Origin of the sequence: Flavobacterium sp. (assembly GCF_017744675.1) — a bacterium.
Lineage (GTDB): Bacteria > Bacteroidota > Bacteroidia > Flavobacteriales > Flavobacteriaceae > Flavobacterium.
The window spans coordinates 1,381,419-1,439,089 of record NZ_JAGIAV010000004.1 but is presented as its reverse complement, the minus strand read 5'-3'; the positions used below and the strand labels follow the sequence as shown (position 1 = coordinate 1,439,089).

Sequence of the window (57,671 nt, the reverse complement as noted above, 5' to 3'; positions counted from 1 at the left end):
GAGAATTAAACGAAAGCATGCTTCAGTTTATTGGAGGACTTCGTGCAGGTATGGGATACTGTGGTTCAAAAGATATTCCTACTTTGCAAGAAACAGGACGTTTTGTTAGAATCACTTCTAGCGGAATCACTGAAAGTCACCCACATAACGTAACAATCACAAAAGAAGCTCCAAATTATTCTAGATAATTTATGAATCTCCAATTCAAGCTGAAAGATGTTCTTGAGGTTGATTTATATTATGGATTTTACGATATTTTTGTTCTAGGCGGTTTTGATATTCAGGTAAACGATGATTTTTTTGTTGAAATACTTGATTTAAAGACGAATGAGTCAATATTGTTGAGGGAAAAAGATCTTAAAACCAGAGATTGTAAAAATGGACAAAGAGCGGTGAAATTTTTTAGTTTTCAGGTTACTGAAAAGTCGAAATATAGAATTTCAGTTCATAATTATGAAGATATGACTATGTTTTATTCGATGTTAGGAAGTAATCCTTTGAGTATTTTAAATCTCTTAAAAAAACTTTACGGAATAAAACGAAAACAAATTCAATTGGATGAAATTGAAATCTTGATTGCATAAGAATTAAAAAGGCGTAAGATTTTTTCTTACGCCTTTTTTTAATTTTTAAAAACGACTATTCAAAATATCTTCTGCAACAATATCTGAATGCAGCAAATCTTCCATTTTTTTAGTCATTCGTTGTGCTTCTAAAGCGTAACCAAACATTTTTTGTTCGTAATCTTTTATGGCTTCGTCAATAGTTTCAAATTTTCCGTTGGTTAAATTTTCGGTTAAATGAAAAGCATCAAACAATCCCATATTTACGCCTTCGCCTGCAAATGGAGGCATTAAATGTGCTGCATCGCCAACAAGAGTAATATTGGAATGTTCTTTCCAAGGTTCTTCTAGAGAAAATAAACGCAATGGCAATCCAGAAAATTCAGTTGATGCTGCGAAGAATTTTTTGTAATCATCATTCCAATTTTTAAACGTTTCATTCAAAAAAGCAATAACAGCTTGATTGTCCTCAAAATTGATTCCGTGATTAGAAATCCAATCTTCATCAGCTTTAAAAGAAACTCCGAAATGCACAGAGCCATCGCGCATGGTATGCGTGTAAAACATTTTGTGTTCTCCCATTGCCATCACATTTCCGTTTCCATATTTCGGTTTAAATTCAGGATAATCTAGGTCTGGATTTGTGATTTCGCCTTGAATGATATAAGTTCCAGAAAGTTGAGGTTCTTGATCGCTCACAAATTTTCGTGCATTCGATCTTCCTCCGTTAGCTACAATTACAAAATCGGCAGTTGCTTTTGTACCATTTTTGAATTCTAAATGATATTGGTTTTCAATTTTTTCAATATTAATTAATTGACTGTCCCAAACAACTGTTTTTTCTTCTAGATTGTCTAACATGATTTTTCTCAAATCATTACGATCAATTTCTGGACGTGAAAAAGCGTTGGTTTCATTTGGCATTTCGTCAGAAGTAATATTGCCGTCCATATCGGCCATTTTTTCGCCTGTGGGTCTTGCGTATTTGTAGAATTCTTCCATTAAACCCGCTTTCTGAATCGCATATTGGCCAGAATCGGAATGGATGTCTAAAGTTCCGCCAGATGTTCGCGCCTGTGCGTTGATGTCTCTTTCGTAAACCTTTACATCGGCTCCATTAATTTGTAAAATTCGTGCAGTGGTCAATCCAACAGGACCACCGCCAATAATGGCAATTTTTTTATTTTCTATAATTGAAGTTTTCATTTTATTGAAATTATATTTATTTAAAATTGATTTTTGACATTGAAATTGACATTGATTTTTGATATTGTTATTGAAATTTCTAATCAGGGAGTAAGCGCTTTTAGAACCAGATTGAAAGCTTCGTTTTTAAGGTTTTCATTAAGAACAAAAGGTTTTCCAGACATCGATTTTCCATCTCGATGAAATTCTAGTAAAGAATAAAGCGGACCATAAGAAATACTCCAAAACACTTCGTAAGGAATAGAAATAAGTTCTTTTCTATCAATGGCAGCAAGCATAAAATCGGTCATCATTTGTTTGTAATTCCCCGTTACTTCTCCTATAATAGCGTCGCCATAAGTAGAATGTTTTAAAAGCTCAAAACAAGTGGCTTGAAGCGTAAAATTTAAATTGAAATAAATACGATTTTCCCACTGATTTCGCAAACCATCTTTAAAAGACATATCGGGAGAGAATCCGTCGAACATCTTTTCGAAGAAGTTTTTGCCAATTTCAATTCCGATTTTTTTAATCAAATCTTCTTTGTCCGAGTAATAAATGTAAAGCGTAGCGACAGAAATGCCACATTCTTTAGCCAAACGATTCATTCCAAAACCCTCTATGCCTTGCGTAACAATCATTTCAATGGCTTTTTGTTTTACAATTTCTTCTTTATTGATGTCTCGTGTTCTCATATTTTCTAACTAATTATGGTACAAAGATATAAATAATAAATGAATGATCGCTTATTTATGATTTTTTTAAGATGCTAAGATGCTAAGGTTCTGAGATGCTAAGTTTTTTTTAGTAACAAAGTGACAAAGTTGCAAAGATTCAAGGTTTTGAAAATGAATTGCCTCCAGCTAAAGCTGGAGGTTAGGGAAAGTTCTATGGAAAGGCTTTAGCCGGATGAGCTATTCTTTATGCAAAAAAAAATCAGCTGAAACAATTAAATATTATTTCAGCTGATTCTATATTACTAATATATTTTACAAAGTTTTTGTGGGTTCGGCTTCTCTTAGGTTCTGGTTTTCTAAGATTTCTTTTAGAAATGGTTTTACTTGTGTTTCAATTTCTGATACCGGAATATTTAATGCTTCTGGATCTGAAGCTAATTTTAACCATGGTTTTGGTCCGTCAAAATCATAGCTTCCAAAAACAATAACTGGAGTTCCTTTTACTTTTACATTTTCTCGATCTTTCAAAATCCATTCGTCTGCGAATTTATAAAGGTATTTGGCATCTTTTTCTAATAATCTCAAACAGGAATGAGAGGCTGGATATCCAGGCAAATCATATTCGTGAAAACCAACGCCTAGTTTGTTTTCGATGTTAAAGTTCCATTTTAAGTCCCATTCGTCATTAAAGGTGCTCGTTGTTTTTTCTGCTTTCCAATTCGTAAAAAACAATCCTGTTGGTGTAGGATCTTTTTTTCTTCCCATGTTTGTTGGGCCTGTTCTTACTAATTCGCCGTTTTCATAAGCGGCAAAAGTCTGTGTTGGATATGAAAAAAGAATAATTTTTGAAACTTCTTCTAAAGCCGAAACATGAAGTGGAAACGGAAGATAATAAACCAAATCTCCGCTAAAATCTGCAGGAATTACCACAGAATCTAATTTTTTGAAGTTAGCTTTATCTGTTCGATTTAAAGCATAAACAATATCCATTTTCGAGCTGTCAGCTTCATTAAGCTTAAGCCATTCTTTGGTTTTTTCTATTTGGTAAGAAACTGTTTTGGGTTTCTTGTATTCGATGACTTCTTTTTTCTCTTTTTTATTTTCTGTTAGCGTTATAGTATCGCTCTTTTTACAAGAACCTAATAAAACCAACATTAAGATCAGTAGGGCGTTTGCTGTGTAATATAACTTTTTCATAGGTTGAATTTTTATGAATATAAAGTTATAAATCTGATAGCTGAAAAGGGTTACATAATTTTTTGAATTGGTTTCGGGATTTTCATTTTGCAAATTTTAATTGTTTTGAGATAACAAAACTCAATAGAATTCTGTTATCTCAAAATAGCTTTTATTTTCTCCAGTAATTATTGGCAGCAGCGATAGTTGCAAACTCTGTAGCTACAGTCTGTCCTACTGCAATAAGCATTGCTGGATCTTCAGCATAAATTGGTCGGAGTTTTTCTCTAATTGCAGCATCAGGTTGGGTGATTTTAATTATTAATCGTGCCATTTTTACGGCTAGCTGACGACCTTCTTCTGGAGTATTGGTAATCAATGAATCATTCGGAATTAATTGTACTTGATCAGACATAATTATTTGTTTTTGGTTATTATTATATCTGTAAAGTTAATTAAAATTTTGCTTGTTTTTTTGAGTTAAATGTTCTGGTAGTCAATGTGTTGAGTTGGTAAAATAGTGGCAAAAGGAAAATCAATACTATTTTAGATTTGAGCATTTTAGATTGTTTTTATGAATCTAAAATACTCAAAAAACTTCTAAATCAATCCTTTTATTTTTGCATGCTGTAATAGCATAATTGTTTTAGCGTCTGTTATCTCTCGAGATTCGATCATGGCATATGCTTCGTCGAAAGTAAATTCTAAAACCTCAATATTTTCTTGTTCAGCGTCCAATCCGCCGCCTTCGCTTACTTTCATGTTTTCGTCATATTCACCCACAAAAAGATATAGAATTTCTGTTACAGAACCTGGAGACATATACGTTTCAAAAACTTTCTGAACTTTACTCAAACGATAGCCGGTTTCTTCTTCTGTTTCACGAATTATGGCTTGCTCTGCATTTTCTTTATCCAAAAGTCCAGCGCAAACTTCGATCATCATTCCGGTTTTATTTCCGTTTAGATAAGTCGGCAAACGAAATTGTCTGGTTAGGATTACTGTCTTTTTTATGCTGTTATACAACAATATGCCTGCACCATTTCCTCGATCGTAAACTTCGCGAATGTGTGATTCAACAGGTTGATTTTCTTTTTTATAGTTAAAAGTAACTTTGTTTAACAGGTACCAGTTATCAGATAACAATTTGGTTTCTGTGATCTCAATTTCAGGATTTTTTCTCATGTCAGTAATAGTCAAAAAAAACGCTCTGATAATCAGAGCGTTTAAAATGTATTATTTTGTTATTGTTTGTTTTCTATCTGGTCCAACTGATACAATTTTGATTGGAACTTCGATTTCTTTCTCAATAAATTCAATATATTCTTTTAGCTCAATTGGCAATTGATCGTAAGTTGTCAATCCAGTTAAATCTTGTTTCCATCCTTTGAACTCTTTGTAAACAGGAGTAACATTTTCTGGTTCAATGTTGTATGGGAAGTGAGAGATGTTTTGACCTTTGTAGTTATACTCTGTACAAACTTTCAAAGTTTCAAAACCAGAAAGTACGTCTCCTTTCATCATCATTAACTGCGTAACACCATTTACTTGAACAGCATATTTTAAAGCTACTAAATCTAACCATCCGCAACGTCTTTGTCTTCCAGTTACAGAACCAAATTCGTTACCCACTTTTGCCATCGTAGCACCAACTTCGTCAAAAAGTTCAGTTGGGAAAGGTCCGCTACCTACACGTGTAACATACGCTTTGAAAATTCCGTAAACTTCTTTGATTTTGTTAGGAGCAATTCCTAAACCTGTACAAGCTCCAGCGGCAGTTGTGTTAGATGAGGTTACGAAAGGATAAGTTCCGAAATCAACATCTAATAAAGATCCTTGAGCTCCTTCGCAAAGAATAGATTTACCCGCTTTTTGAGCTTGGTGCATGTATTCTTCACTGTCAATGAAATCTAATTTTTTCAATTCTTCGATAGCTTCAAAGAATTCTTTTTCTAGTTCAGCTAGATTGTATTGAATGTTTACATCATAAAAAGCAATCATAGCTTCGTGCTTGTCAGCTAAAGCTCTGTAACGATCTTTAAAGTCTTCTAGTTCAATATCTCCAACTCTTAAACCATTTCTACCCGTTTTGTCCATATAAGTTGGTCCAATTCCTTTAAGAGTAGAACCAATTTTTGCTTTTCCTTTAGAAGCTTCAGAAGCTGCGTCAAGCAAACGGTGAGTTGGTAAAATTAAGTGTGCTTTTCTAGAAATGATCAATTTGCTTTTGATGTCAAGGTTGAATTTCTCTAAACCTTCAATCTCTTTTTGGAAAACTACAGGATCAATTACAACTCCATTTCCGATGATGTTTACTGAGTTTTTGTGAAAAATTCCAGAAGGAATCGTTCTTAGTACGTGTTTAATTCCGTCAAATTCTAGTGTATGTCCTGCATTTGGTCCTCCTTGAAAACGTGCAATAATATCATAATTTGAGGTAAGTACGTCAACAATTTTTCCTTTACCTTCATCTCCCCATTGTAATCCTAGTAATAAATCTACGGTCATTCTGTTTTAATTTGCGTTGAGGCAATCTAAGTTGCCCTACTGATTATGTAGTTAATTTTCTTTTTTTTAATTTTTTTGAAATGTCTAATTTTAAAAGACTATGAATTTGAGCTTTGCTTTTTGTTTCCGTAGAAATAAAGCGAGTGATTTGTAATTTCGATATCAAAAATTTCTTCGATAGTCTTTTTGATGGTCTGAATTCTTGGATCACAAAATTCGATTACCTCACCAGAATCTGTCATAATGATATGATCGTGCTGTTTATCAAAATATGATTTTTCGTAGTAAGCCTGATTTTGTCCAAATTGATGTTTTCTAACCAAAGCGCAGTCCAACAATAACTCGATCGTGTTGTATAAAGTAGCTCTACTCACACGATAGTTTTTGTTTTTCATTTTGATATAAAGATTTTCTATATCAAAATGCTCCTCGCTATCGTAAATTTCCTGAAGTATAGCATAACGCTCAGGAGTTTTGCGATGCCCTTTTTGTTCAAGATATAGTGTAAAAACATTTTTTACAATTTCTTGATTCTTAGTGTTGTCAGTTGAAATAAGTGTCATATCTGGCAAAGATAATTTTTTATTTTTAATGAATAAAAGTTTCGGGTTTAAAGTTTAACGTTTAAACTTGATTTTGATTGGTTATAAGGCACTAAACACAGGCTTTTACGTCAAAAATATTTTGAAAGCTTAATTTAGCTTAATTAACATAATTATTTTAATTTATGATAAAACTAACAAAGGTCAGTTTGATTTCGACATGTACATGTACCAGTTCCATTCCCAATTTTTTCCTTTATCATCAGACATTGCCTGACTCCAGATCGGATTATTTTCGTCTCGGGCGTCCCATCTAAAAACTTGAATTGCAGATCTGCCTTCAAAAACATCATTAGAGAAAAAATGCCCCACTTTATTTTCAAAAGAGCCCACTACAGGTTTGTCTAATGTTCCTGTATTAGAATCTGCCCAATAAATACTCCACAATTTGGTTGTCGGATTAAACAATCTTACTGTCATGCCTTCAAAAGGTTCGCCGTCAAAAGAGGCAAGAAAATTATCGATATTGCCAATTCCGTTTAAAATCTTGTACATTTCCTGTGTGGATGGAAATTCGATCCATTCGGTACAATTCGCAAATCTTTTTTTCAGCTTTTTATTTCGAATGATTGATTTTCCCTAAAAAAAAATCAAAATCATCTTTAGAAGAAGATTGCGATGCTGTAATAATTAGCTCTCCATTTTCATCAAATTGCAATTTGGGAATTTCTAAAGATTGACTTTCCATGATTAATAGTAATTTGTTTAAGTTCTATACTCTCTCGTAACTTTGTCAACACCGTCAATTTTCTTGATGGCACTAATCATTTTTTTCAAAATTGTATTATTTTTTACAATAACAGCAATCTGACCGTGAAAAATTCCAGCATCTGTACTCAACGAAATGCTTTGGATATTTACGCTCATATTATTTGAAATTACTTTCGTTAATTGATTGGTAAGACCTAAAACGTCCATTCCGGTAATATTGATAATGGCTTTAAACTCCTCTTGAGAAGAATCAATCCATTTGGCGCTCATGATTCTGTACGCATAATTAGATTGCATTCCAATTGCGTTCGGACAATCTTTTTTATGCACTTTTATCCCTTCATTTATCGTTACAAAACCAAAAACGTCATCACCCGGAATTGGGTTACAGCATTGCGAAAGCTTGTAATCCAGCTTGTCGTGTTCGGTTCCGAAAACCAGCATATCGTAATTGCTGCTAATGACTGGTTTGTGAATATCTTCGTCTGCGGTGTCTTTGCTTCGTTTAATTTTATTTTTAAAGAAATTGATAAACGAATTGCTTTTCTGCGCCGCATAATCTTTTAACTGCTGATTTTCGATCGCGCCAATTCCAACTCTGTAAAATAGATCTAAACTTGTTTTTAGTTTAAAGAAGTTAACTAGCTCGTTTGTAACTTGCTCGTTGAATGTAACTTTCAGATGTTTTAATTTTCTAACAAGTAATTCTTTTCCTTCTTCTGCAATTTTTTTGGTGTTCTCGTTTAGAACATTTTTGATTTTATTTTTGGCTCTTGCAGTCGTTACATATTCTAGCCAGTTTACAGTTGGTTTCTGATTTGGAGAAGTAATTACTTCTACCTGATCGCCACTTTTTAATTCGTAGTTTAACGGAACTAAACGCCCATTTACACGAGTTCCGCGAGTTTTAATTCCGATTTCAGAGTGAATGCTGAAAGCAAAATCTAGAGAAGTAGCGCCTTTTGGCAACGATTTGATTTCTCCTTTTGGCGTAAAGACGAAGATTTCTTTTGAATATAAATTCATTTTAAAATCTTCTACAAAATCAACCGCATTGGTTTCTGGATTCTCCAAAGCTTCACGAAGAAGATTCAGCCAAGTATCTAAACCGCTTTCTTCTGTTCCTCCGTTTTTGTATTTGTAATGCGCTGCATATCCTTTTTCAGCGATTTCGTCCATACGTTCGCTTCGAACTTGAACTTCAACCCATCGGCCTTTTGGTCCCATTACGGTAATGTGAAGCGCTTCATAACCTGTTGATTTTGGCGATGAAATCCAATCACGCAAACGGCTCGGGCTTGGGCGGTAATGATCGGTTACGATAGAATATATTTTCCAGGCTATGAATTTTTCTTCATGCGGATCGGCTTTGTACACAATTCTAAGGGCGAATTTATCGTAAACTTCGTCAAAAGTTACGTTTTGCGCTCGCATTTTTCGACGAATCGAATAAATCGATTTTGGTCGGCCTTTGATGATGTAATCTATGCCTTCATTGTCTAAAGATTTTTTCAAAACATCTGAAATATCCTTGATATAAGCGTCTTGTTCTTCTTTAGTTTCGCGAATTTTGCTTACGATGTCATCGTAAACTGCAGGTTCGGTATATTTTAATCCTAAATCCTCAAGTTTGGTTTTTATGTTGTAAAGTCCCAAACGATGGGCTAGGGGTGCGTAAATGTATAAAGTTTCAGATGCGATTTTGGTTTGTTTGTATTCCGCCATCGAATCCATGGTTTGCATGTTGTGCAGACGGTCGGCCAGTTTAATCAAAATTACACGAACATCATCATTCAGAGTCAGAATCATTTTTCTGAAATTCTCTGCCTGCATGGAAGCATTTAAATCTTTTTGAACTAACGAAATCTTGGTAAGGCCTTCAACTAACTGTGCCACTTTGGGGTTAAACAAGCGTTCGATGTCTTCAACCGTAATTGGAGTATCTTCAACAACATCGTGCAATAAGGCCGCGGCGATAGAGGTCGCTCCCAGACCAATTTCTGAGGCAACAATTTTTGCAACTGCAATAGGATGAAAGATATACGCTTCACCCGATTTACGTCTCTGCTCTTTGTGAGCATCAACAGCAACATCAAAAGCTTTTCGAATTAATTTTTTGTCTGCTGGGGTTAAAGTTTGGTAACTTATTCGTAGTAATTCCTTGTATTCCTGCGCAATAGCTTTGTTTTCTTTTTCAATATCTATTTCTGTCATAACGGCATAGTTCAAGTACTAAAAATAAGAATTAGTTTGAACATACGCAAGGCTTTACAATTGTTGATTTTAGATTTTAGATTTTAGATTTTTGCAGGAATAAATTCCAATTTTTTTAATCCCAAATTCCAAAAAGAGCGAAGCGATTTTTAAAATCTAAAATCTAAAATCAGAATCCACGTTGACGTTTCGCTTCAAAAATCAAAATTGCCGCAGCTACAGAAACGTTCATACTGTCGATTTCGCCCTGCATTGGAATAATGATATTTTGAGTAGCTTCATCGCGCCATTCTTGCGTTAAACCTGTTGCTTCTGTACCTACAACTAAAGCGGTTGGAGTAGTAAAATTTTGGGTATGATAGGAAGTTGAATTTTGTAAAGTAGCGCTGTAGAAATTGATCTTTTTTTCTTTTAAAAACGAAATAATCTCTGAAGTGGTTCCGGTTGCAATTTGATTGGTAAACAAACAGCCCACACTAGAACGCACAATGTTCGGATTGTACAAATCACTTTTCGGATTGGCAATTAAAACAGCATCCAATTTCGCAGCGTCTGCTGTACGCAAAACAGCGCCAATATTTCCCGGTTTTTCTAGAGATTCAACAACCAAAATAAGCGGATTGTCAGATAATTTTAAATCAGATAATTTTAAGGATTTGCTTTTGGCAACGGCTAAAATTCCTTCTGTAGTATCGCGATACGCTAGTTTTTGGTAAACTTCTTTATTGATTTCGATGATTTGAAATGGGTTTCGAATCAGTTTATTGATTTCGGATTCAGAAACTAATTCAGGTAAAAACAAAACAGTTTCGATTTCGTAACCGCCTTTTATGGCTAATGAAATTTCTCTTAAACCTTCAATCAAAAATGTTCCAGTTTGTTTTCTTGCTTTGGATTTTTCTTGAAGTAAAACCAAAGATTTGATAAACGGATTTTGAATTGAAGTGATTTGTTTCATTTTTTTGAGATGCTAAGTTTCTAAGGCGCTAAGGTACTGAGATTTTTTTTAAAGATGCAAAGTGACAAAGTGACAAAGGTTTTTTCTGCCACGAATTTCGCGAATTGGCACAAATTGTAATTGCGTAAAGTCAAAAAAGAAATTAGTGTCAATTCGCGAAATTCGTGGCAGAAAGTTTTATTATTTCTCGAAAACCTCTTTTATCTCTTCATCAACAGGATGATCTGTTTTGAAAGTGTAGCCTAGAAATTTTGCTATGGTTTGTGCAAATTGCTTTTGGTAGAATTGCGAATCGGTTTTGATTTCGCCTTTTGGGGCAATTTCTGGACCCATTGTGGCAAACCAAATTTGAGAAGCGCCCGGAACATCAGAACCGTGATCTGTCCATTGCGATTTTACTTTGTCGCCGCGGCCGTGATCCACGGTTATAAACAAGGTTGTTTTGTTTTTATATTGCGGATCATTTTGAACAAAATTCCAGATTTCCTGAATCCATTTGTCTACTTGATTTGCGGCATCCAAATATGATCTGTAATCTCCGTGATGCGCCCATTCGTCAGTTTCGCCATACGCGATATAAAGAACTTTTGGCTTTTTCGTTTTTAATTCGCCTAATGCCTGATAGTGGGTAAAAACGTCTAAACATTCATCTTCATGAAAAGGTTTAAACGAATTGTCACGCATTTCGTTCAGCAATTTTTGTGATGCTGTTGGTTTGTTTCCGCCCACTTTATCAAAGGCTGAAATTACAGGAAATCCGCTTCTTTCTTCGTTTAAGATTCTGTCGAAAGCATCCCAAGCTCCGAATGCAGCAACTTTTCCCTTTAGTTTAGCCTGCTGATTTAGAAACTCCAAAACATTGACATTCGGATTGGCTTTGTAACCGTTTGAATTGACCTTCAAATCTACATTTCCAGTCATGATTTCGCTATATCCAGGATAGCTAAACCAATACGGATTGGCAACATCGACTTTGTTTCCTAAATCTCGATTTCCGTAAATCTGACCTTTCGAAGCGATTTCAGACCAGAAAAAAGGCATTAGTTTTTTACGAGATTCTGCAATATCTGGGTTCCCGTATTTTTTATAAATGTAAGCGCTATCCCCCTGATTGAATTTTTTATCATTAGCAATTGCGGCATCAACTCCTTTAAAAACTTCCTGCCATCTAAAGCCATCCGTAGTAATAATGATGATGTTTTCTGTTTTTTGTGCTTGAGCGTGAATGCTTAGTAAAACGAACAGAAGTAGAATTGCTTTTTTCATTTTTATCTGTTTTTAAGGTGTTACAATCGGATTGTTATTTTCTTTCAAAACTAATTTAATAATAGCAATAACAGTAAAGTCAATCTATAAAATAACCATAAGTTAACAGATTGAAAGTTGCTACAAAATCCCTCTAGACTTGATCTCTAAATATTTATTAATGGCGTCAAGCGTAAGATTTTCGGGTTGTGTAAGAACCGAATGTATTCCGTATTTCTTCAATTCGTTTACAATTAATCGTTTTTCGAACATGAATTTTTCGGCAATCACTTTGTCGTAGACTTCTTGAATTGTAGTGGTTTTTTTATTGATAATGCTGTTTAATTCTGTGTTGCTAAAGAAAACAACAACCAATAAATGGCTTTTGGCAATTCCTTTTAAATAAGGTAATTGACGATTTAAACCATCCATAGTTTCAAAATTGGTGTACAGAATAATTAGGCTTCTCTGGTTGATGTTTTTCTTAATATCGACATACAATCTGCTGTAATCACTTTCGAAAAAATCTGTTTTTACGTTGTACAAAGCTTCTAGGATTTTTTGCATTTGCGAACCTCTTCTTTCGGCGAACACGCGATTTTCTACTTTTTTAGAAAAAGAAAAAAGACCAGCTTTGTCTTGTTTTTTCAAAATGACATTAGACAAAACCAAAGCCGAATTAATGGCATAATCCAATAAGCTTAATCCGTCAAAAGGCATTTGCATGACACGTCCTTTGTCGATTGCCATATAAACCGATTGTGATTTTTCGTCCTGAAATTGATTCACCATCAAAGAGTTTCTTTTGGCGGTCGCTTTCCAGTTTAGTGTTCGCAAATCGTCGCCTTGCACATACTCTTTAATCTGTTCGAACTCCATGGTGTGGCCAATTCGGCGTATTTTTTTGATTCCGTATTGAAATAAATTATTCGAAAAAGCGATTAAATCGTATTTTCTTAATTGAATATAAGACGGATAGGTTGGGACCATTTGATTTTTATCGAAGGAAAATCTTCTCGAAATCAATCTTAAAGGCGAAGAAACATAAACATTTAAAGAACCGAAATGATATTCCCCACGCTCAGTCGGACGAAGGTCGTAACCAATTTCTTTTTGCGAAGTCGCTTTTATCGTTTTTACAATTTTGAAATCGCGAACCTGAAATTGAAACGGAATTTCGTCAATAATCCTAACCAAAATCGGAAAAGTATAATGGTTTTTTAGACTAATTGTAATTGGATTTAAATCTCCATTTGACAACTTTTCTGGTGTAATTCTTTCTGCTTCAAGACCTGTTCTTGCCAAATATAAAAGCAAAATGTCAAGACCTAAAAATGTCACTAAACCTAAAACCAGCAACCAAACTGCATTGTACATATTTGGAAAAATAAAGGCACAGACAAATAATCCTATAATGCCAATGAGCACATAGAAAAAGAAGTTGTTGAGATATAGACTTTTTATGAATTTCAAGTTTTCTTAGTTTTATATTTTCTACTAAATTTTAGTGAAGTCATTAAAATCAAAGCCTTCAAGAGTTGCTATTTTCCAAACCCCGTTTTCTTTAACCGTTTTCACTTTATATTTAAAATCGCCTTTCCATGACCAAGTCCAATCAAAAGAGGCTGAATTGTTTTCAACTTTCAAATGGTTTATTGCCATTGTTTTCCAATAGTTTTCTGGATTGTCCTGACAATTGCACCAAGGATTGGAATCGTTTCCAAAAGGAGGCAATTCTCCTTCAAACCATTCTATTTTTTTAGTTTTAAGATTGGAGTCTATTTTTAAAGCAATTTTATTGTAATTGTCTAAAAATTGCTGCGAAAAGAAATTAGTTTTTTTCAGTTCTTCTAGTCTTTTTTTATGTGCATTTAGATCCAGTCCAATGTATTTGTCTCCCTTTTTGTTTGCAAGCGGATTGAAATCGTTGTTGCTGTTTTTAGTTTCAACCCACTCGTATAATTTCTTCACTAAAATTTCAATCTCTTGTTTATCGCTTTTGAAATAAAAAGCATCTTTTTTGTTTTCTAAAACAACAGCATTTGCAGATTGAAAAACAATCAGAAGAAGGAGAGAGAATGAGATGAGAAATTTAGACGTTTTCAATGTTTTTTGTGTTTTATTGTTTTTTAATTGTTTCAAGTTTCAGGTTTCAGGTTTCAAGTTTTGTCCCTCTTTGTCAGGCTGAGCGGAGTCGAAGCCCTTTGCGCCCTTCGGCTTCGCTCAGGGTGACAAGTGGTTTTGCAAAGTTTGAAGTTTGCCAATCATTAACAATTAACAATTCATCATTAATAATTACCTCGGTATTTCTACCGTTTCAATAATCTGTTTAATAATTTCAGAACTTGTAATTCCTTCCATTTCACGTTCTGGCGCAACAATTACGCGGTGCTGTAAAACTGGAATTGCAGCTTCTTTTATATCTTCTGGCGTAACAAAATCGCGTCCGCGGATGGCAGCAAAGCCTTTCGAAGCATTCAAAATGGCGATTGAGGCGCGAGGAGAAGCTCCTAAATATAAAAAGGCATTTTCGCGTGTGTTTACGACGATTCGGGCAATATATTCTAATAAGTTCTGTTCCACTCTAATTTGTTTTACCAAACCTTGATATTCTTTAATTTCATCAGCAGAAAGAAGCGTTTTGATGGCATCTAATTTTCCCTGATCTTGTAAAGAATGTTCTCTTTGAATGATTAAAATTTCTTCATTCAATTTCGGATAATCAATCGTGATTTTGAACAGAAAACGATCCAATTGCGCTTCTGGCAAACGATAGGTTCCTTCTTGCTCAATAGGATTTTGAGTTGCAATTACCAAAAACGGAGTTTCTAACTGATAACCAGAACCGTCAATTGTAATTTGGCGTTCTTCCATAACCTCAAAAAGTGCGGCTTGAGTTTTTGCAGGAGCACGGTTTATTTCATCAATTAAAATTAAATTGGAGAAAATAGGTCCTTTTTTGAACTCAAATTCTGAGTTTTTCAGATTAAAAATAGAAGTTCCTAAAATATCAGAAGGCATTAAATCTGGCGTAAACTGAATTCTGCTAAAGCCAATATTCAAAGTTTTAGCCAACAATTTAGCAGTGATTGTTTTGGCAACTCCTGGAACACCTTCCAAAAGAACGTGGCCGTTTGATAAAATAGCAACCAAAAGCTGGTCTACCATTTTATGCTGACCCACAATAACCGTTTCGATCTCTTTTTTAATCGTGTTTACATGATCTAAAAGCGGTCCTAGATTAATTCTCGTTTCAAAATTCACATTTTCGTTTGTGATTTCATTTGATGTTGTATTGATATCGTCCATAATTTGGTCTATTTTTTATTTTTTTAGCCACTGATTTTTAAGGATTAAAAAGAATTTTTTTAGTTAATCTGTGTTAATCTTAATTGGTGGCAAATATTTTAGTTAATGTAAAATCTTTTCTATTGCTGTGTTTATTTTAAGGAGATCTTCTTCGAGACTTCCGTGGTAACTGTTACGGTGGTCATTAATTAATTGAACCAAGTCGCGAATATCTTTTTCGTCTTTTCCTGTTTTATAATGCAATTTGGTTATAATATCGTCATCTAATTTAGTCGTATCAATCAAATAATCGGTTCTTATTTTTTCTAAAAAGTAAATAATCTTTTTATCGATAATATTGGTATGATCTCCTTCTTGATAATAGAGATTTCCGACTGTTTTAGTAAATTCGACTGTTGAATTCTGCAAAGGCTTTATAATTGGCACTATGCGCTGTTTTCGCTTTGCATTGAATATCATAAAAATCAAAATTCCCAGTAAGCCTAAATACCAAGCGGATTTTAAAGCAGGCTGACTCCAGATATATCGCATCGGAGAATTTGAAATGCGTTTGTCGTTAAAAGTTTTATTGTACCAAAAAATGTTTCCTTTCGGAATATAAGAAACTAAGTTTTCAGCATACTGATAATGATCTTTTTTCAGCAAATTGTAATTGGTAAAAGCCACTGGCTGCGTGTGCAGATAGAGATGGCCGTTTTTATATGGAACTTCAATAAAATTGATTTGTCTTTTATTTTTGCGACTGGTCTGATATCCTAGAACTTTTGTATTTAAAGTGTCTATTTTTGAAAAATAATCGCTTAATCCAGTACTTACAGTATATTTTTTTGAGTCTACTTTTTTATTTGCCATCCAGGCTGTAATGCTGTCGTTTGGCATAAAATCGGTGTCCAGTTCAATTTTTAAAGAATCCAATAATACTTTCGGAAATACTTTCATGCTTAAGAAAGCATTATTTCCATGAGAAACAAAATATAAAATTTCTTTCATCGATTGATCATCAATATTATTTACCTCAGAAATATTGATGAAAGTACCTTTAATTCTATAAGTTTCTACATTCTCTCTTGCATCATATTGAGAATCCAGATATTCGTAAGGAGTTTGCGTTGAAATTCGTTCTACTTTCTCTTTAAAAAGTCCATCTGCTTCATGGTCAAAAACGTATAATCCGAATGGGATTTTATCCTCAACAGAGTACGTAGGAGTCCAGTCAATAGGTTTAGGCTGTCCCTTGTCTACCAATACTGTTATTCCGAAAATTAAAACCAGAATAGCAATGTATATTTTAACTTTATTATCCATTGCCAAAGGTTTTTAATGCTTTTTTAAATCTGTTTTCAGTCTTTCTAAATGTGGTTTCGTCAATTTCAAATTCGCCATACCAGATATAGTTGTACAGGTAAGAAAGATAGGTAAACTCTTCTTTATGAGCAGGATTATGCAGTTCGTACAAGTAATCAGAATTGGTTTTTTCGATATCCCATTCAATATAATGATGCTGCGCCATTACTTTCAAAAGCCACAAATAATAATAGCGTATTGCAATTCTTCTTTCTCCAGTTTCGACGCTTTCTTTAATGAGTTTTTCAAAATCTAAAAGGTGAATGTTTTTCTCGGCGTCAGAATAAAACAACGTTCTCTTATTGGCATTTTTTCCAAAAATCCATGATCCTTCGCGTTTAATCAAAGCTTTTGCAATAAAATAAACCAAAATAACAACGACCAGAATCGCAATTATTCTAAATAAAATAGAAATAAAATTGAAAGAGGTTTTTACACTGCTGAAATTAAATAAATTAAAAATTTGTCTTGCCAGCCAATGCTTAAAGTTATCCCACCAATTTTTTTCGGGAGCTTTATATTCGTAGAGAAACTCTTTATCGGTATATTTTTTTTTGAAATTCTTTTCAAAATGTTTGGCTAGGACAGTTCCAGAATCTACTTGAATATCTTTTTCGGTATATTTAATTGCAGTAATTTTTGGAGGATCTACGGTTATAGGAATAGAATCCTGAGCCTGAGAAATACCGCAGCACAAAAGAAAAGATAAAATAAATAATAATCTTGTCATTACTTGGTCTTAAAGTTTTTCGGCGGTTAAGGAATGCATTTTTTTGTGTACAATAAAAGGGTATATCAAATAATAAAATGAAATTATGGCAAGCGTAAACAAGATGATAAAACTACTGAGCCAATTCGGCATATCGATAGAATATCTGGTAATAAAGCCTTCTAAAAATCCCGCACTTATAGTGAAAGGAAAAGTGCTTAAGAATATTTTGAAACTGTTTTTGAAACCAATTTTAAAAGAATTTAATCTTGAAAAAGTTTTAGGAAATAGAATAGAAGCTCCAAGAATAAATCCGGCAGTTGTTTCGATTACAATGGCAAAAATTTCCATCGAACCATGAATCCAGATTCCGCGGACGCTTTTCCAGAAAACGCCTTGTTCGTAGAAAAAATACTGAAAAGAACCCAGCATAATACAGTTTTGAAGAAAAACATTGAAAGTCCCAATTCCTGCAAAAATGCCGTAGAAATAACATTTGGCACCAACAAAAAGATTGTTTACCGTAATGCCAATAAAACTTCCCCAGTTGCTGCCCGAACCATAAACGGCCATGGGGTTGCCTTTTTTGATGTTTTCTAAAGTCATGTTGACATATTCGTCGCCTAAAATCAGACGTACAAAATCACGATCATAACGAGCAGAAAGCACTCCGATAGAAACGGTAACAAAAAACAAAACAAAAGCATAGGCCAGATACCTTCTGTATACGTAAACCAACAAAGGCACTTCGATTTTAAAGAACGCTACAAATTGATTCTGGTCGGTGCGTTTGGTTTTGTAAATTTTTTGATAAATCTGAGAAGCGAGATGATTAAGGTATACAACCGTTTTACTTTTAGGATAATACGTTTGAGCATACGACAAATCATTCATCATTTGAATGTACAAATTAGCTAATTCATCAGGATTTTTTTTAGCTTTACCAAAAATTGCCAGCTCAAACTCGAGCCATTTTTCTCTGTTTTGTTTTATAAAGGCGATTTCTCTCATTGTAGGCTAAAATATGAAATATGTCAGAATTATCTATTAATACGACACAAAATGTCAAAATAAATTTTATTGCTGCTTCTGTAGGCGAAAGGTTAGGTGCTTTTTTTATTGATTTGTTTATTATAATCTGTTATATAACAGCACTTTCTATAGTGCTTTTTGATTGGCTACAGCTGGATCGATTGATGGTTAATTTGGATGGCTGGTCACGAGGCGCAATTTTCTTGATGCTCTATTCGCCAGTAATAGTTTACTCGCTGGTTCTAGAAAGTTTTTTTGAAGGACAGTCACTGGGCAAAAAAATACTAAAAATTAAAGTTGTAAAAATCGACGGCTACCAGGCAGGTTTTGGCGACTACTTAATTCGCTGGTTTTTTAGAGTAATTGACTTTTTTACTTTTTTTGGACTTCCTGGGCTTATTGCGGTTATAACAAGTCAAAAATCTCAGCGTTTGGGCGACATGGCAGCAGGAACAGCGGTAATTACATTAAAGAATAAAATTAATATTAGCCATACCATTTTAGAAGAAATCGGCGAAGCTTATGTGCCTACTTATCCTTTAGTTATCAAACTTTCAGATAATGATATGCGTATTATTAAAGAAACGTATCAAAAAGCGGCTGCTAAAAACGATTATGAAGTTATTTACAAACTAGTGGCCAAAATTGAAAGTGTAACAGGCATTAAAAACCAATCGGGAAACAATAGCGATTTTATACGTGTGATTTTAAAAGATTATAACTTCTACACACAAAACATGTGATTTTTTCTTTAAGGATTTGAAAATGCTTTTCAGATTTTGCGGATAATTTTTTATATTTAACTGATTATTAGTTGGTAAAAGTTGAATTTAAAAAATGAAACATGAATAATTCGAAGCCTTTCCTTATTGTATTTTTCTTGCTTACTGCTTTTTTTGGTTTCGCTCAAAGCGAAAAAAAATTAGATAAAATTATAAAAAGAGATTATCAGATTATTGAATGCACCATTTTAAAAATGTCTGATAAAACCGTAGAATATTCGCTTCCTGGCGAAACCATTCAGATTTCATTAGACGTTTCGCAGATTGCCAAAATCGATTTTGCAAGCGGAAGATCCCAAACTTTTGATGTTTCTCCAAACACAAGCACTCCTCAAAATACCACACAAAGTGTAGCAAGTGCAGATATACAGCATAACACAATTGCGGTGTTGCCAGTTCCGTATGTAAATGCAGATAATCAGCAAGGTTCTGAGGATATGGCAAAATTTGCTCAAAACGATTTGTACAATAAATTGTTAGATAAATCGTCAAATATTTTTCCGTTAACGGTTCAAGATTTAAGAACAACAAATAGTTTACTGCACAAAGCAGGAATTGACCACAACAACATTGACGAAACGCCTATAGAAGATCTTGAAAAAATATTAGGTGTTGATAATATTGTGGCCGCAAAAGTTTCCTATACAATTGGTACTGGTACTACCGCGACTACTTATAACAGCGGAAATGCCAAAGTAAGCAATAACGATAAAAAAGTAACAACAAACGATATCTCTACCACAACCGCAAACAATCAAACGTATTATTACTATACCGTCTATTTTGACATGTATAAAAATACAGATAAAATTTACTCGCAAACCCGTAAACCTTTGCTGGCAGTAAAAGACGGTTGGATGGATTCTATTTCATATTTATTAAAAAGAAGTCCGATTTACGTAAAAAAATAATACCTATCTCATGAGTCAGATTTGCTAAGATTATTCCTTGCAACTTTGTAACTTTGACCCTTTGCATCTTTGTAACTCAGAAAAAAATGTTTCACCTACTTGATATTATCGGGACAATGGCATTTGCCATGTCTGGCGCTTTAACTGCAATGCACAAAAAACTAGATCCGTTTGGGGTTTTTATCATTGCATTTGTAACTGCAGTTGGAGGCGGAACGCTTCGTGATGTCTTAATTGGAAGAACTCCAGTGGGTTGGATGCGTGACATGCAATACGTATATGTGATCATTTTAGGGTTTTTTCTGGCGATTCTCTTTAGGAAAAGCTTTGATAAACTTCGAACTTCATTGTTTCTTTTTGATACTATTGGACTTGGAGTTTTTACTTTAATTGGACTTGAAAGAGGACTTATAACGGGACTTCACCCTGCAATTTGTATTGCGCTAGGAACCATGACAGCTTGTTTTGGAGGAGTAATTCGCGATATTTTATGTAACGAAATTCCAAACGTTTTTAGAGAAGAAATCTATGCAACAATCTGTATTTTTGGCGGAATGGTATTTTTCGGATTGCGAAAATTAAATTTAAACGATGATATTTTGTACTTGGTTACTTCTCTTGTGATAATTGTTATTCGATTAATGGCAGTAAAATACAAATGGCATCTGAAAGCATTTGATCACAAATAGCATGAGATATACCATTAAAAAATACGCCCAAGAAGATTATGGAGTCTGGAACGATTTTGTGGCTCAGTCCCAAAATGCTACTTTTTTATTTCATCGCGATTTTATGGAATACCACAAAGACCGCTTTGAAGATTTTTCGCTTTTAGTTTTTGAAGAAGACAAACTGAGAGCCATTCTTCCTGCCAATAAAAAAGGAAATTCACTGTATTCCCATCAAGGTTTAACCTATGGCGGATTGGTGTTTTTATCGAAATTGAAAGCAGAAAAAGTAGAGTCGATTTTGGATGAAATTTTATATTTTTTGAAAGAAAATCAATTCGAAACTTTTTATTATAAGCCAATTCCAGATTTTTATTTTTCGGAAGGAAACAAGGCAATGGACTTTTTTTTAATGAAAAGAGGAGCAGTTTTAGAAAGGAAGGAAATGAATCTGGCAGTAAATCTAACTACTCCGTTGAAGATTTCGAAAAGCAAAATGAAGCACTTCAGGCGAATTGAAAATCTTGATTTGGATATTTTTGAAGAAGAAAATTTCGATCCGTTTTGGGAGAAAATATTAGAACCGCGATTGTTAGAAAAGTTCAATGTAAAACCCGTTCATTCCAAAGAAGAAATAGTATTTTTAAAATCTAAATTCCCTCAAAATATCAGACAATATTCTGCTTACAGAAATGACGAAATTATAGCTGGAATCACCATTTTTGAGACCAAAAATGGAGTTAAATCTCAATATGGAGCTACTTCAAAAATAGGAGAGGAATTTAGAGCACTTGACTTTTTATTTATCAATTTGATTCATAAATACAAGCGAAAAGGGAAGCATTTCTTTGATATGGGTATTGTTGATGAACCAAATGAATCGGGTTATAATATCGGGCTTTTGAAACAAAAAGAAGAATTAGGATGCTCGGTTTACAATCAGGATTTTTATAAAATTGAAATAAAGTGATACCATTTTTAGACCTAAAAAAAATAAACCAACCGTATGAAGCTGCTTTTCAGGAAAAACTGAAATCGGTTTTAGAAAACGGCTGGTATATTTTAGGAAAAGAAGTGGAAACATTTGAAAAAGCTTTTGCCGAATATTGCCATTCTAAATATTGCATTGGAGTGGGGAATGGTTTTGATGCTTTGGTTCTTATTTTTAAAGGATATATCGAACTAGGAAAACTCAAAAAAGGCGATGAGGTCATCGTTCCTGCAAACACCTATATCGCCAGCATTTTAGCTATTTTGCAAGCCGATTTAATTCCTGTTTTAGTAGAACCAAGATTAGAAACTTACAATATCAATCCAGAATTAATTGAGGAAAAAATCACTTCAAAAACAAAAGCCATTTTAGCCGTTCATTTATACGGACAATTAGCTGAAATGGAAAAAATAAATGAAATTACGCAAGAGTATAATTTGTTAATTGTACAAGATAGTGCTCAATCTCACGGAGCAATTAACAATCAACAATTAACAATTAACAATTTAAATTCAGCAATCGCTTACAGTTTTTACCCAGGAAAAAATCTAGGCTGTTTAGGCGATGGCGGAGCCATTACCACAAACGATTCTGAGTTGGCAAAAGTGCTTTTTTCGCTTCGAAATTACGGTTCAGAGAAAAAATATAATAACAATTATATTGGCGTAAATTCGAGACTAGACGAATTGCAAGCTGGTTTTTTAAATCTAAAACTACCCAATTTAGATTCGGATAATGAGAAAAGAAGGACCATTGCAAAACGATATTTATCAGAAATTAAAAATGATAAAATTGTGCTTCCGTTTTGGGATTTCTCGAATAATCATGTTTTTCATTTGTTTGTCATTCGAACAGAAAATAGAGAGCATTTACAAGAATATTTAGCTCAAAATAACATCCAAACTGTTATACATTATCCAATTCCGCCGCATAAGCAAAAAGCTTTTTTAGAATGGAACAATTTGTCATTTCCCATTACCGAGAAAATTCATAGGGAAGTTTTAAGCCTGCCGATAAGTCCGGTTTTAACAGCATCTGAAGTGGATTTTATTGTTGAAATTTTAAACCAATATTAATTTGAATTTCTATAGAAAAATAATTCAAATCAGTTTGTTTAAGATCACTTCTTTAAACAGTTTCAGTGTTGCTTTGAAAATCGGAATCGGATTAATTACATCAAAAATTCTTGCGATTTTCGTTGGTCCAAACGGAATGGCTTTGGTCGGCAATCTTCGTAATTTCTTGACTTCATTAGAAAATATTTCCACTTTAGGTTTTCAAAACGGAATTGTAAAATATACGGCTGAAAATGAAAAAAGCAAAACAGAACTAGAAAGAATAATTTCTACAGTTTTTATTAGTTTATTAGTTGTTGCGTTTTTGCTAAGTAGCATTTTATTTTTTACAGTATCTTATTGGAATCAGAAAATCTTTGGAAATAATGCCGAATATTTGATTGTTTTTAAAGTTCTAGCTTTAGTTTTACCAACTTACGGACTTTCTATTTTTTTAATAACTGTAATTAATGGTTTGGGCAAATTTCAAAAAGTAATTTGGATCAATATTATTGGAAACATTATTGGCTTATTGATTTCCATTTTCTTGATTTTGCAATTTAAAACTACAGGAGCTTTGCTTTCAATTGTAATTGCACCAGCTTTACTGTTTTTTATCACGTTTTATTTGGTTCAAAAAGAAATTCAGTTTCTTCAGTTCATAAAATTAAATGTTTTCGATTTTAGAGTTTTAAAAAATCTTTCGTCTTATTCTCTAATGGCATTAGTTTCATCTGTTTTGGGACCCTTTGTATTTCTTGCAATTCGAAATTATATTATTCAGAATTTAGGTATTGAACAAGCGGGATATTGTGAAACTATGACCAGAATTTCAAGCTATTATTTAATGTTCGTCAGTACCATTTTAAGTGTTTATTTTTTGCCAAAATTGTCCAAAGCCAAAAATGATTCAGAAACGAAAACTATTTTTTGGCAGTACTATAAATTCATTCTCCCAATTTTTGTTTTGGGTTTAACCACACTTTATTTTACTAGGTCTTTTATTATTGAGTTACTCTTTACAAAAGAATTTTTACCTGTAACCGATTTGTTTTTCTGGCAGCTTTTAGGAGATGTTTTCAAAGTTTGCGCTTTAATTTTAGGTTTACAGTTTTTCGCTAAAAAAATGACTTCAGCCTTTATTATTGCCGAATTATTTTCGCTTTCTGTTTTGTATTTTGCCAGTTTATATTTTATAAAAATATTTCAAATTGAAGGCGTCGTAATTGCTTATGCTTTTAATAATTTATTTTATCTAATGGTTTTGGCGGTTTATTTTAGAAAAAGTCTATTTTAGTTTTCATTCCACTTCTTAATATACTTTTCTGCAATTTTTATATAATGATGATGCTCTTCTATAAAAGCTCTCGCACGTTTTCCGATCGCAGTAATTTCATTTGGATTTTCAATTAAAAAAGACAATTCATTTACCAGATATTCAACGTTTGGAATCGCATTTATGCAGACTTTTTCAGAAAGATTATAATATTCTCTAAACTCAGTTTCGGCTCCTGTAAAAACTACTTTTCCTTTTGCCATTGCTTCGAGAGCATTGTATCCTTGATCGTAAGCATAAACCATATCTAGCAAAATATGACAGCTGTTGTACAAATTAATATATTCTGAATAAGGAACGCTTCGAACAGTTATGATCTCCACTTTCGAAGGATATTTTTGTTGGATTATTTTCAAAGCTTTTTCAAAATAATCATTTCCTTTTTTTAAATAATTATCTTGGTTGATGCCATGAAAAAGGATGATTTTATCTGCAATATTTAAAGGTTGAAAAGGAAGTTTTTCAATGTTAATCGGATTCGGAATTAATCCTAAATATTTCTCATTTCCTTTCAGCGGAAGATGATAATCAAAATCGGTAGCAATGATGCCTCGGTTGTTATTGTAGATGAATTGATGCAGTTTGTAAAATGTTTTTTGGCGAAATTTAAGAATATTCCCAAAAGATTTTTTATCAATTTTATGATTCAAATATAGCGGAATGACCGATTTAAAATCGGGATTTTCAAAACAATGTTTTACATTCAAATAATCGTAGCCACAGCTTAATAAATAAAGCTTTTTATTGTTTTTTAAAAGAGTCGAAATAATCTTTTTTTCAAAATAAGGTTGGCATTGAAAACTGTTTTCATTGATTAACTGCACGACATCAAAACCCGAACATTGCTTTTTTAATTTTAGAAATTGACGATAAGTTAAGTACGAACTAATATCAAATCTGGAGATTTTGTAAACAGCAATTTTTACCTTTTTAAGCAAACCCGAATCCCATTTTTTAAGAATAGGAAAATCAACAGGAAAATTTTTAAAACCGTCATTCCGACCAATTATAAAAACTTCATGTCCTAAAGCCACTAAACCATCTTTCAGAGAATTGTGCAAATGGCTGTATTCGCCTACCAATAAAACTTTCATTTATATGTATATTTGACAAATATATTTACTTTTTCACTTAAAAGCATGAATAAAAAGAAAGTTGCACTTGTTTCAAATTCTTTAGGAAAAGGAGGAGCAGAACGTTTTGCAGCTTTACTGACTTTTATGTTAGAAGATTCTGGTTTTGAAGTGCATTCGATTATTGTTAATGATCATTTAGATTATTCTTATGCAGGAACTTTATTCAATTTAGAAAAAGAAAGTTCAGGTTCATTTTCTTTTTTTAAGAAATTGAAAAAAGGGAAATTATTGAAAAACTATTTAGTTCAAAACAATATTGAGATTGTAATCGACAGCAGATCACGAAATGTATTGTTACGAGAATTAATTACCAGATTTGTTTACCGTAATTTTAAAATCTATTATATCGTTCACAGCTATAATTTTAAAAATTATTTTCCTACTTCAAAGTTTTGGTCGAGAATGCTTTACAAGAATGTGGAAGCTTTAATTTGTGTTTCAAAAGCGATTGAAGAAAAAGTAAACAGGTTATTCGAATTGAAGAATACCACAATGATTTATAATCCCTTTTTTATTTCTGACAAAGAATTAGAAAAAGGTTCCGAAACAAAAAAAGTGGTTTTATTCTTTGGAAGGTTTGAAGAAAAAGTGAAAAACTTTACATTGATGCTCGAAGCTTTTTCTCAATCAAAAATATATGAGAAAGGGTATCATTTGCATTTGATGGGAACTGGAAACGATTTAGATTTTATTCAGCAAAAAATTGTATCCTTAACAATGAGCGATTATGTTGAAATTCTTCCCTTTAAACAAAATCCTTTTGAAGAGGTTCGAGAAGCAAAATTTACAATTTTGACAAGTAATTATGAAGGCTTTCCTTTATCAATCGTAGAATCATTAGCTCTGGGAACACCTGTTATTTCAGTCGATTGCAATTCTGGACCACGAGAAATTATCCAAAATGAGTTTAATGGGTTGTTGGTAGAAAACCATAATCCGAGAGCTTTAGCTGAAGCCATGAACCGTTTTGTAATTAACGACGAATTGTATCATTTTTGCAGAAACAATGCAGCTGAAAGCGTAAAACATTTGTCTTTAAAAAACATTTCAGAACAATGGAAGAATCTTCTAAATCATCAATAATGGCGAATATTTCAGATATTCAATTGATCGAAATTCCTAAAATTCAGGATCGTAGAGGAAATCTTTCGGTTGTAGAAGGAGATACAATTCCGTTTGTTTCCAAAAGAGTATATTATTTATATGATGTGCCCAGCGGAAGCAAAAGGGGCGGGCATGCACATATTGAACAGCAAGAATTTTTGATTGCTTTGAGCGGTAGTTTTGATGTAGTTTTAAAAGATGGGAAAGACATAAAAACGGTAACGCTGAATAAGCCGAATGTTGGTTTGCTAATAGTTTCTGGAATTTGGCGTGAACTTAAAAATTTCTCTTCGGGAAGCGTTTGTCTGGTTTTGTCTTCGGGAGAATTTCTTGAAAAAGATTATATACGAGAATACAAAAAATTCAGGTTATTTAAAGACAGATGAACCCATTCCAATATTTGCTAAAACGGTTTTCAAGGAAATTAAAATGCGTAGAGCAAATGCAGGGAGGCGAAGTAAAATTCTTTTTTTCCAACCTAATTTTTCTAAATCAATCGGATTTGAATATTGATGAAAAAGTGCTGTTTCTCCAGATAATTTGCTTTTAATAGCAAGAGAAAACCGATTTAAATCCAGGAACTTTTTTAAATCTAAATTTGTTTTTTCAGCTTTTTCAAATTTTGAAAAATCCATTTTTTCTTTCATCAGATTTTTGTTTTTCGAAAGGCTTTTGGGATCGTAAACATATCTTGCCAATGTTTTCGAGGAAAAAACAACTGGAAAAACAAGTCCAATTCGAATCCATAAATCAGTGTCTTGGCCGCTTTTAATTTTGGTGTCAAAATTTCCAATTTCAGCAAAAACAGATTGATGAAAAACAGCGCAAGAGGTACAGAGAACAGTTTCTTTTAGACTGGCTTTAAAATAGTTTACAATTTCAAATTCTTCATTTGTTTTTGAAATCGAATATTGCGCAGAGATTACTTTTTTTGAAGTGTCAAATTCAATTGCCGCCGAAAAAACTTTTTGATTTGGAAGTTTTGAAATATTAGTAAACATCGTTTCTAAAAATGTCGGATACCAATAATCATCGGCATCAAGAAAAGTAATAAAATCGGCCGATGCTTTTTCGATTCCGTAATTTCTAGCCGTAGAAGCACCTTCGTTTTCTTTACTAAAATAATAGATTCTCGAATCTTTAAATTGAAGTAGTTTTTCTTCGCTTTTATCTGTCGATCCATCATTTACCACAATTATTTCAAAGTCCTGAAAAGTCTGATCCAAAACACTTTGTATCGTGTTTTTGATAAAACTTTCTTTGTTGTAAAGTGGAATTATGATAGAAAAAAAAGCCATTTATTTTGTTTTTAGAAAACAGTAATAACCTAATTTATAGATGTCAAACAGAAAAAGTGATGGTTTCTCTGAAAGCAAATTTTGCTCAATTTTTCGTTCAGATTTCTTAAAAACAAAATTAAAAACAGAAATCAGTTTCATTTTTTTTAAGAAGTCAAATGAGCCGATAATTTTACTTTCGTTTTTTGATATTTTATTTGAAGAATCTAAAAAAGCTAGATTTTCTAAAGCCGTTTTTGTTTTGTTTAGAAATAAATTGGAAGATTCTAAATTTAGATGAAAGACTGGATTTTCAATATGTTTAATCTCAATTTGATTGCATTTTAAAACAGCGAAAAAAAGCAAATCTTCGTAACCATATTTAGTCAAACTTTTATCAAATGGAAAACGAAGAAGAATTTCTTTTTTAATCAATAGATTCGAAACCAATGCCGTGTTTGATGGATTTTTATTTCGTTCAGATAAACTTAAAGCTTCTCTTTCTTTGCCGTAAATCCAGCGTAAAAGCTGTTCTTGCGAAGGTTTTTTATTTTCATATAAAAGTCCGCCAAAAACAATTTTATTTTTTATTTCTAAAATATAATTCGAAATAAAATTATCAGAAACAGGAATCGTGTCAGCATCCAAAAACAGCAGATTTTCATAAACCGCTTTTTGTGCCAATAGATTTCGAATAGCACTTCTTCCAATATTTTTTTCTAAAATGGAATAAGAAGCCTTTTTCAGCTGATTAATTTTTTCATTTTCAGCTGTAAACTCTTGAGAAGCATCGTCTAAACTAAGAATTTCAAATATAATTCCGCAAGAACTGCATTGCTTTACGAGTTCGCTTGCAAGCGGTAAAACATTGTAATTGTAAACCGGAATTAAAATAGAGAGCATTACACGCTTCTTTGCACCACTTCGAAGATTCTTTCATCTTCGCATTTTAGGGTTTTAGATGGAAATTTCATCAATAAAGCATAATCGTGAGTTGCCATGATGACAGTTTTTCCTGCAGCATTGATTGCTTTTAAAACTTCTAAAACTTCAGAACTAGTCTGCGGATCAAGGTTTCCTGTCGGTTCATCGGCTAAGATAAATTCTGGATCATTTAGAAGTGCTCTTGCAATCGCAACACGCTGTTGTTCTCCACCAGAAAGCTGATGAGGCATTTTGTTTACAAAATCTTTCATGCCTACTTTGTCCAAAACTTCATCAATTTTGTGCTCCATAGCTTCTTTTTCGGTCCATCCAGTAGCTCTCAAAACAAAAAGCATATTGTCTTTGATGGAACGGTCTGGAAGCAGTTTAAAGTCCTGGAATACGATCCCGATTTTACGTCTCAAATACGGAATGTCGTTTTCTTTTAAAGTTGCCAAATCAAATTCTACAATATGACCTTCACCTTCAATTAATGGTAAATCAGCATATAAAGTTTTTAGAAAACTACTTTTTCCAGAACCAGTTTTCCCGATAATGTAAATAAACTCACCATGCTTAACATCTAAGTTAATGTGAGATATAATTTTTCTTCCTTCTTGATATATAGTGACTTCTTTGAGAGATAGTACGGTTTGTGACATAATAAAATTGGTTTGAATGGTAAAAGTAATAAGATAACGCTTGTATTCAAAATAAATTTCGCTGATTTCTGAATAAAATTTGTAAATAAAGAAATGAAAATTTAAACCGTATAAGTTATGTGAGTTCATTTTGGTTAACCTGCTAAAATCTACTAGCTTATAATTACTTATATAACTTATATGCTTCAATTTGCTTTTTATAATGCCTCTAAAATGTTTGTTATTGAATATTTACTCATAATAAATTCAAGAAACGTTTCGTTATAAACCGTATAAAATGATACATTTGAATACTAAATATTATTAAAATGCGTAAACTTTCCAGGTTCTTTTTATTCCAAATTTTCCTTGCTTCGAGTATAGCTTCAGCACAAAAATCGGCTATTTATACTTACGAATTAAAGGATTTTGACAAAGCACTGGCTTTATATAACGACAAACAATATGCTTCGGCGCAATTGATTTTTGAAAAAGTAAAAAACAATACTACAAATGAAGAAGTGCAGTCTGACTGTGCTTACTACATCGCAAATTCTGCCATTAGAACCAATAAAGCAAATGCCGATGCTTTGATGGAGCAATTTGTAAATGATTATCCAACAAGCACCAAACAAAATCAGGCCTACATAGAGGCTGCGCAATTTTTCTTCGAACAAGGAAATTACCCAAAAGCATTGCAATGGTTTGATAAAGTAGACGAAAGCTACATGAGCAAATCGGAGGCTGATAAGTTTAACTTTATGAAAGGTTACAGCTATTTTAATGCTAAAAAGAAAAAAGAAGCGACCAACTATTTTAACAAAGTGGTAAATTCTAAAGAATATGGCTCTCAAGCCAAATATTATTTAGGATTTATGGCTTATGAAGGCGACGATTATAAAGAAGCTACAAAGTATTTTGATGAGGTTTCGGGCGAAGAAAAATACAAAGAGAAGCTGTCTTATTATCAAGCTGATATGAATTTCAAATTAGGAAATTTCCAAAAAGCAATTGATTTAGGTCAGCAAGCAATGGGGAAATCAAATGATATTGAAAAATCGGAGCTGAATAAAATTATTGGTGAAAGTTATTTCAACTTGAAGCAATACGGAAAAGCCATTCCATATTTGGAAAAATATGCTGGTAAAAAAGGAAAATGGAACAATACTGATTTTTACCAATTAGGTTATGCGTATTACGAGCAGAAAGAGTACGAAAAGGCAATTTCTCAGTTCAATAAAATTATTGAAGGAAAAGATTTTGTAGCTCAAAATGCCTACTACCATTTAGGTTTGAGTTATTTAAATACGGGCAAAAAGCAAGAAGCTTTAAACGCTTTTAAGAATGCTTCTGAAATGGATTTTAATGCTCAAATTCAAGAAGATGCAGCTTTAAATTATGCTAAATTGAGTTATGATATCGGAAATGCGTATCAAGCCGTTCCTGGAATTTTATTAGACTTCCTTAAAAAATATCCAAACAATTCAAGCCGTGCTGAGGTAGAGAAACTTTTGGTTGATTCTTATATTTCTTCTAAAAACTATAAAGAAGCTTTGGCTTTATTAGAGAAAAATAGAACGGCTGAAAACAAGGCGGCGTATCAAAAAGTGCTTTTCTACCGCGGATTAGAATTGTACAACGAAAATAATTACCAAGAAGCAGGTAAAATGTTCAAAAGTGCGATTAGCGAACAAAAAACACCTGAGTTTACCGCTCGTGCGACTTTCTGGAAAGCAGAAACAGAATATTTGAATGATGATATGCAGAACGCACTTCTGACTTACAAACAATTCGCCGGAATGCCAGCAGCAAAGTCTACAGACGAATATAAAAACATCAACTACAATATTGGTTACACGTATTTTAAACTGAAAGATTATGATCAGGCGGCAAACTCTTTTCAAGCTCAGATTGATAATTCGCCTTCAGATAAAAACCGTTTAAACGATTCTTATTTACGTTTAGGAGATTGCCGTTTTGTAACTTCAAAATATAGTGCGGCAAACGAAGCGTATGCAAAAGCGATTGCTGCCAAAGGCGTAGATGCAGATTATGCACAATTTCAAAAAGCACTTTCTTATGGCTTTATGTCAAATAATGCTAAGAAAGTAGATGAATTGAATAATTTCCTTCAGATGTACAAAAAATCATCTTATCGTGATGACGCTTTATTTGAATTAGGAAATACCTATGTTGCAGAAAAGAAAAATGAACAAGCACTGAAAACTTACGATCAATTGATTTCTGAATTTAACAATGGATCATTTACTTCCAAAGCAATTTTAAAACAAGGTCTTATTTATTACAATTCAGATCGTGATGAGCAAGCATTGACAAAGTTCAAAAAAGTAGCAGCTGAATTCCCAAAAACTCCAGAAGCTTTAGAAGCAGTTTCAACAGCAAGATTAATTTATGTAGATTCTGGAAAAGTGCACGAATATGCAACGTGGGTTCGTACATTAGATTTTGTTGCCGTTACAGATGCAGAATTGGATAACGACACTTACGATGCAGCTTTCAAACAATACAGCCAAAACAATTCTAAGCAGGCGATTACAGGTTTTGCAGGTTATATTTCTAAATTCCCGAATGGAATGCATGCCTTGGAAGCCAATTTCTATTTAGCGCAACTTACTTATGCAGAAGGCTCTGAAACTAAATCTATTGCAAATTATCAGTTTGTAATCGATCAGCCTAGAAATGAATTTACCGAGCAGGCTTTAAACAGACTGGCTCAAATTTATTTGAAATCAAAAGATTGCGATAAAGCAATTCCGGTTTTAACAAGATTAGAAAGTGAAGCAGATTATCCGCAGAACAAAACTTTTGCGCAAGCGAATTTGATGAAATGCTACTATGACAAAAAAGATTACGATCGTTCTGTAGTAGCAGCTGACAAAGTATTAGAAAATCCGAAATCAGATGCAGGTGTAAAAGCAGATGCACAGATTATTGTAGCACGTGCGGCAATGCAAACAGGAAACGAAGATAAAGCAAAAGCAGCTTATGCAAAACTTTCGGCTACTTCAAAAGGAGAACTAGCGGCAGAAGCTTTGTATTACGATGCGTATTTTAAAACGAAAGAAGGAAAATTTGAAGCTTCAAATACAGCAGTTCAAAAACTGGCAAAAAGCTATTCGGCTTATAAATATTATGGAGCTAAAGGTTTAGTCTTAATGGCGAAAAACTTCTACGGATTAAAAGACAGCTATCAAGCAACTTACATTTTAGATAACGTAATCAACAACTTTACAGATTATCCAGATGTGGTAGAAGAAGCTAAGAAAGAATTAGCTGCGATAAAATCGGAAGAGTCAAAAACAAATTCGTCAATTAACCGATAATTTATTAATGAAATGTAAAATGTTATCTGTGAATTGAAATAAGACAGAAGAAACATTTTACATCTTACAAAACACATTTTACAAAACATGAGTTTACCTTTTTACATAATTGATGTTTTTGCTGATAAAAAATATGCTGGAAATCAGCTGGCGGTTTTTTTGGATGCTGAAAATTTGAGTTCAGAAGAAATGCAACAGATGGCAAGAGAGATCAACTTCGCTGAAAGCACATTTGTTACCAAATTAGATAAAGAAAATAATAAAGCGGAGGTTAGAATTTTTACTCCAGCTCAAGAAATGCAGTTTGCTGGACATCCGATTATTGGAACTTCTTGGGTTTTGATGAATAAAATTTTTGACCATTCGCCAAGCGAAATAAAATTAGAAGTTCCGATTGGACCAATTCCAATTAATAAAACAGGAGATTTGGTTTGGTTGAAAGCAGCGCAGCCGAAGTTTTGGGACACTTTTTCTAAAATAGATTTTACGTTTTTCAGCAATCTCCAAGTAAGCGATTTCGAAAATCAGTTTCCAATTCAAGAAGTGACAACAGGAAGCGCTTTTGTAATGGTGGGATTAAGCAGTAAAAGAGCTTTAGAAAATTTAGTTTTAGATAAAGACAAAACAGACGAATGGCTAAAACAGCATTGCAAAACAAGTCATAGAGGGCTTTACTTTTATTATTTGGAAGGTTCAAAATTGTTTAGCCGAATGTTGTGTATCGAGCATAACCAACTGGTAGAAGATGCTGCAACAGGAAGCGCAAGTACATGTTTGCAGGCTTTTCTTTTGAAATACCATTTGCCAGAATTCGAATTGACAAATTATCAAGGAGATTATATCGGTCGTCCGTCTGAGATTTATTTTAAAGGAAAATTAACTGGCGATCATTATGATATTAATATTGGAGGAAAAGCTCAGTTTGTGGCCAAAGGCGAGTGGGAAGCGTAATAATTAGAGAATTAGAAAATTAGATAATGTAAGAAGTGAAATGTGAAAATGTAAAAAATGAAAAGTAAGTTGTAAAAAAAATATTTTACATTTTTCATTTCACATTTTACAAAAAACATTTTACCAAATAAAAGAAACATGAAATTAAACTGCCGACATAAAATCATCATTTTGTTAGTATTATTTGCTGCTCAGTTTTCGTTTGCACAGGTAAAGAAAAACGAGAGCATCGGAACCGAGACAGTAAATGTTGTAAAGCCGTATTCGCCAACTATTTCAGATGCTTTTAAAGTGAAAGAAACTCCTTCGCTTGACGACAGCGGCAATCAGCCAAAAGAAGTCATTAAATACAGTATTTTGTCTGTTCCTGTGGCATCGACATTTACGCCTTCTAAAGGAAAAGCCGAAGGTGTGGAAAAGGCTAAAAAAGAAAAATTGTTTAATAATTATGCGACTGTAGGCGTTGGAAATTACAGCACTTTAAATGCCGAATTATTCGTTAACCAAAATTTAGGAAACAACGATTATGTGGCAGGAATGTTTCGTCATCATTCTTCTCAAGGCGGAATTAAAGATGTGGAATTGAATGATGAATTTTACGATACAGCAATAAATGTAGGTTATGGTCAAAATAATCGCGATGTGACTTGGGGAGTAGATTTAGGATACCAAAACCAAATTTACAATTGGTATGGGCTTCCGTCAGATTTTGGTTCTACGATTCCAGATCAGCGTTATGATTTGGTAAACAGCATCAATCCAGACCATTCTTATAATACTATTTCGCTTGGCGGAAATGCAGAATTTAATGAAAGCATTTTTAGCAAACTTTCAGCAAGATTTACCCATTTTTCAGACAGTTACTCTTCGTCAGAAAATAGATTTTTTGTAAAACCGACTTTTACAGTTGATGTAATGGATCAGGCTATTAAAACAAACGTTATTGTAGATCACGTAAGCGGTTCTTTTAAGAATAATTATTTGCAAGACAATACAGAAGCTTTAAAATACAGTTTTACAAATGTTGGAATTGAGCCAAGTTTTGTAATCAATGAAAACGAATGGACATTAGAATTAGGAGCTGGAATTTACTATAGTGCAGATTCTGAAAACAGCGGGAATAAATTCTATTTCTATCCAAAAGTAAATGCTTCGTATAAATTGGTTGGCGATTTAATGATTTTCTATACGGGAGTAAACGGAACTTTAAATCAGAATTCTTATGCAGATTTTGTAACTGATAATCCGTTTTTATCTCCAACTTTAAACATGCGTCCGTCTAGCACGCAATACAATGTTTTTGCGGGTTTAAAAGGAAAATTGGCCAACAATGTAAATTATAACTTAACAGGTTCTTATTTGAATGAAAAAAATAAAGCGCTGTTTAAAGCAAATGATTATACAGAAGTAATTACAAACGAAGATTATGCTTTCGGAAACTCATTTGGAGTAGTTTATGAAGACATTAGAACATTTCGTTTTTATGCAGAATTAAAGGCTGACTTCTCTGAGAATGTAACTTTCGGAATCAACGGAACTTTCAATAGTTACAATACAGATAATGCAGTTGAAGCATGGAATTTGCCTTCAATGAAATTAAGTTCGACTTTAGACGTTAATATTACAAAGCAATGGTATGCAGGATTGAATGTGTTTTATGTGGGTGAAAGAAAAGACATGCAAGTAAATACTTCTTTAGGGATAAATGCTGAGCCAATAACGCTAAAAAGTTATTTTGATGCCAATGCTCATTTAGGATATAAATTCAACGAACGTTTGACGTTTTTCTTGAAATTGAATAATATTGGAAATCAAGCTTACGAAAAATGGTTAAATTATCCTGTTCAAGGATTCCAGGTTTTAGGAGGCGCAAATTATAAATTTGATTTTTAAGGCTTAATGCCACAAGATACCAAGGCACAAAAACATTTTAAATGAATGTGCCTTTTTTTTTCAGCCATGAACTCATGAATTTTTTGGAGTAGATTCGTGAATTCGTGGCTGTTTTTTTTAATAAAGAAAAAACCTTTGCATCTTTGTACCTTAGAACCTCAGTACCTTAAAAAGAAATGACTTTTAAAGAAAAAATATATTCTCACTATACTCAAATGGTTCAAGACCGAATAGATGTTTTTAAAGACATGATTTCTGGATTGACCGAAGATTCAAAAAACGATGCCAAAGGTTCTGCGGGCGACAAACACGAAACTGCTTTGTCGATGATGCATATCGAGCAGGAAAAACTCACCAATAAACTCAAAGAGGCAATTGAGCAAAAAGGAATTCTCGATAAAATAGATCCGCTTAAAACGACAGAAAATATTGTTTTAGGAAGTCTGGTAAAAGCAAACGGAATTTATTTATATGTAAGTGTTGCTTTACCTAAAATTGCGATTGACGGGATAAATGTTATTGCGCTTTCTCCGCAATCTCCTTTAGGAAACCATTTGATGGGAAATAAAGCCGGATTCCAATTTGAAATAAATAAGACGCATTACACTATTGAAAGTGTAGAATAAGTCCTTCTTCGCTATCAACTTTGTCAAAGTTTTAAACTTTGACAAAGTTCTGTACGTAACCATCTTTACCCAATCTTGTCATTCTGAGAAACTAGGAATCGCACAAGAAATTCCGTTAGGAATGAACGAATATTGTAGCAACGGATTTTAATCCGTTGAATAAAAATAAGCGTCCCAATAGAGTTCCGTAGGAACGTGGCATAATATGTTTCGATCCTATGGATCTTTTTTACGGGCGTTTTTTAATAACCGGATTAAAATCCGGCCTTACAATATTGAATCGAGCCTATTGGCTCTTGTTGTTATGAGATTTCTTTTATCATTGTATAAACTACAATTCCAGAACAACTTTCCTGCTTCTCTTTACGAATCTTTCATTTGTTATGGAAAAACTCAAAAATTAATTCAAAAAACTAAATAAAACTTTCAAATTTAAAGCAGTTTTGTGCTCAAAATTGAAAATTTTAAGTTTAGAGCTTTTTTTGATATTAAAATTTTACAATTTATATGCAAAATGATTATTTTGGTTAATATTTATAATTGATATTGGTTAATGTGTTTTTCAATTGTAAGTAATACTCCATCTTTGTCCTATCAAATTAAAATTTAAAAATAAAAATATAGAATTATGTGTGGAATTGTATGTGCCTTTGATCTTAAACAAAAAGCCGAAGCTTTAAGACCTCAAGTATTAGAAATGTCAAAAATCATTCGTCACCGCGGACCAGACTGGAGCGGAATTTTCAGCAATGATAAAGCGATTCTTTCTCACGAGCGTTTGGCAATTGTAGATCCAGCTTCAGGAAAACAACCTTTATTTACAGAAGATAAAAAATTGGTTTTGGCTGCAAATGGTGAGATCTACAACCACAGAGATCTTCGTAAACAATTTGCTGGTAAATATAACTTTCAAACCGAAAGCGATTGTGAAGTTATTTTAGCTTTATATAAAGAAAAAGGAGTAAACTTTGTTGATGAATTAAACGGAATCTTCGGATTTGCAATCTATGACGTTGATAAAGATGAGTATTTTGTTGCTCGTGACCATATGGGAATTATTCCATTATATATTGGATGGGATCAGCACGGAACTTTCTATGTTGCTTCTGAGTTAAAAGCTTTGGAAGGATATTGTACAAAAATCGAATTATTCCCTCCCGGACACTATTTGTCAAGCAAAGACGGAGAATTTGTACAATGGTACAAAAGAGATTGGACGGAGTACGATGCTGTAAAAGACAACGAAACAAGTATTCCTGAAATCAGAAAAGCGCTTGAAGCTGCTGTTCACAGACAATTAATGAGTGATGTTCCTTATGGAGTTTTACTTTCTGGAGGTTTAGATTCTTCTATTACTTCAGCTGTAGCTAAAAAATTCGCTCAAAAAAGAATTGAGTCTGATGATACAACAGATGCTTGGTATCCGCAATTGCACTCTTTCTCAGTTGGTTTAGAAGGTTCACCAGATTTAGCGGCTGCAAGAAAAGTAGCAGACCATATTGGAACTATTCACCACGAGATCAAATTTACAATCCAAGAAGGATTAGATGCTGTTCGTGATGTAATTTACAACTTAGAAACTTATGATGTAACTACAGTTAGAGCTTCGACTCCGATGTGGTTAATGGCAAGAGTGATCAAATCTATGGGGATCAAAATGGTTCTTTCAGGAGAAGGGGCAGATGAGTTGTTTGGAGGATATTTGTATTTCCACAAAGCGCCAAACGCTAAAGAATTCCACGAAGAAAACGTTCGTAAATTAGGTAAGCTTCATATGTACGATTGTTTGCGTGCCAACAAAAGTTTGGCGGCTTGGGGAATCGAAGGTCGTGTGCCATTCTTAGACAAAGAATTTATGGATGTTGCCATGCGCATCAACCCACAAGATAAAATGATCAACAAAGAACACCCAATGGAAAAATGGGTTGTTCGTAAAGCTTTTGAAGACATGCTTCCAGAAAGCGTTGCTTGGAGACAAAAAGAGCAATTCTCTGATGGAGTAGGATACAGCTGGATTGACACTTTGAAAGAAGTAGTGGCAAGAGAAGTTTCAGATGAGCAATTGGCAAACGCGAGATTTAAATTTCCATTGCAAACACCAACTTCAAAAGAAGAATACTACTATCGTTCGATCTTCTCAGAGCATTTTCCAAGTGATGCGGCGGCATTATGCGTGCCTCAAGAAGCTAGTGTGGCTTGTAGTACAAAAATTGCTTTGGAGTGGGATGAAGCTTTCAAAAACCTAAACGATCCATCAGGAAGAGCAGTGGCAAATGTTCATGATGATGCTTATGTTAAAGCTTAATTTAAGAGTTTAATTTTTAGAATTAGTATATATTTTTTAGGAAAAACGTTCTCTAGCGAGAGCGTTTTTCTTGTCTAAAGTTGTTTAATATCTTAAATTTCTGACGGAATGCAAAAAGGAATGACAGTAATTGATTTTCTTTTGATATATTTGACGTCTGCAGTATTGTCGTTAAACGCTAAATATTTTAACGGATTTAATAATGCAAAGCGAAAATTAATATTTAGTTTTGCTTTCAATCAAAAATTTTAATGATTTTTTAATGTTTGCTTCGTTGCTAAACAATAAAATAAAAAAATAAAATGTTATGTCTGGATTGTTGGCCGTAATTGGAAAAGGAAAAGACCCGAAGCTTGTAAAAGAGCTTTCTGAAAGAATGTCTCATCGTGGTCCTGATGAAAGTGATGTGCGTATTATGGAAAATGGCAGTATACTTTGCCATGAGAGCTTGTCGATTATTGATCTTAATTCGGGCAGGCAGCCAATTCAAGGAACTGATAAAGCTTGGATGGTGCATGATGGAGAAATCTATAATTATCAAGAACTTAAAGATACCGTTTTAAAGAATCATGCTTTTAGAACTCAATCAGATTCTGAAGTAATTGTACATCTTTACGAAGAGTTTGGATATGATTTCTGCAATAAATTAGATGGAGATTTTGCTTTTGTAGTTGTTGATGGGGATAAATACATTGCAGGTCGCGATCCGATTGGAGTAAAACCTCTGTATTACGGTTTGGATGAAAGAGGGCGAATTTATTTTTCATCAGAAATGAAATCTATTGCAGATCAATGCAAATCGTTTTCTACTTTTCCTCCAGGACATTATTATACGGCAAAAACAGGTTTTGTAAAGTACTATCATCCAGAATACGAAGATCATAAAAATGCTACCCAGCCATTAGATTTAGCGCTAATCCGTGAAAGTCTGATTCAAGCTACACGGAAGCGTTTATTGGCAGAAGTGCCTCTTGGAGTTGTGCTGTCTGGAGGTTTGGATACTTCTTTGATTTCGGCTATTACTTCAAGATTGTTGAAAGAAAGTGGCAAGAAATTGCACTCGTTTTCTATCGGATTAGATGCTGATGCGCCAGATAATATTTCAGCTAGAAAAGCGGCTGAGTTTTTAGGAACAGAACATCACGAAATTCATTTTTCTGTTGAAGAAGGAGTTAAGGTTTTAGAAAAAGTAATTTATCATATCGAAACGTACGATATTATTTCTGTGCGTTCTGGTGTTCCAATGTTTTTGCTTTCTAAAGCCATTGCTGAACAAGGAATAAAAGTAATTTTATCAGGAGAAGGAGCAGATGAGGTTTTTGGAGGGCATTTGTATTTTAGAAATGCACCTTCAGAAGAAGAATTTCAAGATGAAACAATAGAAAGAGTTCAGAAGCTATTTACAGCCGATTTGCTTCGTGCCGATAAAACGACAATGGCAAATGGTCTGGAAGTTCGTATTCCGTTTTTGGATACCGAATTTTTAGATGTTGCGATTCGAATTAAAACAGAAGAAAAACAGCCAAAAACCTATGATGGCGTTGAAAAATACATTTTAAGAAAAGCGTTTGACACTCCAGAAGATCCGTACTTGCCTTCGGAAGTTTTATGGAGACAGAAAGAACAATTTTCTGATGGAGTAGGTTATAAATGGGTTGACGAATTAATTGAATATTGCGCTTCGCAGGTTACAGACGAGCAAATGGCCGGAGCGAGTGCAGAATTTCCATATAATTCTCCAACAACGAAAGAAGCGTACTTGTACAGATCGATTTTCCATAAATTCTATCCACAGGTCAGCGCGGCGCAAACAGTTCGTAAATGGATTCCAAAATGGCAAGAAAACCAAGATCCAAGCGGAAGAGCAAATGCAGCCCATTTAAATGGAAATTTTGAAACTGTAAAAACGACTGTTATTGCATAGTGAAATTCCAATTTTTTGAAATTCTAAATTCCAAACAGGAATCGATATAGAACAGCCGAAATGCATTAAGATGTATTTCGGTTTTTTTTTTTGCAATGTTTTAAGCAAATTTTGAATTTAAGAGTTTCAAACTTGGAATTTTAAAAAATTGGAATTTGATTTTTCAGATTTGGGATTTCAAAACAGTTAGATTTTTACGTTATTTCCATTTTTGGAATTTGTAATTTAAGAAATTGGAATTTAATTTTAATTATTTTTTGGTTTTTCAGACAATTGTGTTGATAACTTAAGTGCTTTATATTGTATTTTACTGGGTATATAGCTCGCGTTTTTATATATTTGCGTGTTAGACAATAATTACATTTTTTAGAATAAATTATATGAGCGAAGAAATCAAGAAGAACAATTATTCAGCAGATAGTATTCAGGCATTAGAAGGGATGGAGCACGTAAGAATGCGTCCGTCGATGTATATTGGTGATGTAGGGGTTCGAGGACTACACCATTTGGTTTACGAGGTTGTTGATAACTCTATTGATGAGGCGATGGGAGGACATTGTGATGCTATTAGTGTTGCAATAAACGAAGATGGTTCGGTAACGGTTGAAGATAACGGTCGTGGTATTCCTGTTGATTTACATAAAAAAGAAGGCGTTTCTGCACTTGAGGTTGTAATGACTAAAATTGGTGCCGGAGGTAAATTCGACAAAGATTCATATAAAGTATCAGGAGGTTTGCACGGGGTTGGGGTTTCGGTAGTAAACGCCCTTTCTGTTCACATGAAATCTACTGTATTTAGAGAAGGTAAAATTTACGAGCAGGAATATGAAAGAGGAAAAGCTTTATATCCTGTAAAGCAAATTGGAGAGACAGAAAAAAGAGGTACTCGCCAAACTTTTTTCCCAGACGATACAATCTTTACGCAAACAACCGAGTTTTCATACGATACGCTTTCAGCACGTATGCGTGAGCTTTCTTTCTTAAATAAAGGAATCACGATTACTTTTACAGATAAGAGAGAAGTTGATGAAAAAGGCGAATTCAGAAGTGAAGTGTTTCATTCAGATGAAGGTCTTAAAGAATATATTCGTTATTTAGATGGTAACCGTGAGCCAATTGTTTCTCACGTTATTAGTATGGATAATGATAAAGGAGAAATTCCAGTTGAGGTTGCTTTAATTTACAATACAAGTTATACAGAGAATATTTTCTCTTACGTAAATAATATTAATACTCACGAAGGAGGAACGCACTTACAAGGTTTTAGAAGTGGTTTGACAAGAACACTTAAAAAATATGCAGATGCTTCAGGTTTATTAGATAAATTAAAATTCGAAATTGCTGGAGATGATTTCCGTGAAGGATTAACAGCGATTATTTCGGTAAAAGTTTCAGAACCTCAATTCGAAGGACAAACGAAAACTAAACTTGGAAATAGAGAAGTAGTTTCTCCGGTTTCTCAAGCTGTTGGAGAAATGTTGGAGAATTATTTGGAAGAGAATCCAAATGATGCGAAATTAATTATCCAAAAAGTAATTTTAGCAGCGCAAGCACGTCACGCGGCGAAAAAAGCGCGTGAAATGGTACAGCGTAAAACCGTTATGGGCGGTGGCGGATTACCAGGGAAATTATCAGACTGTTCTGAGCAAGATCCAGCAAGATGTGAGGTTTACCTTGTCGAGGGAGATTCGGCTGGTGGAACAGCAAAACAAGGACGTGATCGTAACTTTCAAGCCATTCTTCCATTGCGTGGTAAAATCTTGAACGTTGAGAAAGCGATGCATCATAAAGTATTCGAAAACGAAGAGATTAGAAATATCTTTACTGCTTTAGGAGTAACAGTAGGAACTGCAGAAGATAGTAAAGCGCTTAATTTAGAAAAACTAAGATATCATAAGGTAATCATCATGTGTGATGCCGATGTCGATGGTAGTCACATTTCTACCTTAATATTAACGTTCTTCTTCCGTTTCATGAAAGAGCTAATTGAAGAAGGTCACGTATATATTGCAGCGCCACCTTTATATTTAGTTAAAAAAGGAAATAAGAAAGAATATGCTTGGAATGATGTTCAGCGTGATCAAGCCAACGAAAGAATGGGAGGAAGTGCTTCTATACAACGTTACAAAGGTCTTGGAGAGATGAACGCGGAGCAATTATGGGAAACTACAATGGATCCGAACTTTAGAACTTTACGTCAGGTAAATATCGATAGTTTGGCAGAAGCAGATCAAGTTTTCTCTATGCTGATGGGCGATGAAGTGCCGCCACGTAGAGAGTTTATCGAGAAAAATGCAGTTTATGCAAATATTGATGCATAAAATGAAAAATTAATAATTTCAATTCGTTTAATTGTTTAAATTTACTAGACAATTAAGCGAATTGTCTTTTTAAGGAATAGACAAAATAAATTAATAACCGATAAAGTATAAAATATGAAAGTTACCATTGTAGGAGCAGGAAATGTTGGAGCTACATGTGCAGATGTTATTTCTTATAGAGGAATTGCAAGCGAAGTAGTATTGTTGGATATTAAAGAGGGTTTTGCCGAAGGTAAGGCATTGGATATTATGCAGTGTGCTACAAACACTGGTTTTAATACCAAAGTTTCTGGGGTTACAAACGATTATTCTAAAACTGCTGGAAGTGATGTAGTTGTGATTACATCGGGGATTCCGAGAAAACCAGGAATGACTAGAGAAGAATTAATCGGCATTAATGCAGGAATTGTTAAGACAGTTGCTGAGAACGTGTTGAAGTATTCTCCTAACACTATAATTGTTGTAGTTTCTAATCCAATGGACACTATGACTTATTTAGCATTAAAAGCGACAGGTCTTCCAAAAAATAGAATAATAGGAATGGGTGGGGCTTTAGATAGCTCTCGTTTTAGAACGTATCTTTCTTTAGCATTAGATAAGCCTGCAAATGATATTTCAGCAATGGTAATTGGAGGTCATGGCGATACGACTATGATTCCGTTAACTCGCTTGGCATCTTACAACGGGATTCCAGTAACGCAATTCCTTTCAGAAGAAGTTTTACAAAAAGTTGCGGCAGATACTATGGTAGGAGGCGCAACCCTTACAGGTCTTTTGGGAACTTCGGCTTGGTATGCTCCAGGAGCTTCTGTAGCTTATTTAGTAGATAGTATTTTAAACGATCAAAAGAAAATGATCGCGTGTTCGGTATTTGTTGAAGGCGAATACGGGCAGAATGATATCTGTATCGGTGTGCCATGTATAATTGGTAAAAACGGAGTAGAAGAAATAGTTGATATTAAATTAAACGATCAGGAAAAAGCATTATTTGCCAAAAGTGCAGATGCAGTTCGAAGCATGAATGATGCCCTAAAAGCTATTTTAGTATAATAAAAACGGCAAAAAAGAAAAAAAGCTGCACTTTTGCAGCTTTTTTTTTGAGATTAATTAATAAATAAATTGGTTAATATTTTCGTTAATTATATATTTGCTCGGTTTAAAAAAAAATTGGTAATTCGTGATCTCGTTTTTTTGTTTTAAAAAATCATGTCAGGGCTTATTTTATGGGACTTTAAAACAAAATCAAAAATAAAACATAATTAATTTTTAGTAATAATGCAGAATAAAGGACTTATTAAATTTTTCGCAATTCTATTTGCATTGGTAAGTATTTACCAACTATCATTCACTTTTGTGGCAAATGGTGTCAAAAGTGAAGCTAAAGCTTTTGCAGGAGATAATCCTGATAAAGAGCTGAAATATTTAGATTCTATTGGTAAAGAAAAAGTATTAAATCTTGGTTTTACTGATTTCACTTATAACGAAGTGAAAAACAAACAGCTTAATAAAGGTCTTGACTTAGAAGGAGGAATCAACGTAATTCTTCAAATTTCTATTAAAGATGTATTAAAAGGTTTGTCTAATAATTCTAAAAATCCAGTTTTTAATAAATCATTAGCTGATGCATCTGCAAACTTAGAAGGAAACAAAACATATTTAAATAAGTTTTTCGAAGCTTTTGAAGCAAATTCAAAAGGATCTGTAAAATTAGCATCTCCAGATATTTTTGCTAACAGAAGTCTTCAAGGAGATGGTGGTGTAGATTTTCAAATGTCTGATGCGCAGGTTCAAAAAGTGATCAAAAGAAAAGTTGATGAGTCTGTAGAAAGTGCTTTTAAAGTATTAAGAGAGCGTATCGACAAATTTGGTGTTACACAGCCAAACATCCAAAAATTAGGAGAAACAGGAAGAATCTTAGTTGAGCTTCCAGGTGCTAAAGATGTTGATAGAATTAAAAAATTATTAGGTGGAAAAGCTCAATTAGAGTTTTGGGAAACTTTCAAAATTGAAGAAATTGGTAATTTCTTAGTATCAGCAAACGAAGCTTTAAAGAAAACTGAAGTTAAGAAGACTGAAACTAAAACTGTTGCTAAAGATTCATTAAATGCATTATTAACTGATGCTAAAGATTCTTCAGATGTTAAAAAAGGAAACAATCCTTTATTTGATAAAATGATCGTTCAAGGTGGCGGACCAGTTTTAGGATACTTTGCTCCTAAAGATACTGCTGCTATCAATGATTATTTCAAAAGACCAGAAATTAGAGTATTATTGGCTGCTGACCAACACTATGCAAAATTTGTATGGAGCAAGCCAACAACTATAAAAGATCCTAAAGCTAAAGATGTAAAAAGCGCTGCAGATATTGAAGCTGTTGAATTATACGCTTTAAAAGGAAACAGAGACAATAACCCAGCAATGAGCGGTGGTGTTGTAACTGATGCAAAAGATACTTTTGACCAAATGGGTAAACCAGCTGTTTCTATGCAAATGAACAGCCAAGGTGCTAAAGTTTGGGAAGAGTTAACAGGTAGAGCATTTGCTCAAAAAAGCTACATTGCTATTGTATTAGATGATATCGTATATTCTGCTCCAGGTGTAACAAGCGGTCCTATTGCTGGAGGAAGATCTGAGATTACAGGTTCATTTGATGTAGCTGAAACTAAAGATTTAGCTAACGTATTAAATGCAGGTAAATTACCAGCTTCTGCAGATATTATCCAATCAACAGTTGTAGGTCCATCTTTAGGACAAGCGGCTATTGATGCAGGTACAATTTCTTCTGTATTAGGTTTCTTATTAGTTTGTGTTTGGATGGTATTCTATTATGGTAAAGCGGGTTGGTATGCAAACCTTGCTTTATTATTAAACTTACTATTCTTGTTCGGAATTATGGCAAGTTTTGGTTTCGTATTAACATTGCCAGGTATTGCGGGTATCGTACTTACATTGGGTACAGCGGTAGATGCTAACATTATTATCTACGAAAGAGCAAAAGAAGAATTGCGTGAAGGTAAATCTCTTTCTGAAGCAGTTCAAGCTTCTTACGGATGGCATGGTGCAATGCGTTCTATTATTGATGCTAACGTTACTCACGTTTTAACTGGAGCAATCTTATTCATTTTCGGAACAGGTCCTATTAAAGGTTTCGCATTAACATTATTAATTGGTATCGTAACTTCATTGTTTACATCAATCTTTATTGCTAGAATCTTTATTGACAGAAACATTGCAGGAAAAGGAGATTTAACTTTCTCTACAAATATTACTAAAAACTGGTTTACAAACTTCCACTTTGATTTTATCAAAATCAAAAAATTCACTTATATCTTCTCTTCTATTGTAACAGTAGTAAGTTTAGTTTCTATCTTCTTCATTAATGGTTTAGATGAGGGTGTTGATTTTGTTGGAGGAAGAACTTTCCAAGTTAAATTCGAAAAACCAGTTGATGCTACTGCAGTTTCAGACGAATTATCTGCTGCTTTTGGTACTCCAGTTGAAGCTAAAATTTTAGGTGATGATGATCAGTTGAAAATCACAACTAAATATAAAATTAAAGAAGACGGTGTTGCTATCGATGAGGAAGTGAACCAAAAATTATACGCTGGATTACAGAAATATTTCCCAAATACTACTTACGATAAATTTATCAACTCATTTGATGGAAAAAGGGTAGGTGTATTGCAAGCTTCTAAAGTTGGAGCTTCTATTTCTGAAGATATCAAAACTAACTCTTACTGGGCAGTTCTTGGTGCAATGGCAGTTATTTTCTTATACTTAATGGTATCTTTCCGTAAATGGCAATATTCATTAGGTGCGATTGCAGCTGTTGCTCACGACGTAATCTTCGTATTAGGAATTTACTCATTATGCTACAAATTCATGCCATTCCACATGGAAATGGATCAGCACTTTATAGCTGCGATCTTGACTGTAATTGGTTACTCTATGAACGATACGGTAATTGTATTTGACAGGGTAAGAGAGTTCATCATCGGAAACCGTAAAGGAAGTTTCGAAGATATCGTAAACGCTTCTATTAATACTACATTATCTAGAACGTTGAATACTTCATTAATGATGATCATCGTATTATTAACGATGTTTATCTTCGGTGGAGAGTCTATCAGAGGATTTATCTTCGCAATGTTAATTGGTATTATCGTGGGTACTTACTCTTCATTATTTATCGCAACTCCAGTATTGGTAGATACGATTTCAAGTGATGAGAAGCACACAATCGAAGACAAACACAATAAAGCATAATTACTGTTTTAATTATATAAAAAAGATCCAACGAAAGTTGGATCTTTTTTTTTTTGCACTATATTTAAATGAAATTTTAAAACGATTTATGACAAGAAAATTACTTTTGAGTTTATTACTTCTTTTGGTTTTGAGAATAAGTGCGCAGGAACATAATTCGCGTTTTTCTCTTGGTTTTAATTACGGTTTTGGAAGCGAGTTTAATAATAGGAACTATACGTTTACAAATCACTTTTATAAAGTTCAGGTATATTATACGCTAAAAGAAACAAAGCATTTTCAATATCAAATTTTGGTTCAGCCAGAGATTAACTTTGCAGAGCATCAATTTTGAATTTTTATTTTGTTAAGCCAGAAACGCCCAATTATCAGCAAAAAAGAGATGAATATACACGTTTGAAAGACATTCGAGAGTATGTGCTTAATTGTGGTTTTTTAGTTCGTAAACCTGTTGGGAAGGTTTTCTCGTTTTATGCTCTAGGAAGTATTGGACCAATGATCACAGATACAGAAACCGAACGCATGTCTAAAGGTTTTGCTTTTGCTGATGTTTTGGCACTGGGTTTTACGGCAAGTTATGATAAATTTCAGTTTGATGTTCGTCCGAGTGTAAGACATGTTTCCAATGCAGGTTTAGGAAGCAGTAATGCAGGGTATAATACGAAGAATATCGAATTTGGTATTTCGTATCAGCTATAAAAAGAAAATGCCCAATATGCGAGATATTGGGCGCTTTTTTATTTTGATTGAAATGAATTTATGATTCAGCTAACGGATTTCTCTGAGCTCTTATGATAAAGAAAAGCCCGATTATGATAAATGGTATACTTAACCATTGTCCTGTTGAGAATAAGCCTAATTCGTTTTCGAAACCTCCTTGGCTTTCTTTTACAAATTCTACAACAAAACGAACTACAAATAAAAGCACTAAAAAGAGCCCGAATAAAAGACCAGATTTAAGTCTTGCATTGGTTCTCCAGTATAAAAAGAATAAAATAGCGAAAACAAAAATATAGCAGAACGCTTCGTATAATTGAGTAGGATGTCTTGAAGGAACTTCTGCTAATAAGGTTGCAAATTTTGGATCTGTAGCAATCGCATTGTAAGCAGCTTTTGGATCTGCGATTCCAGTTTTTTGTACCGCTTCGGCTTTGCTGAATGTATCGTGAAGAAAACGAATTCCGAAAGCAGAAGAAGTTTCGTGACCAATAATTTCAGAGTTGAAGAAGTTTCCTAAACGTACAAAAATAGCACCGCTGGCAACAGGAATTACCACACGATCTAAAATCCATAACAACGGACGTTTTAAGATTTTTTTACTGTAGTAATACATGGCAACAATAATGGCAATAGCAGCTCCGTGACTTGCTAATCCTTGGAAACCTGTAAATTGAAACTCAGGTTCGAATTTAAACGGAAGGAAGATTTCTAAGATATGGTTTCTGAAATATTCCCAATCGTAAAAGAAAACATGACCTAAACGTGCACCAATTAAAGTGGCAAGAACTGTCCAAACGAATAAAGAATCTAGTTTTTCAATCGATTCGTTTTCTCTTTCGAAAATCTTTTTCATTAGGAACCATCCTAAACCAAAAGCAATTACAAACATTAAGCTGTAATAGCGAATCATAAAAAATCCTAAGTTGATTCCCTCAGAAGGATTCCAAACTAAATTTAAGGCGTGTGTCATGTATAAAATTTTTATATCTGTAAAAATAAATATTTAATGTAAAGTGCCGTTTTCTAAAAGGTTAATGTTTGTGATTGCATTTCTTTTCTGGCACGGGATCGTAACCGCTTCTTCCCCAAGGATGACAGCTCAAAATGCGTTTAATGCCTAAATAACCGCCATAAAACAATCCGTGCATTTGCAAGGCCTGAATCATGTAAGTCGAACAAGTCGGTTCAAATCTGCAAGCAGCAGGTGTAAACGGCGAAATGGCAGTTTGATAGAAACGAACCAGCAAAACAAACGGATATATTAGAATTTTCTTCATTTAAAAATCAGTAATTTGTGTTCAGTAAAGGGTACTATTTTTTAGCAGAAAACTGAATACTAAAGAACTGTTTACTGAATGCTAAAAGTAGTTCCTTCTTTTCCGTCTTTAAGCTGAATTCCTAATGCAATTAATTGATCGCGAATCTGGTCTGAAAGTGCAAAGTTTTTATCTGCTCTAGCCTGATTTCTCATTCCGATAAGCATGTTTACCACGCCTTCTAATTTATCGCTATCACCATCAGCAGCTTTATCGTCGTTAAGTCCTAAAACATCATATACAAAAGCATTTACAGCTTTTTTGAAATCAGCTAAGTCATCTGCAGAAATCGTTTCTTTGCCATCTTTTAATAAGTTGATGTAACGAACTGCTTCAAACAATTGCGCAATTAAAATTGGCGTATTGAAATCATCGTTCATTGCATCGTAGCAAAGTTGTTTCCAAGCTGCAAAATCTATAGAGCTAGAACTTCCTGCTGTAATATTTGGTAAAGCATCAAGTGCTTCCATTAATCTTTTGTATCCTTTTTCGGCGGCAACTATAGCATCATCAGAAAAGTCTAAAATACTTCTATAATGCGCTTGCAGCATAAAGAAACGAGTAACCGAAGCCGAAAAAGGTTTGCTTAAGATGTTATTATCTCCGCTTAGAATTTCGCCAGGAAGAATATTGTTTCCAGTCGATTTTGCCATTTTCTTTCCGTTTAAGGTAAGCATATTAGCATGCATCCAGTAATTTACTGAAGCTTGACCAGTGCAAGCTTCGTTTTGAGCGATTTCACATTCGTGGTGAGGGAATTTTAAATCCATTCCGCCTCCATGAATGTCAAAATGATTGCCCAAATATTTCGTGCTCATAGCAGTACATTCCAAATGCCATCCTGGGAAACCATCGCTCCAAGGAGAAGGCCATCTCATGATATGTTCTGGCTCTGCTTTTTTCCAAAGCGCAAAATCCTGCGGATTTCTCTTGTCAGATTGTCCATCAAGATCACGAGTGTTTGCCAGCATATCGTCGATATTTCTACCGCTTAAGATGCCGTAATTGTTGGTTTCGTTATATTTTACAACGTCAAAATATACAGAACCATTGGCAACATAAGCGATGCCTTTATCGATAATTTTTTTAATAATCTCAATTTGCTCAATAATATGTCCAGTAGCTGTAGGCTCGATACTTGGAGGCAGGAAATTGAAAGCTTTTAGAATATTATGAAAATCTACAGTATAGCGCTGTACCACTTCCATTGGCTCCAATTGCTCCAAACGTGCTTTTTTAGCAATCTTATCTTCACCTTCATCCACATCATCTACAATATGCCCAACATCGGTAATATTTCTAACATAGCGAACTTTATAATCTAAATGAAGAAAATACCTGAAGATTACATCAAACGACATAAAAGTTCTCACGTTACCTAAGTGAACATTGCTATATACCGTAGGTCCACAAACATACATTCCAACGTTTCCTTCATGGATTGGTTTGAAATCTTCTTTTTCGCCAGAAAGCGAATTGTATATTTTTAAGGGCTGACTTGTATATAAAGGCATAGTATTTTTGTTTAATCGTTTAATCGTTTAATCGTTAATTTGTTTAATTCGGATTATCGGATTTATTCTTGTGAAAGATAGTATTTTTTTAGATTATTTATTTGGTTGCAAATTTTTTCAAGTTTTTCTCTTGATGCTTCATATTCTGGTTCTGAAACATATTTTAAATCTTTTGAAATAATTAAATGATTTAAAGTTTCCATCGCAGACGAATAGGATATCGTTAAAAAATGTGCTTTATCTTTATTTGTGTTTCGCGAAGTTCCTTCGGCAATATTTGTTGCAATCGAAGAGGAGCTTCTTTTGATTTGAGACGTTATTCCAAATACTTCGTTTGAAGGAAACTTACTGGTCAATTTGTAAATGTCCAAAATAAACATTCTTGCATTTTGCCAAACTTCAAGTTTTTCAAAGGAGAAAATGTACATGGTTTTTAGTTTAATGGTTTAACCGTTTATTTGTTTAACTGTTTTTCGATTAAACGATTAAACAAATAAACGATTTAACCCAAAATTTAAAACTGCGTGTCTAACTTAATATAGTCAAGAAATTCTCTCTTCGTTTGTGGATCTTTGAATTTTCCTCCAAATTCAGAAGTTACCGTACTGCTTTCGATATCTTTAATTCCGCGAGAGTTTACGCAAAGATGCTTTGCATCGATAACGCAGGCAACATCTTCTGTCCCTAAAGCTTTTTGTAATTCTTGAACAATCTGCATGGTTAGACGCTCTTGTACTTGAGGTCTTTTTGCATAATACTCCACAATACGATTCATTTTTGATAAACCGATAACGCGTCCGCTTGAGATATAAGCAACGTGAGCACGTCCGATAATTGGCAGTAAGTGGTGTTCGCAGGTAGAATAAACCGTAATGTTTTTTTCTACTAGCATCTCGCCATATTTGTAATTATTGTCAAAAGTAGAAGCTTTTGGCTGTTTCGCAGGGTTAAGACCTCCAAAAATTTCTTTTACAAACATTTTTGCAACTCGGTTTGGAGTTCCTTTGATGCTGTCATCTGTCAAATCCATTCCTAGAGTTTGCAGAATGTTTTCAACATCTTTTTTAATTTTTTCTATTTTTTCTTCATCAGTTATATCAAAAGCATCTTCTCTTAGAGGATTTTTGGCGTTACTGCTAAAGTGATTATCTCCTATTTCGTCTAAAAATTCTTCGTTGTTTATCATTAAAAACTACTATTAGTATATGTATTCCTTTTTAAGGCGGTAAAGATAATTAATAAATAGGAAACCTTTTCTATGGTTTTTAGGATTTAATTACTCCTTTTTGGATATAATTTAAAATGTTTTTAAAATTGAGGATTGGTTCGTAAAAGATTATACTGTTTTAATGCTGATTCGGAAGATTTTAAAAGCTAATCTTTAGTTTGAATTTTCATTCTTATTTGTATAGTAAACCTATAAAAAACTCTCTGAATTTAATCAGAGAGTTTTTTTATTTGCCATTCCTGTTTTAGAGAAATTCGGTATTATTTTTTAATTAGCTTATGAGTACTTACTGTGCCTTTGTTGTTTAAAATCTTTATGATATAGAATCCAGGATTTAAATTGGAGATATTTACGGTATTAGATGTAGTGGTCAATACATTGTTCTGTACTAATTTTCCATCCATATTATAAATACTCATTTTTGAATTCACAGAATCACTATTCTCTAAGTTGATATTAATTTCATCATAAGCAGGGTTAGGGTAGAGGATTACGTTTTGAGCTTCTGTATTCAATAATTCTTCCGAAATATTGGTTGCCGAACGCTTGGCCATCATATTACCTTTTACATCTGCTTTGGACAATGGTCCCCAATTATTGATGGTAAAAGCTCTTGACACTAGAGTATATGTACCCAAAGGAAGTATTATACCTTCATTTGCATTATATAGGTGTGCCAAAGGCGATACAACACCATCTTTCCCCATAGGATCTGAACCGTCAGTTGTATAATAAACTACTGTTCCTGTATTAGGATTGGTAATTGTAATATGACCAGAAACTGTAGTGTCAAACGGTGCCGCAAGTAGAGTATGGAGCATATCGTATTCTTGCCATTTTTGTAGTGAATAAGATACTCTTTCAGGTACCTGTGCTATTACTCTTGGCACATCTATATTTTTCCAGTAATTATATACTTCTCTGTCATAAGACATATAAGCTGCATCGAGTTTATAAACATTGGTTAGTTCGGCCACTGTATTTTTTATCATAGTCTGCACATTGCTCACAGAAAGAGGAGCAACAACGGTGCTTTTCGGGTCACCAAAAGCAGCTTGTACATAATCTTTTACAAGAGTTTTAAATTCAAGGTTCCCTGTTGTTTGATTTGTATTAGACCCCATAAAATTACCAAACAAACCTCCTGGTCCTAATCTCGAATCGTTTAAAATCCATTTTTGTTTGTAATTTCCGCCGCCGCCGGCAAAGCCTATAGGAGGCATTGTTATCGATGAAGTAGGGGCTGTAAATCCTCCAAAAAATGCACCATCGGTATCATTTATATTCATTTTTGCCTTCAAAAAGTTTGGTGCATAGTTGTGAACTATGGCAATTGCTTCATTTTCAGTATCTGTAAACATAAACATAATCTGGAATTTAATTAAGTCCTCAACATCGACCCAATTTTTAAAACCTTGAAAATCTTTGGCAGCTGCAAGTTTCTTTATATTTTGCCATATTGCAGTACTACCATCACCTTCCTCGATAACTCCTACAGGGAAATTGCCATCCTGTAAGTTTATGGTTGTGTAATTATCAGCATCATCTCCAAATACTTCTTCTAAATTATTAGAACTAAAATCGTTTCTTACAGTTTTAACCCCTCTATATTTTCCGTTTACAAAGAAATTTATATAACGGGTATCAAGAGCATATTTACCTATTTCTTTGCAAAGGTTCATTGTCATCTTCTCATCAAAACGTAAGTAACCTGTATTATACACATTGTTCTGCGGACCATCTTGTCCTTCTTTCAATGAAAGTACTTGTACTTTATTTGTAGTTGGATATACTTCGCCTGGATACACGTCAAAGAAAGGATAATTTGCCTTTTTTACCTGTGCATCTTTGTTAAATTTAAATTTAGCACCACCGTTAAATTGTGCTAAACTTGCCTGTCCAAATTTCTTTGTGGTAGAATTGGAGAAAAAGTTGGTATGATCACTATAAATATGTTTGTCTATATACTCAAACGAACCTTGTACCCAAAGAGGGCTTAATTCTGCATCTGTCGATATAGAAATAATTGGCAATTCGGCTATTGCTTTTGAATATTCATCGGCTGTTAGTATATAAGTTTTGTTATACCATTGTGAATCGTTGCTAGGTGCCTCATTCTTGTAATTGTCTTGTAATACATAAGTGTGTGATATTACTCCGGAATTACCCGTTGCATCATATGCATATACTTTAAGTACACACGATTGTTTTATAGCAATAGGAGTGGTGTATTTTGTTCCAACTGTTTTGGAAGGGAATTTACCATCTAATGTATAATTAACAGTAGTTCCAAACGGAGCTGTAATTGTTAAATCAAATCCTGTTGGGTATATACCTCTTTCTTTACTAAATGATAAAATTACTTTTTGTTGTCCTGCATTATTAGATAAATTATATGTAGGATTAATAAAAGATGCTAAAGTAGCTGCTGCATCAGTGCTGCGTCCGTAACTTGTATTGTATGGAGTTTCGGTATAAGCTAGTTCATCTAAAGCGGCTGTTTTTTTACCTGCTAAAGTTGATAAATAAACCACACCTCCTGTATTTTTCAAATCAAAATTAAGGTGGAAATTTCCTTTTTCAGGTTTTTTATCTGCTATCATTACCGCAAATCCTTTAGCAGGAATAAGAATGTTTTTTAATGGATTAAGATCTTTTTTAGTGTCTTTATTCGATATTGAAACATTACCATTAATAAGAATTGTTTTATCGAGACTGTTATATATTTCTATCCAGTCTTCTTTTTGAGCAACAGTGCCTTGTGCAGCTACTTCGTTAATAACAAGTCCTTTCATTAAAGAAGCGTCGGTTATTACATCGTTTAGTGTACTGATTACTGCTGCTGCATCCGGTCCTTTTTGATTGTCTTTGTATTTAATTACTAAACGGGGTCTGTACAAATTGCCTGCTTCGTAAGAACGTACACGGGCAAAGTTAGACGATACGCCTTTTCCTTCAAATAAAAACGCTAAGCTTTGTCCCGGTTCCCACCCTCTAAGACGGTTTTCGTTAATTAGTTTTTTAATATCTACGGTACGATTTTGCGTATAATCGTTACGTGTATCCGTATTCCACAATTCAGTATTTTGAGAATAAGTACGGTGAGACATATTGTTTTTTATTGGTGAGTACATCTGCGCGTCACCAATCTCAGATTTTATAGATACTGTAGTTGCATTACTCGAACCGTAGGCATAAAATTCGATATAAGCTTCTGTTATTTCAGCGTTAACAGGAAGATCAACATTTTGGAAACGAATTCCTGTTTTATATGAATCCGGTTGTCCGGCCAATGATAAAAAAGCATCACCCAAGTACATGTTACCATCAGTATTTTCGCGTCCATCATCATATCCGCTAGTTACAATGTTAGTGTAAGTTTGCGTTTGGTTGGAATCAGTTACAATACTTGGTCCTGCACCATTATTGGCATATTTTATAACCAGACGAGGTCTGTACATATTAGATGCCTCATAGGCATAAGCTCTTGCTCCATCGTTTAAACCTAAACCGTTAAATTTGAAAGCTATGTTTTCACCTGATTTCCATCCTTTCAAACGAATTTCATCTATAATATTTCTCAAATTAGGAGTCCGGTTTTTTTCAAGATCTTTAGCCCAGGTTTCTGTTGTCCAATTGATTTTATTATTGGTGTATTGGCGAGCTGTGATGCTTTTTGGATCATAGGTATAAGGTATTCTTTGGTTCACCTCGGCATAAATATCTGCAGTTGTAGCAGGACTTGTAGCGTAAGCATAAAATTCGATATAAGCATCCTTAATTTCTGAAGTTGCCGGAATATTGGTATTACGGAAAATGAATCCTGTATCACTTCCATCAGTGCGTCCGCTCAAAAACATAGCGCCATCTCCCAAAGCCATATTGCCGTTTGTGAATTCTCTACCGTCATCATTTCCGGTAGATATGATTGACGCTTCTGTGTGTATTTCATTCGGGTCTGTTATTATACTTGGACCTGCGCCATTTACAACATATTTTACAACCAAACGGGGTCTGAAAAGGTTAGATCCTTCATATGCATAGGCTCTTGCGCCATCGTTTAAACCTATTCCGTTAAATTTAAGTGCAATATTATCACCTGATTTCCATCCGTTCAAACGAATTTCATCGATAATATTTCTCAAATTAGGAGTTCTGTTTTTTTCAAGATCTTTAGTCCAGTTTTCCGTTACCCAATGAATTTTATTATTAGTGTATTCACGAGCTGTAATACTTTTTGGATTATAAGTATAAGGTAATTTTTGGTTCTTCTCAGCGTATATGTCTACAGTTGTAGCAGGGCTTGTAGCGTATGCGAAAAATTCAACGTAGGCATCTTTGATTTCAGCATTTGCTGGAATTTCGGTATTGTGAAAAATAAAACCGCTATCGCTTCCGTCAGTACGTCCGCTCAAGAACATAGCGCCATCTCCCAAAGCCATATTACCGTTTGTGTATTCTCTACCGTCATCATTTCCTGTGTTTACAATAGCAACATTGGTTTGTATTTCAGTTGGATCAACCACTATGCTAGGTCCTGCACCGTTAACAACATATTTAACGACTAAACGGGGTCTGTAAAGATTAGACCCTTCGTAAGCATAAGCTCTTGCACCATCGTTTAATCCTAATCCGTTGAATTTGAATGCGATATTGTCACCTGATTTCCATCCGTTTAAACGAATTTCATCGATAATATTTCTCAAATTAGGAGTTCGGTTTTTTTCCAGATCCTTAGCCCAAGTTTCTGTAGCCCAATGAACCTTATTATTAGTGTATTCACGAGCCGTAATACTTTTAGGGTTATAAGTGTAAGGTAATTTTTGATTTTTTTCAGCGTATATATTTATAGCCGTTGCCGGGCTTGTAGCGTATGCGAAAAATTCAATATATGCATCTTTAATTTCAGCATTTGCGGGGATTAGGGTATTATGAAAAATAAATCCGCTGTCACTGCCATCAGTACGCCCGCTCAAAAATAGTGCGCCATCTCCCAAAGCCATGTTACCGTTTGTGTACTCTCTTCCGTCATCATTTCCCGTATTCACAATTGATACATAGGTTTGTACTTCATTAGGGTCAACTACTATACTTGGACCTTCATTATTATTTACATATTCTATTACTAAACGTGGTCTGTAAAGTGCAGATCCTTCATAAGCGTATGCTCTTGCTCCATCATTTAAACCTATTCCATTGAATTTAAAGGCGATATTTTCACCCGATTTCCATCCGTTTAAGCGAATTTCGTCTATAATATTTCTCAGGTTAGGAGTTCTATTTTTTTCAAGATCTTTAGTCCAGGCCTCAGTTGCCCAGTGAATACTATTATTGGTATATTGGCGAGAAGTAATGCTTTTAGAATCGTTTGTGTACGGTTTTTGATTCATCTCGGCATATATGTTTACGGATGTGGCTGGGCTTGTAGCGTAAGCATAAAATTCGATATAAGCGTCTTTGATTTGTGCATTTGCCGGAACCTGAATGTTGTGAAAAATAAAACCGCTGTCACTTCCATCAGTACGTCCGCTCAAAAATAGAGCGCCATCTCCCAAAGCCATACTACCATTGTTATATTCTCTACCGTCATCATTTCCGATTGATATAACACTTGCTGAAACTCCATTTAATGGAATTGTTTCTACACTAGGTCCGTTTCCTTCTGTTTTGTATTTAATTACAAGACGTGGTTTGTATAGATCACCCATTTCATTGGTGCAGGCTGTAGCTCCGTTGTTAAGCAGAGTTCCAACAAATTTAAACCCAATTGATTCACCAGATTTCCATCCCGATAAACGGGTTGCGTCGATAATGTTTTTAAGGTTTGGTGTTGTATATAATTTATTATTGATAACCCAAGATTCAGTAGACCAATTTACTGTGTTAGCAGAATAGTTTCTTTTTGTAATATTACTGCCTGTAGTTGAGTATGTTGCAGCATTTGCTAACTCAGAATAGATGTTAATGCTACTTGCAGGGCTTGTTCCGTAAGAATAGAACTCAATGTAAGCTTCGGTGATTTCTGCTTTTTCAGGTATTTCAACAGCAGGAAATCTTACGGCACTATTGCCAGAGTCTGCTCTGCCTCCCAGATTAATATAGCCATCTGTAAGATACATTTCTCCATTTATGTTTTCACGACCATCATCTGTATTAGCTAATACAGTAGTTGTAAATGTACCATAAGCCGATGTAAAAGTTATTT

The 57,671-nt window shown here is 33.9% G+C and carries 49 protein-coding genes (2 of these 49 cut by a window edge); 21 read left to right on the top strand and 28 right to left on the bottom strand.

Features of this window, described 5'->3' with window-relative positions:
- Together guaB and J7574_RS16435 are read left to right on the top strand one after the other, a co-directional pair.
- Positions 1–188, top strand: the 3' portion of a protein-coding gene (guaB, locus tag J7574_RS16440) for an IMP dehydrogenase (RefSeq protein WP_290970887.1). Its footprint begins 1,285 nt before the window's first position; the window shows 188 of its 1,473 coding nt (coding positions 1,286–1,473); its start codon lies off the left edge, out of view; it ends in the stop codon at positions 186–188.
- A gap of 3 nt (positions 189–191) precedes the next feature.
- The gene (locus J7574_RS16435) at positions 192–584 is read left to right on the top strand and encodes a hypothetical protein (RefSeq protein WP_290970884.1); all 393 of its coding nucleotides are present in this window, start codon (positions 192–194) and stop codon (positions 582–584) included.
- Positions 585–629: 45 nt separating this feature from the next.
- Here J7574_RS16435 and J7574_RS16430 read toward each other — a convergent pair whose 3' ends face one another.
- The 18 genes from J7574_RS16430 to J7574_RS16345 form a co-directional block, all read right to left on the bottom strand.
- The gene (locus J7574_RS16430) at positions 630–1,769 is read right to left on the bottom strand and encodes an NAD(P)/FAD-dependent oxidoreductase (protein WP_290970882.1); all 1,140 of its coding nucleotides are present in this window, start codon (positions 1,767–1,769) and stop codon (positions 630–632) included.
- Positions 1,770–1,852: 83 nt separating this feature from the next.
- Positions 1,853–2,443, bottom strand: coding sequence for a TetR/AcrR family transcriptional regulator (locus tag J7574_RS16425; protein WP_290970879.1), 591 nt, complete (start codon positions 2,441–2,443; stop codon positions 1,853–1,855).
- Between the two features lie 294 nt (positions 2,444–2,737).
- Positions 2,738–3,622 carry a L,D-transpeptidase gene (locus tag J7574_RS16420; protein WP_290970876.1) on the bottom strand — a complete coding sequence of 295 codons (885 nt, stop codon included), beginning with the start codon at positions 3,620–3,622 and terminating at the stop codon, positions 2,738–2,740.
- A gap of 151 nt (positions 3,623–3,773) precedes the next feature.
- Complete coding sequence (locus J7574_RS16415; RefSeq protein ID WP_290970873.1) at positions 3,774–4,016, bottom strand: hexameric tyrosine-coordinated heme protein; 243 nt, start codon at positions 4,014–4,016, stop codon at positions 3,774–3,776.
- Positions 4,017–4,201: 185 nt separating this feature from the next.
- The gene (locus tag J7574_RS16410; protein WP_290970870.1) at positions 4,202–4,786 is read right to left on the bottom strand and encodes an NUDIX domain-containing protein; all 585 of its coding nucleotides are present in this window, start codon (positions 4,784–4,786) and stop codon (positions 4,202–4,204) included.
- A 51-nt stretch (positions 4,787–4,837) separates the two neighbouring features.
- Positions 4,838–6,109, bottom strand: a complete 1,272-nt coding sequence (locus J7574_RS16405; protein ID WP_132988549.1) for an adenylosuccinate synthase — start codon at positions 6,107–6,109, stop codon at positions 4,838–4,840.
- Between the two features lie 98 nt (positions 6,110–6,207).
- Positions 6,208–6,672: a Fur family transcriptional regulator gene (locus J7574_RS16400; protein ID WP_250835238.1), complete on the bottom strand. Its 465-nt coding sequence runs from the start codon at positions 6,670–6,672 to the stop codon at positions 6,208–6,210.
- A gap of 183 nt (positions 6,673–6,855) precedes the next feature.
- The gene (locus tag J7574_RS16395; RefSeq protein ID WP_290970861.1) at positions 6,856–7,206 is read right to left on the bottom strand and encodes a hypothetical protein; all 351 of its coding nucleotides are present in this window, start codon (positions 7,204–7,206) and stop codon (positions 6,856–6,858) included.
- 61 nt (positions 7,207–7,267) lie between these two features.
- The gene (locus J7574_RS16390; protein ID WP_290970858.1) at positions 7,268–7,399 is read right to left on the bottom strand and encodes a hypothetical protein; all 132 of its coding nucleotides are present in this window, start codon (positions 7,397–7,399) and stop codon (positions 7,268–7,270) included.
- A 17-nt stretch (positions 7,400–7,416) separates the two neighbouring features.
- Positions 7,417–9,636, bottom strand: coding sequence for a RelA/SpoT family protein (locus J7574_RS16385; RefSeq protein WP_290970855.1), 2,220 nt, complete (start codon positions 9,634–9,636; stop codon positions 7,417–7,419).
- A gap of 169 nt (positions 9,637–9,805) precedes the next feature.
- Positions 9,806–10,594: an RNA methyltransferase gene (locus tag J7574_RS16380; protein WP_290970852.1), complete on the bottom strand. Its 789-nt coding sequence runs from the start codon at positions 10,592–10,594 to the stop codon at positions 9,806–9,808.
- A gap of 180 nt (positions 10,595–10,774) precedes the next feature.
- A complete protein-coding gene (locus J7574_RS16375) occupies positions 10,775–11,860 on the bottom strand; it encodes a phosphoglyceromutase (protein ID WP_290970849.1) in 1,086 nt (361 codons plus the stop codon).
- Positions 11,861–11,980: 120 nt separating this feature from the next.
- The gene (locus tag J7574_RS16370) at positions 11,981–13,312 is read right to left on the bottom strand and encodes a DUF58 domain-containing protein (protein WP_290970846.1); all 1,332 of its coding nucleotides are present in this window, start codon (positions 13,310–13,312) and stop codon (positions 11,981–11,983) included.
- A gap of 24 nt (positions 13,313–13,336) precedes the next feature.
- Entirely contained in the window at positions 13,337–13,981 is a 645-nt protein-coding gene (locus J7574_RS16365) for a hypothetical protein (RefSeq protein WP_290970843.1), read from the bottom strand.
- Positions 13,982–14,134: 153 nt separating this feature from the next.
- Positions 14,135–15,148, bottom strand: a complete 1,014-nt coding sequence (locus J7574_RS16360) for a MoxR family ATPase (RefSeq protein ID WP_290970840.1) — start codon at positions 15,146–15,148, stop codon at positions 14,135–14,137.
- A 102-nt stretch (positions 15,149–15,250) separates the two neighbouring features.
- Positions 15,251–16,453, bottom strand: coding sequence for a DUF4350 domain-containing protein (locus J7574_RS16355; protein WP_290970837.1), 1,203 nt, complete (start codon positions 16,451–16,453; stop codon positions 15,251–15,253).
- Positions 16,446–17,222 carry a DUF4129 domain-containing protein gene (locus J7574_RS16350; RefSeq protein WP_290970834.1) on the bottom strand — a complete coding sequence of 259 codons (777 nt, stop codon included), beginning with the start codon at positions 17,220–17,222 and terminating at the stop codon, positions 16,446–16,448. Before J7574_RS16350 ends, J7574_RS16355 begins: the two co-directional genes overlap by 8 nt.
- A gap of 9 nt (positions 17,223–17,231) precedes the next feature.
- Positions 17,232–18,212 carry a stage II sporulation protein M gene (locus tag J7574_RS16345; RefSeq protein ID WP_290970832.1) on the bottom strand — a complete coding sequence of 327 codons (981 nt, stop codon included), beginning with the start codon at positions 18,210–18,212 and terminating at the stop codon, positions 17,232–17,234.
- Positions 18,213–18,232: 20 nt separating this feature from the next.
- Between J7574_RS16345 and J7574_RS16340 the strand changes: the two genes are divergently transcribed.
- The 6 genes from J7574_RS16340 to J7574_RS16315 all read left to right on the top strand — a co-directional run bounded on the left by J7574_RS16340 (position 18,233) and on the right by J7574_RS16315 (position 23,937).
- Entirely contained in the window at positions 18,233–18,976 is a 744-nt protein-coding gene (locus J7574_RS16340; protein ID WP_290970829.1) for an RDD family protein, read from the top strand.
- Positions 18,977–19,077: 101 nt separating this feature from the next.
- Positions 19,078–19,926, top strand: coding sequence for a hypothetical protein (locus J7574_RS16335; protein ID WP_290970826.1), 849 nt, complete (start codon positions 19,078–19,080; stop codon positions 19,924–19,926).
- Positions 19,927–20,012: 86 nt separating this feature from the next.
- A complete protein-coding gene (locus J7574_RS16330) occupies positions 20,013–20,615 on the top strand; it encodes a trimeric intracellular cation channel family protein (protein WP_129747299.1) in 603 nt (200 codons plus the stop codon).
- A 1-nt stretch (position 20,616) separates the two neighbouring features.
- The gene (locus J7574_RS16325; protein ID WP_290970820.1) at positions 20,617–21,564 is read left to right on the top strand and encodes a FemAB family protein; all 948 of its coding nucleotides are present in this window, start codon (positions 20,617–20,619) and stop codon (positions 21,562–21,564) included.
- Entirely contained in the window at positions 21,561–22,661 is a 1,101-nt protein-coding gene (locus J7574_RS16320; protein WP_290970818.1) for a DegT/DnrJ/EryC1/StrS aminotransferase family protein, read from the top strand. Before J7574_RS16325 ends, J7574_RS16320 begins: the two co-directional genes overlap by 4 nt.
- A 1-nt stretch (position 22,662) precedes the next feature.
- A complete protein-coding gene (locus J7574_RS16315; protein ID WP_290970816.1) occupies positions 22,663–23,937 on the top strand; it encodes an O-antigen translocase in 1,275 nt (424 codons plus the stop codon).
- On the opposite strand, the gene J7574_RS16310 is transcribed toward J7574_RS16315, so the two are convergent.
- On the bottom strand, positions 23,934–25,070 hold the full coding sequence (locus J7574_RS16310; RefSeq protein ID WP_290970815.1) for a glycosyltransferase: 1,137 nt from the start codon (positions 25,068–25,070) through the stop codon (positions 23,934–23,936). The genes J7574_RS16315 and J7574_RS16310 overlap by 4 nt on opposite strands.
- Before the next feature lie 45 nt (positions 25,071–25,115).
- Here J7574_RS16310 and J7574_RS16305 point away from each other — a divergent pair, with 45 nt between their 5' ends.
- Together J7574_RS16305 and J7574_RS16300 are read left to right on the top strand one after the other, a co-directional pair.
- The gene (locus tag J7574_RS16305; RefSeq protein ID WP_290970812.1) at positions 25,116–26,195 is read left to right on the top strand and encodes a glycosyltransferase; all 1,080 of its coding nucleotides are present in this window, start codon (positions 25,116–25,118) and stop codon (positions 26,193–26,195) included.
- Positions 26,195–26,602 carry an FdtA/QdtA family cupin domain-containing protein gene (locus tag J7574_RS16300; protein WP_290970809.1) on the top strand — a complete coding sequence of 136 codons (408 nt, stop codon included), beginning with the start codon at positions 26,195–26,197 and terminating at the stop codon, positions 26,600–26,602. The genes J7574_RS16305 and J7574_RS16300 overlap by 1 nt, the downstream gene beginning before the upstream one ends.
- Here the strand turns inward: J7574_RS16300 and J7574_RS16295 are convergent.
- Genes J7574_RS16295 through J7574_RS16285 form a run of 3 tightly spaced genes read right to left on the bottom strand, consistent with a single transcriptional unit; the run spans position 26,585 to position 29,079 of the window.
- Positions 26,585–27,514, bottom strand: coding sequence for a glycosyltransferase family 2 protein (locus J7574_RS16295; protein WP_290970806.1), 930 nt, complete (start codon positions 27,512–27,514; stop codon positions 26,585–26,587). The two genes, J7574_RS16300 and J7574_RS16295, sit on opposite strands and share 18 nt — an antisense overlap.
- Complete coding sequence (locus J7574_RS16290) at positions 27,515–28,396, bottom strand: glycosyltransferase family 2 protein (protein WP_290970803.1); 882 nt, start codon at positions 28,394–28,396, stop codon at positions 27,515–27,517. It lies immediately after the preceding gene.
- A complete protein-coding gene (locus tag J7574_RS16285; protein WP_290970800.1) occupies positions 28,396–29,079 on the bottom strand; it encodes a cell division ATP-binding protein FtsE in 684 nt (227 codons plus the stop codon). The genes J7574_RS16290 and J7574_RS16285 overlap by 1 nt, the downstream gene beginning before the upstream one ends.
- 308 nt (positions 29,080–29,387) lie before the next feature.
- Between J7574_RS16285 and J7574_RS16280 the strand changes: the two genes are divergently transcribed.
- The 11 genes from J7574_RS16280 (at position 29,388) to J7574_RS16230 (ending at position 47,387) form a co-directional block, all read left to right on the top strand.
- On the top strand, positions 29,388–32,402 hold the full coding sequence (locus J7574_RS16280) for a tetratricopeptide repeat protein (RefSeq protein ID WP_290970797.1): 3,015 nt from the start codon (positions 29,388–29,390) through the stop codon (positions 32,400–32,402).
- A gap of 87 nt (positions 32,403–32,489) precedes the next feature.
- Complete coding sequence (locus J7574_RS16275) at positions 32,490–33,353, top strand: PhzF family phenazine biosynthesis protein (RefSeq protein WP_290970794.1); 864 nt, start codon at positions 32,490–32,492, stop codon at positions 33,351–33,353.
- A 138-nt stretch (positions 33,354–33,491) separates the two neighbouring features.
- Entirely contained in the window at positions 33,492–35,246 is a 1,755-nt protein-coding gene (locus tag J7574_RS16270) for a TonB-dependent receptor (protein WP_290970791.1), read from the top strand.
- A 176-nt stretch (positions 35,247–35,422) separates the two neighbouring features.
- A complete protein-coding gene (locus tag J7574_RS16265) occupies positions 35,423–35,872 on the top strand; it encodes a hypothetical protein (protein ID WP_290970788.1) in 450 nt (149 codons plus the stop codon).
- A 628-nt stretch (positions 35,873–36,500) separates the two neighbouring features.
- Positions 36,501–38,177: an asparagine synthase B gene (asnB, locus tag J7574_RS16260; protein ID WP_290970786.1), complete on the top strand. Its 1,677-nt coding sequence runs from the start codon at positions 36,501–36,503 to the stop codon at positions 38,175–38,177.
- A 307-nt stretch (positions 38,178–38,484) separates the two neighbouring features.
- The gene (gene asnB, locus J7574_RS16255; protein ID WP_290970783.1) at positions 38,485–40,101 is read left to right on the top strand and encodes an asparagine synthase B; all 1,617 of its coding nucleotides are present in this window, start codon (positions 38,485–38,487) and stop codon (positions 40,099–40,101) included.
- Positions 40,102–40,481: 380 nt separating this feature from the next.
- Positions 40,482–42,422 (top strand): DNA topoisomerase (ATP-hydrolyzing) subunit B, encoded by a 1,941-nt coding sequence (gyrB, locus tag J7574_RS16250; RefSeq protein WP_290970781.1) that lies wholly within the window; start codon positions 40,482–40,484, stop codon positions 42,420–42,422.
- 114 nt (positions 42,423–42,536) lie between these two features.
- Positions 42,537–43,472: a malate dehydrogenase gene (gene mdh, locus J7574_RS16245; protein WP_290970778.1), complete on the top strand. Its 936-nt coding sequence runs from the start codon at positions 42,537–42,539 to the stop codon at positions 43,470–43,472.
- 225 nt (positions 43,473–43,697) lie between these two features.
- Positions 43,698–46,688 carry a protein translocase subunit SecDF gene (gene secDF / locus J7574_RS16240; RefSeq protein ID WP_290970775.1) on the top strand — a complete coding sequence of 997 codons (2,991 nt, stop codon included), beginning with the start codon at positions 43,698–43,700 and terminating at the stop codon, positions 46,686–46,688.
- Between the two features lie 88 nt (positions 46,689–46,776).
- Positions 46,777–47,022 carry a hypothetical protein gene (locus J7574_RS16235; protein ID WP_290970772.1) on the top strand — a complete coding sequence of 82 codons (246 nt, stop codon included), beginning with the start codon at positions 46,777–46,779 and terminating at the stop codon, positions 47,020–47,022.
- Entirely contained in the window at positions 47,019–47,387 is a 369-nt protein-coding gene (locus J7574_RS16230) for an acyloxyacyl hydrolase (RefSeq protein ID WP_290970769.1), read from the top strand. The genes J7574_RS16235 and J7574_RS16230 overlap by 4 nt, the downstream gene beginning before the upstream one ends.
- Positions 47,388–47,445: 58 nt before the next feature.
- Here J7574_RS16230 and lgt read toward each other — a convergent pair whose 3' ends face one another.
- The 6 genes from lgt to J7574_RS16200 form a co-directional block, all read right to left on the bottom strand.
- Positions 47,446–48,378 carry a prolipoprotein diacylglyceryl transferase gene (gene lgt / locus J7574_RS16225; RefSeq protein WP_290970766.1) on the bottom strand — a complete coding sequence of 311 codons (933 nt, stop codon included), beginning with the start codon at positions 48,376–48,378 and terminating at the stop codon, positions 47,446–47,448.
- Between the two features lie 61 nt (positions 48,379–48,439).
- Positions 48,440–48,685 (bottom strand): membrane protein insertion efficiency factor YidD, encoded by a 246-nt coding sequence (gene yidD, locus J7574_RS16220; protein WP_290970763.1) that lies wholly within the window; start codon positions 48,683–48,685, stop codon positions 48,440–48,442.
- A 71-nt stretch (positions 48,686–48,756) separates the two neighbouring features.
- Complete coding sequence (cysS, locus tag J7574_RS16215; protein WP_290970761.1) at positions 48,757–50,238, bottom strand: cysteine--tRNA ligase; 1,482 nt, start codon at positions 50,236–50,238, stop codon at positions 48,757–48,759.
- A 62-nt stretch (positions 50,239–50,300) separates the two neighbouring features.
- Entirely contained in the window at positions 50,301–50,666 is a 366-nt protein-coding gene (locus tag J7574_RS16210; protein WP_290970758.1) for a four helix bundle protein, read from the bottom strand.
- 86 nt (positions 50,667–50,752) lie between these two features.
- Positions 50,753–51,424 (bottom strand): GTP cyclohydrolase I FolE, encoded by a 672-nt coding sequence (gene folE, locus J7574_RS16205; protein ID WP_248725997.1) that lies wholly within the window; start codon positions 51,422–51,424, stop codon positions 50,753–50,755.
- Positions 51,425–51,726: 302 nt separating this feature from the next.
- Positions 51,727–57,671: the 3' portion of a T9SS type A sorting domain-containing protein gene (locus J7574_RS16200; protein WP_290970751.1), read on the bottom strand. The gene runs 586 nt beyond the window's last position; the window shows 5,945 of its 6,531 coding nt (coding positions 587–6,531); the start codon falls outside the window, past its right edge; it ends in the stop codon at positions 51,727–51,729.

Excerpts from the sequence above, each read along its gene's own strand:
- J7574_RS16435 (WP_290970884.1), top strand. The coding sequence starts at position 192 with ATGAATCTCCAATTCAAGCTGAAAGATGTTCTTGAGGTTGATTTATAT.
- J7574_RS16430 (WP_290970882.1), bottom strand. The coding sequence starts at position 1,769 with ATGAAAACTTCAATTATAGAAAATAAAAAAATTGCCATTATTGGCGGT.
- J7574_RS16425 (WP_290970879.1), bottom strand. The coding sequence starts at position 2,443 with ATGAGAACACGAGACATCAATAAAGAAGAAATTGTAAAACAAAAAGCC.
- J7574_RS16420 (WP_290970876.1), bottom strand. The coding sequence starts at position 3,622 with ATGAAAAAGTTATATTACACAGCAAACGCCCTACTGATCTTAATGTTG.
- J7574_RS16415 (WP_290970873.1), bottom strand. The coding sequence starts at position 4,016 with ATGTCTGATCAAGTACAATTAATTCCGAATGATTCATTGATTACCAAT.
- J7574_RS16410 (WP_290970870.1), bottom strand. The coding sequence starts at position 4,786 with ATGAGAAAAAATCCTGAAATTGAGATCACAGAAACCAAATTGTTATCT.
- J7574_RS16405 (WP_132988549.1), bottom strand. The coding sequence starts at position 6,109 with ATGACCGTAGATTTATTACTAGGATTACAATGGGGAGATGAAGGTAAA.
- J7574_RS16400 (WP_250835238.1), bottom strand. The coding sequence starts at position 6,672 with ATGACACTTATTTCAACTGACAACACTAAGAATCAAGAAATTGTAAAA.
- J7574_RS16395 (WP_290970861.1), bottom strand. The coding sequence starts at position 7,206 with ATGTACAAGATTTTAAACGGAATTGGCAATATCGATAATTTTCTTGCC.
- J7574_RS16390 (WP_290970858.1), bottom strand. The coding sequence starts at position 7,399 with ATGGAAAGTCAATCTTTAGAAATTCCCAAATTGCAATTTGATGAAAAT.
- J7574_RS16385 (WP_290970855.1), bottom strand. The coding sequence starts at position 9,636 with ATGACAGAAATAGATATTGAAAAAGAAAACAAAGCTATTGCGCAGGAA.
- J7574_RS16380 (WP_290970852.1), bottom strand. The coding sequence starts at position 10,594 with ATGAAACAAATCACTTCAATTCAAAATCCGTTTATCAAATCTTTGGTT.
- J7574_RS16375 (WP_290970849.1), bottom strand. The coding sequence starts at position 11,860 with ATGAAAAAAGCAATTCTACTTCTGTTCGTTTTACTAAGCATTCACGCT.
- J7574_RS16360 (WP_290970840.1), bottom strand. The coding sequence starts at position 15,148 with ATGGACGATATCAATACAACATCAAATGAAATCACAAACGAAAATGTG.
- J7574_RS16355 (WP_290970837.1), bottom strand. The coding sequence starts at position 16,453 with ATGGATAATAAAGTTAAAATATACATTGCTATTCTGGTTTTAATTTTC.
- J7574_RS16350 (WP_290970834.1), bottom strand. The coding sequence starts at position 17,222 with ATGACAAGATTATTATTTATTTTATCTTTTCTTTTGTGCTGCGGTATT.
- J7574_RS16345 (WP_290970832.1), bottom strand. The coding sequence starts at position 18,212 with ATGAGAGAAATCGCCTTTATAAAACAAAACAGAGAAAAATGGCTCGAG.
- J7574_RS16340 (WP_290970829.1), top strand. The coding sequence starts at position 18,233 with ATGTCAGAATTATCTATTAATACGACACAAAATGTCAAAATAAATTTT.
- J7574_RS16335 (WP_290970826.1), top strand. The coding sequence starts at position 19,078 with ATGAATAATTCGAAGCCTTTCCTTATTGTATTTTTCTTGCTTACTGCT.
- J7574_RS16330 (WP_129747299.1), top strand. The coding sequence starts at position 20,013 with ATGTTTCACCTACTTGATATTATCGGGACAATGGCATTTGCCATGTCT.
- J7574_RS16325 (WP_290970820.1), top strand. The coding sequence starts at position 20,617 with ATGAGATATACCATTAAAAAATACGCCCAAGAAGATTATGGAGTCTGG.
- J7574_RS16310 (WP_290970815.1), bottom strand. The coding sequence starts at position 25,070 with ATGAAAGTTTTATTGGTAGGCGAATACAGCCATTTGCACAATTCTCTG.
- J7574_RS16305 (WP_290970812.1), top strand. The coding sequence starts at position 25,116 with ATGAATAAAAAGAAAGTTGCACTTGTTTCAAATTCTTTAGGAAAAGGA.
- J7574_RS16300 (WP_290970809.1), top strand. The coding sequence starts at position 26,195 with ATGGCGAATATTTCAGATATTCAATTGATCGAAATTCCTAAAATTCAG.
- J7574_RS16295 (WP_290970806.1), bottom strand. The coding sequence starts at position 27,514 with ATGGCTTTTTTTTCTATCATAATTCCACTTTACAACAAAGAAAGTTTT.
- J7574_RS16290 (WP_290970803.1), bottom strand. The coding sequence starts at position 28,396 with ATGCTCTCTATTTTAATTCCGGTTTACAATTACAATGTTTTACCGCTT.
- J7574_RS16285 (WP_290970800.1), bottom strand. The coding sequence starts at position 29,079 with ATGTCACAAACCGTACTATCTCTCAAAGAAGTCACTATATATCAAGAA.
- J7574_RS16280 (WP_290970797.1), top strand. The coding sequence starts at position 29,388 with ATGCGTAAACTTTCCAGGTTCTTTTTATTCCAAATTTTCCTTGCTTCG.
- J7574_RS16275 (WP_290970794.1), top strand. The coding sequence starts at position 32,490 with ATGAGTTTACCTTTTTACATAATTGATGTTTTTGCTGATAAAAAATAT.
- J7574_RS16270 (WP_290970791.1), top strand. The coding sequence starts at position 33,492 with ATGAAATTAAACTGCCGACATAAAATCATCATTTTGTTAGTATTATTT.
- J7574_RS16265 (WP_290970788.1), top strand. The coding sequence starts at position 35,423 with ATGACTTTTAAAGAAAAAATATATTCTCACTATACTCAAATGGTTCAA.
- asnB (WP_290970786.1), top strand. The coding sequence starts at position 36,501 with ATGTGTGGAATTGTATGTGCCTTTGATCTTAAACAAAAAGCCGAAGCT.
- asnB (WP_290970783.1), top strand. The coding sequence starts at position 38,485 with ATGTCTGGATTGTTGGCCGTAATTGGAAAAGGAAAAGACCCGAAGCTT.
- gyrB (WP_290970781.1), top strand. The coding sequence starts at position 40,482 with ATGAGCGAAGAAATCAAGAAGAACAATTATTCAGCAGATAGTATTCAG.
- mdh (WP_290970778.1), top strand. The coding sequence starts at position 42,537 with ATGAAAGTTACCATTGTAGGAGCAGGAAATGTTGGAGCTACATGTGCA.
- secDF (WP_290970775.1), top strand. The coding sequence starts at position 43,698 with ATGCAGAATAAAGGACTTATTAAATTTTTCGCAATTCTATTTGCATTG.
- J7574_RS16235 (WP_290970772.1), top strand. The coding sequence starts at position 46,777 with ATGACAAGAAAATTACTTTTGAGTTTATTACTTCTTTTGGTTTTGAGA.
- lgt (WP_290970766.1), bottom strand. The coding sequence starts at position 48,378 with ATGACACACGCCTTAAATTTAGTTTGGAATCCTTCTGAGGGAATCAAC.
- yidD (WP_290970763.1), bottom strand. The coding sequence starts at position 48,685 with ATGAAGAAAATTCTAATATATCCGTTTGTTTTGCTGGTTCGTTTCTAT.
- cysS (WP_290970761.1), bottom strand. The coding sequence starts at position 50,238 with ATGCCTTTATATACAAGTCAGCCCTTAAAAATATACAATTCGCTTTCT.
- J7574_RS16210 (WP_290970758.1), bottom strand. The coding sequence starts at position 50,666 with ATGTACATTTTCTCCTTTGAAAAACTTGAAGTTTGGCAAAATGCAAGA.
- folE (WP_248725997.1), bottom strand. The coding sequence starts at position 51,424 with ATGATAAACAACGAAGAATTTTTAGACGAAATAGGAGATAATCACTTT.